This is a genomic window from Silvimonas sp. JCM 19000 (assembly GCF_054652575.1).
In genome coordinates this window covers 112,428-170,098 of record NZ_BAAIHC010000001.1, presented here as the reverse complement: position 1 = coordinate 170,098, position 57,671 = coordinate 112,428, and the positions used below count along the sequence as shown (strand labels likewise).

The window sequence follows — 57,671 nt, the reverse complement described above, 5'->3', positions numbered from 1 at the left end:
AGCCACTTGCATATCACGCAGCGGATGATTGACGTCAACCACGTGCAGCAGCAAATCGGCCTGTATGGTTTCTTCCAGCGTGGCACGGAAAGCCGCCACCAGCGTATGGGGCAAGGCGCGGATAAAACCGACGGTATCTGAAATCACCACCGAATGTTCCTGATCCAGAAACAACTTGCGGGAGGTGGTATCGAGCGTGGCAAATAACTGATCCGCGGCATAGGCACGCGCCTTGGTCAGGGTGTTGAACAAGGTGGATTTGCCCGCGTTGGTATAGCCCACAATCGACACCGAAAACTCGTTGCGGCGCTCGCGCGCGCGACGCTGCGTGGCACGCTGGCGCTGTACGGTTTCCAGCTGCGCCTTCAGGCGTTTGACGCGGATGCCGAGTAGACGGCGGTCGGTTTCCAGCTGGGTTTCGCCGGGGCCACGCAAGCCGATACCGCCCTTCTGGCGCTCAAGGTGAGTCCAGCCGCGCACGAGACGCGTGGCGATATGGGACAACTGCGCCAGCTCCACCTGCAATTTGCCTTCGGCTGTGCGAGCGCGCTGCGCAAAGATGTCGAGGATCAGCGTGGTGCGGTCGATAACGCGACATTGCATGGCGCGCTCGAGGTTACGCTCCTGCGCGGGGGATAACTGATGGTTAAAGATCACCAGTTCGGCCTCATGCGCACGCACCGCTTCGGCAATCTCTTCCACCTTGCCGGTGCCGGCAAAATAAGCCGGATCAGGCCGACTACGCTTGCCTTCAACCACGGCCAGCGGGGTTACACCTGCCGAAGTGACCAACTGGACAAATTCTTCCTGGCCATCCCGGTAATCCGGCTCGCCAAAATCAAGGCAAACCAGGACGGCACGATCTCCGCCCTTGTGGCGATCAAACATAGAGGGGTATGTGTCTCATGAAAGCGGCGTGTAACGCGCGCGATAAATAATGATAGCGAAGCCCTGGACGACAAAGCCCCGGCGGTAACCACCGGGGCTCAGGTCTGGTCGCAAAACGAAGCGATCAGGCTTCCGGCGTAGCAGCAACGCTGGCTTGCTGCGGATGCTCATGCGGAATATTGACCGGGCGCGACGGCACCACAGTCGAAATGGCATGCTTGTAGACCATCTGGGTGACGTTGTTGCGCAGCAGCACCACATATTGGTCAAACGATTCGATCTGGCCCTGCAGCTTGATGCCGTTAACCAGATAGATGTAAACCGGCACGTGTTCTTTACGAAGGATGTTCAAAAACGGGTCTTGTAGCATTTGCCCCTTGGTACTCATTGTTTTTTCTCCGATGCGTTATTGTTTGGCGGTCAAAGGACTGTGTGTATCAGCCTGATTTGCTCTGCTTTCTAAAGCCTGTCTTACGCTTATAGTACAAAATGCGTTAGCTGCCAATAGGCGGAACGACCGTGCCGCCCGTCCATCGGAAGCCATGCTGCACTGCAATGCAGGCGGTCCAGCGGTCTGACCAGACAATGCCAGAGTTCAACCGATCACACGCTACATCACAGTACTGGCGCGCCTTGGGCATGCAAGTCGCGCCATGCTGCTTACTGCCCTTTCTTTGCCGCCAAGCGCTGCTTGAACTTCGCTTTCTCTGCGACCTTTGCCTTACGCGTCGCCACCAGACCCGGCTTGGAGCGCGACACTTCTTCTTTTTCTTGATACGGGTTATCGCCCAGCTTGAACTGCACCCGCAACGGCGTGCCTTGCAGCTTGAACGTCTTCACAAACGTGGATTCCAGATAACGCCAGTACACGGCGGGCACCTTCTCCAACGCGTTGCCATGGATCACCACCACGGGCGGATTGGTACCACCCTGGTGGGCATAACGTAACTTGGGGCGAATCTTGCCAGCCAAAGGGGGCTGTTGCCGTTCGATGGCCAATTGCAGGGCGCGCGTCAGTTTGGGCGTCGGAATCTTGATCATCGCGGCGTGGTAGGCCTGATCGATCGACTTGAACAATTCGGCCAGACCCTGACCCTTCAGCGCCGAGATGTAATGGAACTGGGCGAACGACAGAAAGCCCACCTTGCGCAGCACTTCACGCTTGATGATTTCGCGCTGCTCCAGGTTGGCGGCTTCCCATTTGTTGACGGCGACGACCATGGCACGGCCGGCTTCCAGCGCAAAGCTGGCAAGACGCGCATCCTGGTCCGACACTTCTTGCGTGGCATCGAGCACCAGCACCACCACGTTGGCGTCTTCAATCGCCTGCATGGTTTTGACCACCGAGAATTTCTCGATGGCTTCATCGATCTTGCCGCGACGGCGTACGCCCGCGGTGTCAATGATGGTGTATTTTTTGTCGCCGCGATCAAAGTCGATATAGACCGAATCACGGGTGGTGCCCGGCTCGTCAAACGCAATCACGCGCTCTTCGCCCAGCACGGCGTTGACCAGGGTCGACTTGCCCACGTTGGGACGGCCGATCACGGCAAACTTTGGATGATTGGCCTCTTCCTCTTCTTCCTCGACCGGGAACAGCTCCAGCACTTCGTTGATCATTTCGCGCACGCCTTCGCCATGCGAGGCGGAGATGGCGCCCGGGTCGCCCAGACCCAGCTCGAAGAACTCGGCGGTCACCACCGAGCGCGTCATGCCTTCGACCTTGTTCACCGCCACATACACCGGGCGTTGGGTCTGGCGCAGACGCTGCGCAATGATCTTGTCTTGCGGGGTCAAGCCGGAGCGGCCATCAACGATAAAGATAATGGCGTCGGCTTCATCGATGGCCTGCAAGGTCTGGCGGGCCATCTCATGCATGATGCCGTCGTCGACCACAGGCTCGAAGCCCCCGGTATCGACGACCAGATACGGCCGATCGCCCACACGGCCATGGCCGTAGTGGCGATCACGGGTCAGGCCCGGATAGTCGGCGACCAGCGCATCACGCGTTTTGGTCAGCCGGTTGAACAGCGTGGATTTACCCACATTCGGGCGCCCGACAAGGGCAATGGTTGGCTTCATGCTTCTACTTTATTTACTTAACGCCCACCGAGAATACGTCACCTTTTTGTGACTGTACGATCAGATGGTCTTCCCAGGTTTGAGGAGCGGCGGCAATGCGGCTGTCGTCCGTACGGAGCTGAGCCACAAATTCACCAGTATCGGTGTTCAGAAGGTGGATATAGCCTTGATAGTCGGCCACCGCCACATTACCTGCCAGCAGGGCGGGCGCGCCCACCGTGCGAGCAAACAGTTTTTCTTGCGTCCAGACGTTGCGGCCGGTGTCACGCTCATAGGCCAGCACATGGCCCTGATCGTTGGTCACATACACATGCCCGCCATCAATCGCCAGTCCGGCAAAGCTGGAGGTCTCACGCGACCATTGCACCGAGCCGTTCACCTTGTCGAAACAAGTGACGCGGCCTTGATAAGACACGGCGCAAACAATACCACCGGCCACGGCGGGCGCAGCCACTACGTCGGAGACGCGTTCGACTTCGGTGGCGCCCTTGGGCACGGCCACCGGGCTATCCCACAGTACACGGCCATCGCCCGTGGCCAGCGCCACCAGACGACCGCCCGGCATACCGGCATAGGCGTAACCGCCATCAATGACGATAGGCGCGTAGTTGCGCATGGTCAGCGCCGGCATCTGGCGCTGGAACTGCCACTTGAGCTTGCCATCGGCCGCATCAAACGCAGCGACCTTACCGTCACCGGTACGCACCAGCACTACACCATGACCTACGGCCGGCGGCGCGATGATTTCGCTGCTGGCCTGGCCTTGCCACAACAACTTGCCTTGCGCGTCATAAGCCAGCAACACGCCCTTGAGCGTACCCACCGCAATCACACCCTCGCCCGCGCCCACGCCACCGGCGATGGCTTGCGGCAAGCGCACGTCCCATTCGCGACGGCCGTCGGCCAGCTGATACATACCCAGGCGGTCAGGACCTCCCGCAACGACCAGGCTACTGCCCAGGCGCGCAGGCAGATAGCGATAGCTGGTGCTACTACCCGCACTGAGCTTCCACTGCACAGCCACGTTGACCTGATTGGTCACCACAGGCAGCTTTGATGGTTCAGGGGCATTGCTCGGGGCGGCGCAAGCGGCCAGCACAGCGGCAGTCAGCGTGGCCAGCGCAACGCTACGGAGGGTGTTTCTACGGTGCAAAGACATGATCAGGCGTTTCCGAGAGCTTCAAGTTTTACTTGGACGAACTTCGCATTGGGCGCGTCTTTCGCTAACTTGGCTAGCGCTTCTTTGTATGCGTCACGTGCCGCATTGTTGTCGCCTTTAGCGGCCAGTACATCGCCGCGCGACTCGGCAAACAAGCCCGCATTGGTGTCAACTTCACGACCGCCCAATGCCTTTACGGCTTCGTCATACGCCTTTTGATCCAGCAACACAGCGGACAGGCGCAAACGGCCTGCATCGCGCACTTCCGCTTCTTTGGCATGCGCAACCACCCACTCCAGCTGCGTCTGTGCATTCTTGTAATCGTTGGCACGCACGCTGGCTTTGGCAGCCAGCAAGGCAGCGCGCGAGGCATAGGCGCTGTCGCCGTACTGCGCTTTGATCTTGTCGGCGCTTTCACGCACTTTGGCGGCATCGCCACCCAATTGTGCTTCGAGCTGGCCATACAGATCGGCAGCAGCAGCGGCCTGGCTATCGCGCCAGCTGTTGTAGCCGGTCCAACCGCCATAGGCGATCAGTGCAACGGCAGCGGCCGTGGTCAGGTATTTGCCCCAATCGGCCCACCAACCTTTTAACTGGGCAATCTGTTCTTGTTCTTGCAGATCAAAAGCCATCATCAATTCCTGTATCAGCGATACGTGGATCGCCCGTCGTTATTCTGTAGAGACCGCAAACTCTCGGGATTATGCCCGAATTCTGGCCAGCAGGTCCGCGCTCGGCAGCGTCACTTGCGCGCCTGCCTCTGCCCCGGTCAGGGTTTTGAGGTTGGCCGTGCCGTTGGCGACTTCTTCATCCCCCAGCACGATGGCAAAGCGCGCACCGCTGGCGTCGGCTTTCTTGAACTGGGATTTGAAGCTGCCCCCACCGCAATTGAGCACCACCGCCAGACCCTGCTGCCGCAGCGTGTGCGCCAGGGTAAACGCAGCAGTCGCGGTGGTTTCGCCGCTATGCACCAGATAAACATCGGGCACGGCGGCCGGGGCGACGATCCCCTGCGCTTCCAGCAACAGCAGCAGACGTTCGATGCCAAGACCAAAACCCACGCCGGTACAAGGCTTGCCACCCAGTTGTTCGACCAGACCATCGTAGCGACCGCCGCCACCCACCGTGGCCTGCGTGCCCAACTCGGTGGTGGTCCACTCGAACACGGTCAGATTGTAATAATCAAGGCCACGCACCAGGCGCGGGTTGATCACATAAGCCACGCCCGCCGCTTCCAGCAAGGCCTTCAGCCCTTCAAAGTGCGCGCGTGATTTCTCACCGAGGAAGTCGAGCAGACGCGGCGCGTTGTTCGCCATTTCTTGCAGCGCCGGGTTCTTGGTATCCAGCACGCGCAAAGGATTGGTATACAGGCGGCGCTGCCCATCTTCGTCCAGCTGCGCCTTGAAGCCTTCGAGATACTTGATCAGCTCAGCTCGATGCGCCGCGCGTTCACTGACTTCGCCCAGGGTGTTGAGCTCCAGCGTCAGGCCGGTCAAGCCCAGGCGTTTGAAAAAATCGGCCATCATCACGATTTGTTCGGCGTCGACATCCGGGCCTTCAAAGCCAAATGCTTCCGCGCCGATCTGATGAAACTGGCGATAGCGCCCTTTTTGCGGCCGCTCGTGCCGATACATCTGGCCGATGTACCACAGACGCTGGGTCTGGTTGTACAGCAGGCCGTGCTCGATGCATGCGCGCACCGTGCCGGCCGTGCCTTCCGGGCGCAGCGTCAGGCGTTCGCCGTTGAGCTTGTCCTCAAACGAGTACATTTCTTTTTCAACAATATCGGTGTGCTCACCCACGCCGCGCACAAACAGATCGGTCGATTCGACGATGGGGGTGCGGATCTGCTTGTAGCCATAAGCATTGAGCCATTCGCGCGCCACGTTTTCCAGAAACAGCCAGGCCGGGGTGGCGATCGGTGCGCCCTTGGTAACGACGGGCAGCGCGTCATTCATGCCGCGAACGCCCTCGATGTTTTTACTCATTTGATCAATCCGGTATGGGTAAAGACACGCGCCGCCCAAGCTCAGGCGGCGCGCAGCGGTCAGATTTGTTTAAGCGGAATACTGCGGGGTGCGGCGGTTTCGCGACGCTTGGCGCCGCCTTCCTGGTAACGCGTCACCACATAATCCTGCACGATGGCGAGAAATTCTTCGGTCACCCGATCGCCCTTCAGCGTGACGGTTTTTTCGCCATCCACATACACCGGACACACCGGCACTTCGCCGGTGCCGGGCAAGCTGATGCCGATATCGGCCAGCTTGGATTCGCCCGGGCCATTCACCACACAGCCCATCACCGCCACCTTGAGGTCTTCCACGCCAGGATATTGCAGACGCCAGATCGGCATTTGCTCGCGCAGATATTGCTGGATGCCCTGCGCCAGTTCCTGGAATACGGTTGAGGTGGTGCGGCCGCAGCCTGGACACGCCGTCACCAGTGGCGTAAACGAACGCAAGCCCATGGTTTGCAACAGTTCTTGCGCCACAATCACTTCACGCGCGCGGTCACCGCCGGGTTCTGGCGTCAAGGAAATACGGATGGTGTCGCCAAAGCCGTCCTGCATCAGCACCGCCAGCGCGGCCGACGATGCCACGATGCCTTTCGAGCCCATGCCGGCTTCGGTCAAACCCAGGTGTAGCGGATAATCGCAGCGGCCCGCCAGATCGCGGTAGACCTTGATCAGATCCTGCACGTGCGACACCTTGCACGACAGGATGATCTTGTCTTGTGCCAGACCCCAGCTGACCGCTTGCGCCGCTGAATCCAGCGCGGAACGGATCAGCGCCTCGCGCATTACAGCGTCGGCAGGCAGCGGCTGCGCCAGCTTTGAGTTTTCGTCCATCAAGCGCACAGCCAACGCCTGATCGAGCGAGCCCCAGTTAACGCCAATGCGTACTGGTTTGTCGTACTCAATGGCTTTTTCGATCATGAACGCAAACTTCTCGTCCTTTTTCGAGCCCTTGCCCACATTGCCCGGGTTGATGCGGTATTTGGCCAACGCCTCGGCACATTCCGGGTAATCACGCAGCAGACGGTCACCGTTAAAGTGGAAGTCACCCACAATCGGCACCTCACAGCCCTTGGCGGCGAGAATGTCGCGGATGCGCGCCACTTGCGAGGCGGCCTCCGGGCTATTAACGGTAATGCGCACCATCTCCGAACCGGCGCGCCACAGATCGTAAATCTGCTGCGCAGTGCCGACGGCATCAACGGTATCGGTATTGGTCATGGACTGGACCACGATCGGATGATCGCTGCCTATCCAGACATTGCCCACGCGCACCTGGCGCGTGGGACGACGAGGAATGCTATCGGTAATCATGATTTCTGCCTGGAGTAGAACCGCTTATTTCAGTTCCAGCGTTGCCACATTGTTCTTGATATACGGGGTCAGATCGACTTCCTGGCCGTGCAGATACAGCTTGGTGCCGGGCGCGTTGCCAATCTTGATGTGATACGGGCCCGTGCCGCCAAAGCTGCGGTCTGTGCCCGACTTGAGCAGATTACCCACCAGGCGCGTGCCGCTGGCATCAGTAATCTGTACCCATGAATCTTCGGCCACCACCAGGCGCACCGGACCGTCGCCTTGCGGAGCACTGGCCACCACGGCCGGCGCCGGTGTCGGCGTAGCGGTGGGCTTGGGCGCGGATGTTGGCAGCGCCACAGGCAACGGCGTGGGCGTGGTTGCATTGGCCACTTCTACCGCCGGTGCAGCAGCGCTGGCGTCTGCCACCACAGCGGCATCGCTAGCGGCGCTTGCCATGGCCGGGGGCGCTTCCAGCGCGGGCGCCGAAGCCACCGCAGGCGTTGCCAGCTCGGGCGAGGCCGGTTGCTGCAAATACCACAGGATCGCGCCCACGGCGCCGATAAAGGCCACCACAAAGCCAAGGCCCACCATCCAGCGTCCGCCCGAGCCGCTACCGCTACTCAAGTTAAACGCAGACGATTCTTCCGCCACGTGCGGCAGTGCCGCTTGCGTGCGTTCGTGTGGCAGCAGTCGTTCCAGATCGGCCATGATCGGCGCTGGATCAAGCTGCAGCATGCGCGCGTAATTGCGCACAAAGCCACGCGCGAAGGTATTGCCTGGCAGCTGATCAAAGCGATCACTTTCGATCGAATCAATCTGGCGCTGCGACAATTTGAGCTGGGTGGCCACGTAATCGATATCGAGCCCAAGCTCTTCGCGCCGCGCCTTCAGTACCGTACCGGGCCCGTGCGCGCGCAGGTTCTGTTCTTGTTCACTCATTGCATCGTCCGCCGGTGTTCCGGCTTGCCTTGATGTTAGCGGATTCAGTCAAGCTGACCGCTCAACAACCGGGTGGTTTCAATGGAATCCGGATATTGCCGCTTCAGGATTTCGGACAGGCGCGCTTCGGCGTCCTTGTTGCCCAGCGCGTGTTCCAGCCGCAGGCCCAGAAAGGTGACCTGCGCGCTGGGCTGAGTCATACGTTGCACGTCGTTATAGTTTTGCCGCGCCAGCACGTAATCTTTGGTTTTGATTCCCAGATCTGCCAACTGAAAGCGTGCATCGACGCTGTCCGGGCGGTAGCGCATTACCCGGCTGAAATAATCTTTGGCGTTAGCAAAGTCGCCCGCCGATTCGGCACACTGACCGGCATTGAGCAAGGTCTTGTCGGGCGACGGGTACAAGGGGTTCTTGAGTGCGTTCAGATAATACTGCACCCCCTCTTGCGGCTTGCCGTGACCACACAGATACCAACCGTAGTTGTTGTTCAGATCGGGGTCATTCGGTGCGTATTCGAGGGCTTGCTTGAAATTGGCGGTGGCCTGGGCGTCGTCGCGCAATTCGGCGTAGATCAGGCCCAGCATGCCAAAGGCGGCGGGATAACGCGGGCTGGTGGTCAGTGCTTCGCGCACTTCCTGCACCGCCACGTTGTATTGACCCCGCTTCAGGTATTCGCCAGCCAGTTGGGTATGCACCGCAGCGCGGCGGTCTCCGGAAGAAGTGCTGTCATCGGCCAGAGCGTGCTGCGCGCTCAAGCATGACATTGCCAGGCAGAACATCAAAAGCGGATACCGCCGGATCATGCACTTCCCCTCTGTTGGTTTTATCTGAATGTAATCGGCCGGGTCTCCGCGGCCAGGCGCGCGGTGCGACGCGTCTTGTCTTTGACCTGCCCAGCCAACTGGCCACAGGCGGCATCGATGTCGTCACCGCGCGTCTTGCGCACGGTACAGATGTAGCCCGCGTTCACCAGGATGTCACGGAACGCGAGAATAGCATCACGGCCGGATCGGTTGTAGCCCGAATTCGGGAAGGGGTTGAAAGGAATGAGATTCAGCTTACAAGGGGTATCGCGCAACAAGGCCACCAGCTCACGCGCATGTTCGGGCTGATCATTCACCCCTTCAAGCATGACGTACTCAAAGGTAATGAAATCGCGCGGGGCTTTTTCAAGGTAGCGATTGCAGGCCGCCAGCAATTGCGCCAGCGGATATTTTTTATTCAGGGGGACGATTTCATCCCGGATACGGTCATTGGACGCATGCAGACTGACGGCCAGCGCCACCGGACAGGCTTCGCGCAGACGGTCCATGGCCGGCACCATGCCCGAAGTGGACAAGGTAACGCGTCGGCGTGACAAGCCGTACATATTGTCGTCCAGCATCATCTGCAGCGCAGACACGACGTTATCAAAGTTGGCCAGCGGCTCGCCCATGCCCATCATCACCACATTGGTGACAATGCGGCCGTCATCGTTCACTGGCGCGCCAACCCGCGCTTGTTCAGCGCTCAGCCGGTTATTGGCCCACCACAACTGGCCGATGATTTCACCGACCGACAAATTGCGGTTAAAACCCTGGCGGCCGGTGGAGCAGAACGAACACTCCAGCGCGCAGCCAACCTGCGAAGAAATACACAGCGTGCCGCGGTCATCTTCAGGGATGAACACGGTTTCGATGCCGTTGCCGACATTCACATCCAGCAGCCACTTGGTGGTGCCGTCGCTGGCCACATGCTCGGCTAGCATGCCAGGCGCCTTGACCACGGCGCCGGCCTGCAGCTTTTCGCGAAAGCCCTTGGCGATGTCGGTCATGTTGCTGAAGTCAGTCTCACCACGCTGGTGAATCCACTTCATCAACTGTTTGGCGCGAAACGGCTTCTCACCGTAGCTGATCATCAGCTCGGCAAGGCCTTCCGCATCGTAATCCATCAAATTGACCGACATATCCAGAGCTCCCGCAATCTGCCCGCTTAGCGGCTGTAAACCTGGCTAGCCGGGAAGAAGTAAGCGATTTCGATCGCGGCGTTTTCGGCGCTATCGGAACCGTGAACGGCGTTGGCATCGATCGATTCAGCGAAGTCAGCGCGGATGGTGCCCTTGTCGGCTTTTTTCGGATCGGTCGCGCCCATCAGGTCACGGTTTTTCAGAACGGCGCCTTCGCCTTCCAGAACCTGCACGAACACCGGGCCAGAAACCATGAAGTCAACCAGGTCTTTGAAGAACGGGCGGGCAGCGTGCACGGCGTAGAAGCCTTCGGCTTCGGCGCGCGACAGTTGCACCAGCTTGGCAGCCACAACCTTCAGGCCAGCGGTTTCAAAGCGGTCAACGATCTTGCCGACAACGTTCTTGGCAACTGCGTCAGGTTTGATGATGGACAGGGTGCGTTCAATAGCCATTTATTGCTCCAGTGTGATTGACTTGCGGGGATTGCTGATGATTTACTGCTCGCCTGCGACACCTTGCAAATACGGCATCGCGGCTCATGATCGGTGCACGCCGAGGGCGTCTTGCAGCCAGACAGCCGGGCATTATAACAAACTCAACCCCGATTCGGCAGATGAGCGACCAACTGGACCCCATCCTGCAGCAGGCAGAGCAGAACCGGCTTAAAGAACAACTGTTCTGGCGCCTGGGTATTGCCGCCGGGCTGATCATTATTGTGTTGGGCGGCATCTGGCTGCTCGACCGACCCGACGCCAGCCAGGACGTGATCCTGCCCAGCACCCCCCGCCCCGTTCCAACCCAGATTGCCAGCACGCCGACGATAGCCAGTGCCGCTGCAAATGCAGCCACTACTGCCAGTGCGGTCACTGCCAGCGACGTGATTGCCAGTGCCGTTGCCGCCAGCGCACCTGCGCCGACCAGCGAACCGACCCCGCCAGTTACGCCACAACCAACGCCGACCAGCGCAACCCTTACGCCGACAGCCGCTGTCGCGACGGAAGTACCAGGCATCGCGCCAGTGACCAGCCATCGCGCCGAAACAGCGCCGCGCTATGTGCCCAATGCGCCGCTGGCCAATCCAACCGCAGCAACTACAAACCAGAACACCGCCCCCGCCACCGCGCGCAGCGGCGGCACCACCCAGCCCAGCCCGGTCAACAACCGCACCACGCCCGCCGCCAGCAACAAAAGCGCAGCGCGCAGCGAACCGGCATTGAGTCTGGCACCGCTGTATGACACCGGCACGACAAGCGCACCCGTCGCTGCGGCCGCCACTCCGGCGGCGCGCAATTTTGAAACGCATCCGGTCGGCAACGGCTATGCCGTGCAGGCTGGCGTGTTTCTGCACCAAGCCAATGCCGACAAAATGCTGCGGCAACTGCAAAACGCTGGCGTCCCGGCTTATCTGGAAACGCGCGTGCAGATCGGTCCGTTCAAAACCAAAGCCGAAGCCGACGCTGCGATCAAAAAGCTGCGTACCCTCGGCATTGAGCCGGTGGTACACACCGCAGATTGATCGCTGGCGCGGGCGTCGATTACGGCAGTACGGGCGGCAATTTCGCACTCAAGATCTGACGTTGCTTGGTCGCCGCACCCAGCAAAGCAAAGCCGAGCAACTGGCCATCAGCGCCGACAAAGTGCGCCTCGACCGCGTCTTCTTGCGCTTGCACTTGCCACTCGCCCAACGCGCCATGCGCGGGCGGTGCCACGATGGTGGCGCAAGCGGGCGTTTTCACCAGCACCGGCATAGCCGGATAAGCCAGCGCCACATCATCCTTGCCGGCCAGTACCTGCGCCAGCGTGCGCGCGGCGTGCATCAGCGGCATCACATAAGGCAAGTGGATGGTTTCGACTTCGGCACAGTCACCCAACGCAAACACATTGGGATTGCTGGTGCGCAATTGACGATCCACCGCCACACCCTTGTTCACATGCAAGCCCGCCGCTTCGGCCAGCGCCGTGTTCGGGTGCAGGCCGACGGCCGACAGCACGCGATCGCATTCAATCACTTCGCCACTGGATAAGGTCACGGCATACCCATTGCCGGATTTATTAACTGCCTGCGCCGTGGTGTTCAGCACAAAACGCACGCCGGACTGGGTCAAGCGCGCGGCAAACCAGGCGCCAGCGACATCGGGCAGCAAGCCCGGCAATGGCCATGCGCCCGCTTCGATTACCACCGGCGCAATCTCGCGCGCCAGCAAATCATTGGCGAATTCGCAACCGATCAGGCCGCCACCAATAATGGCGACGCGCTGGGCGCCTTCGAGTGCCTGCGCGAAGACCGCAAAGTCTTCAATATGATTGACCGACAATACTTCGTCAGCCGCATCACCCTGCAAGCGCAAACGCACCGGTTGCGCGCCAACAGCCAGCACCAGGTCGCGATACGGCTGCGCCTGGCCATCGGACAGCAACAGCACTTTGGAAGCCAGGTCGACACCCACCACTTCGGTGTCGGCGCGAATGATGGCATTCAGTTCTTCAGCCATTTTGGCCGCCGACTTCATGACCAGCGTTTCCACCGTCTTTTTGCCGGCCAAGGCATTCGACAACATAGGCTTGGAATAAAAGCCCGCCTTGTCGTTGGCGATGACAACCAACGGCGCGGTCGGGTCGAGCTTGCGAAATTCGCGCGCCAGGTTATAACCGGCCAGGCCCGCACCGATGATGACTACAGGGGATGCCATAAAACATGTTCTCCATGCGCGCCGCGCGGGCGCGCTTACTTATTGGTTTGCTTATCTATATAGAGCGAGCATCACATCAGGCTGCAACCGGCTCTTCTTGCAGAAACTGCACGCCGGGCAGATCGCTGTTGAGGATCGCTTCCTGCACCGCCTCCACCGCCGCCAGTCGCGGAAAATTACGGCGCCACGCCAGCACCACCCGCCGCGTTGGCACGGGTTCGGCAAACGGCCGGATAGTCAGCAGCGACGAATCACCGGGCGAAATCGAGGTGACCGGCAGCACGGTCACGCCGATGCCGCCCGCCACCATATGCCGGATGGTGGTCAGCGACGAGCCTTGCAGCGTGCGTTGCAGGCTACCGGCAGGCAGGCTTTCGCGGTTCAGATCGGGACAGGTTTGCAAGACATGGTCACGGAAGCAATTGCCCGGCGACAGCAGCAGCACGTTCTCATCCGCCAGTTGTGCCGAATCGATCTGTTCAAACTTTTCCCAGACATGCCCTTTAGGCGTAGCAACCACAAACGGCTCGTCATAGATGGCCCGGGTGGCGATGCCGGGTTCATGAAACGGCTCCGCCAGAATGGCCAGATCAATTTCGCCCTGCTTGAGCATTTCGGCCAGGCGGCCGGTGTAGTTTTCTTCCAGCAAGATCTGCATTTGCGGGGCGATTTCGCGCATTTGCGGAATCAGATGCGGCAACAGATAGGGGCTGATGGTGTAGATAATGCCCAGCTTGAGCGGCCCGGCCAGCGGGTCTTTGCCCTGCTCGGCCAGTTGCTTGACCACCTGCACTTCTTCCAGCACACGTTGCGCTTGCTCGACCACCCGGTCACCGATGGGGGTGAGCGTTACTTCGCCTGCCGCACGCTCAAACAGGGTGACGCCGAGTTCGTCCTCCAGCTTTTTGACCGCCACCGACAAGGTCGGCTGCGATACAAAACAGCTATTGGCGGCTCGGCCAAAATGGCGCTCGCGCGCCACGGCTACGATATATCTGAGTTCAGTTAAGGTCATTTACGCTTTCCCTGGCATTTCCAGACCAGCCATGCTCCGACGGTCAACGCTACAAACAACACAAAGGTCCAGCACGGCAGGCTCAGACCCAGAAATTTCCAGTCTATAACCGCGCATTCACCGTGCCCCACCAACACCGAACGGAATACCTGCAGCCACGGCTGCTTTTGCAGCATCACTTCCAGGCCGGGGCCGCACGAGGCCAACTGGCTGGTATCCATAAAATACTGGATATAGATATGCCGCCCGGCCACGCCCATCCCGGACAGGCCCACCAGCGTCAGCACCACCGGCCAGAAGCGGCTGGCGCGCACGGGAAACACAGCGGCCAGCAAAGACAGCACGCCAAAGGCAATAACCACAATGCGCTGAAAGATGCACAAGGGGCACGGACTGACAAATTCGTAATATTGCTCATACAGTGCAAACGCCATACTGCCTGCACACACCAACGCCAATCCCAGAAAACCGAGCCGCCACTTGACCATGTCTGCCACCTGTTGATTTATTGGATGTTATATCGCGATTGTTTTTATCAATCGCCATTGTAAGTGCCGCGCGGCACGAGCGGAAGACTGACCCAGGCTCAAATTGTTCCTGATCCGCTTTGTCTTGACTTCAAAGCGGACGCTGGAGCGCCAATAGCCAAAAATTCACACAACGCCTGCCGCTGCGCCATGGCGTCACGGTAGCCCAGGCGGATCAGTTGTCGCACATAGTCATGATGGAATAACAGATAGCTGGCCAGAACCGAGCCATTGCGGCGGAATGCGCCCAGCCCACCCAACATAAAGCGCAAGCCAGGCGGAAAGGTTTTGCGGTGCGGCATCGCCAGTTTTTCCAGCGGGCGCGACGGCGCGATGGTCAAAACCTGCAGCGGGTGCAGATCGGTTTGCTGCGTCGCGACTGTTTCAGCCGATAACAAACCCAGCGTGCGATTGACGCGCTGTACCCGTTCAAGGTCAGTTTCCATCGCATCCAGAAACACGCTATTCAACAAGTGCCCCGCCACTTGTGCCAGCGAGGGATAGTCCTGCACTTTTTCGCGCGGCGGCAGTTCGCGCTGGGGTGCCACACCGATTACCAGGATGCGTTGCGCACCCAGGTGGATGGCCGGGCTGATGGGCGCGATTTGCCGCACCGAACCATCGCCAAAGTATTCGCGATGCAAACGCACGGCGGGGAACACCAGCGGGATGGCGCTGGATGCCATCAGATGATCCAGCTCGATATTCTCGCGCACGCCCAGACGCGAGGCGCGCTGCCAGTTGCTGTGGCAATCCGCGCCTTCAAAAAAGCTGACTGACTGGCCCGAGGTATAGCCGGAAACGGTAATCGACAGCGCGGACAAATCGCCGCGCGCGACGGCGGCGCGGATGCCGGGAAAATCCACCAGCGCGGCCAGCATTTGCCGTAGCGGCTGGTTGTCGAGCAATGAGCGCGGGTTGTGCCGCCCCAAGCCACCCAGCAATAAAGAACTGGCCCAGTGCAGCGCACTTTTGGCGAGCGCCCCTGCGCTGGCGTAATAAACCTGATCCGGTGTCAGCCGCAGCCAGGAGTTGCCCAGATGCCGTACCGCGCCATGAAAATCATCCGCCCGCGCTGCCAAAGCCGCCGCGTTGATCGCGCCGGCCGAAGTGCCGCAAATAATGGGAAAAGGGTTGCCGCTGCCCGCCGGCCACAGCCGCGCAATGGCCAGCAACACGCCGACTTGATAGGCAGCACGGGCGCCCCCGCCAGACAAGATCAACGCAGCGGGATGGGGCGAAGCGGACGCCGGCGCTGGCGCGTCGGGCGATGCGGAATGCGGCATGCAGAGGGACTCGCTGTTGTTCTTGTAATAAGGATGATCTGAACACTCTGCATCATAGGCATTAAAACCCGCCGATCCAGTGACGCCGACCGCCACACCCATCAGTTAGCGCTAGACATGACAACAGGATAGGCGTACGGCGATTCTTTCGGTACAATCGACTTTTGGCGTGAAAGGATTCGCACAAATGCGCATCGTACAAAAAGCCCTTACCTTCGACGACGTCCTGCTCGTCCCGGCTCATTCTGAAGTTCTCCCGCGTGATGTAAGCCTCACTACGCAGCTTACTCGCGACATCCGGCTTAATCTGCCGCTCGTTTCCGCTGCCATGGATACGGTCACCGAGGCCCCGCTGGCCATTGCGCTGGCGCAAGAAGGCGGTATCGGTATCGTGCACAAGAACATGTCGGCACGGTTGCAAGCCAAAGAAGTTTCCAAAGTCAAACGTTACGAGTCCGGCATCGTTAAAGATCCGCTGACCGTCGCCCCCGAAATGCTGGTGCGTGATGTGCTGGCGCTGACGCGTCAACATCGCATCTCCGGTTTTCCGGTGATTGATAGCCGCGGCGTGGTCGTCGGCATCGTCACCAACCGTGACCTGCGTTTTGAAACCCGTCTCGACGTGCCGGTCGCCAGCATCATGACCCCGAAAGAGCGGCTGGTGATCGTGCGTGAAGGCGGTTCCATCGACGAAGCCCGCAACCTGATGCATGACCACAAGCTCGAACGCGTGCTGGTGGTTAACGACAGCTTCCAGCTGCGTGGCCTGATTACCGTTAAAGACATTATCAAGACCAGCGAACACCCGTTTGCGTCCAAAGACGAACTCGGCCGTCTGCGCGTTGGCGCTGCTGTCGGCACCGGTGAAGGCACTGAAGATCGCGTTACGCTGCTGGCTGAAGCCGGTGTGGACGTCATCGTGGTCGACACCGCGCACGGCCACAGCAAAGGCGTAATCGACCGCGTTAACTGGGTTAAACGCAATTTTCCGAATGTGCAAGTCATCGGCGGCAATATCGCCACCGCCGCCGCTGCGCGCGCACTGGTTGATGCGGGCGCCGATGCAGTCAAGGTCGGCATTGGCCCGGGCTCGATCTGCACCACGCGGATTGTGGCTGGCGTAGGTGTACCGCAGATTTCTGCCGTCGCTAACGTGGCTGACGCGCTGGCAGGCACTGGCGTGCCGCTGATTGCCGATGGCGGCATCCGCTTCTCGGGCGATATCTCCAAGGCTATCGCCGCGGGCGCCCACACGGTCATGCTGGGTGGTTTGCTGGCAGGTACCGAAGAAGCACCGGGCGAGGTCGAGCTGTATCAGGGTCGCTCGTACAAGAGCTACCGCGGTATGGGTTCGCTGGGCGCAATGCAACAAGGCTCCAGCGATCGCTACTTCCAGGAAGAAAACACCGCCAACGCCGACAAGCTGGTACCGGAAGGCATTGAAGGCCGCGTGCCGTACAAAGGCTCGGTCACTGCCATCGTGCATCAGTTGATTGGTGGCTTGCGCTCTTCGATGGGCTACCTCGGTTGCGCCACCATCGACGAAATGCACAAGAAAGCGGAATTCGTCGAGATCACCTCGGCCGGCATCCGCGAATCGCATGTGCATGACGTGCAGATCACCAAAGAAGCACCGAACTACCGCGTCGAGTAAAACGCACCACCCATAGGGTGGGTCGAGACCCACCATTCAAAGCCGCAGAAAAGTACATATTGATGTGCTTCTCGTTGCCTTTGAATGGTGGGTCTCGACCCACCCTATTTTTTTTGGCTCAGGCGGCCAGCATAAAGGGGTATTCAACCTCGGGTCGGCGGTTATCCACCATATCTGCCACAGCGCGGCCGCTTCCGCAGCCTTCGGTCCAGCCCAACGTACCATGGCCGCTATTGACGAACAGACCTGCAATCCCGGTCTTGCCGATATAGGGCAGATTGCCTGGCGTGCACGGGCGCAGCCCGGTCCAGAATTCCGCATGCTGATAGCCAGATAAATGCGGGAATATCTCCTGCACCCGCGTCAGCAACGCGTGGCAACGCGCTTTATCTATGCGCAAATCGTAGCCCGCAAATTCCGCCATCCCGGCCACCCGCAAACGTTGCCCCAGCCGCGAGAACACCAGCTTGTGGCCGTCGTCGGTCAGACTGACCTGGGGTGCTTTATCGCCCTCAGCCAGCGGTATCGTCACCGAGTAGCCTTTGCCCGGATAAATATCGAGTTTGACGCCCAGCGGCCGCAGCAAGTGCGGGGTGTAGCTGCCGAGGCACACCACGTAAGCATCGGCACTGGCGAGTTCATCTTCCGCCGCAATCTGCACACCCACAACCTGATCGGCGCGCGTCACAATGCGTTCGATATTTACGCCATACCGAAAGCGGACGCCCGCTTGTTCACAGCGCGCCGCCAGCAACTGGGTAAAGCGGTGCGCGTCGCCCGATTCGTCGCTCTCGGTATAAGTGCCGCCGACGATGGGCCGATGGCTGTGTGCCAGGGCTGGCTCGATGGCAAGGCAACGGGCGGCGTCGGCAGGCGTGCGTTGCAGGCCGAGCTGGCGCATGGCGGCAGCGGCAGGCAAGGCGGACTCAAATTCTTTGGGATCGGTGTAGTAATGCAGGATGCCGCGGGTGGATTGGTCGTAATCAAAGCCCAACTGCGCGCGCAGTTCTTGTAGCAATTGCCGGCTATACAGACCCAGCCGTACCAGCGATTGCAGATTGTGCCGTGCCCGCTGCGGTGCACACTCCAGCAAAAAACGCAGACCCCACCGCCATTGCGCCAGATCGGCCCGCATGCGCCAGACCAGCGGTGCATCGTCTTCGGCCAACCACTGCAATATCTTCCACGGTGCTTTGATATTGGCCCACGGCTCGGCATGGCATACCGAAATCTGGCCGCCGTTGGCAAAACTGGTTTCGAGCGCAGCGGCATGGCCGCGTTCCAGTACCGTGACTTCGTGCCCGGCTTGCGCCAGATACCAGGCCGAAGTCACCCCCGTTATCCCCGCCCCTAACACCATTACGCGCATGTTGGAATCACCTGTCTTTGCGAGCCCGTATTATGCCGCCATCCTGGCCATGCCGGCGGCATGTGTTGCGCGCAACGCAAGGTGCAGACACGGCGCGGGCGGCAGCCACGGCGGCATCATGTAAGATGAATTCAAACGCCCCGCCCCCGTTTACCAAGGGTCGGACACCGCGTATTCAAACCTCATGCTCCGGGCCGAATGAATCTTTCTCTGCGCACCGCCTTGATCCTTGCCTTGTTGTTGGGCCTGCTGTTGCCCGCCAGCATCAACGGTTATTTCAGCCTTGATCGCCAACTGGCCAAAGCGGAAGCCGACTTGCACGCCGATCACGCCCGCATCGCCGACGTGCTGGCGCTGGGCATGCAAGAACCGTTGTGGAATCTGTCGCCCGAAGCCGGTCGCCCGCTGCTCCAGTCTTTTATGAGCGACGAACGCGTGGTGCGCATCAGCGTCAACGACGCCACCCTCGGCCGGTTTTTGAGCGCCGACCGGCCCGATCGGGTGACGGGCCATCTGTTCAAGCTCTCCCGCATCGTCAGCAAGCAAGGCAACAATATTGGCACCATCAGCGTGGAGCTGGACGACGGCCGCGTCGTGGCGCAAATCCACGCCAATCAACGAATTTATCTGATCGCAGTGGCGCTGCAGGTAGCAATCAGCATGGGCTTGATCCTGTTCTTGCTGGAATCGCGCCTGCTGCGACCGGTAAACCGGCTGACGCGGCAATCGCTGCAGCTGGCGCAACAAGACCTGAGCGAAAGCTTTGAATGGCAGCGCAATGACGAACTCGGCCGCCTCGGGCGCAATCTGGAGCATACGCGGCGTTCCCTACGCCAACTGATCCAGACGCTGGAACAAAAAAACCTGCAACTCGAAGCCGATTTGCTGAGCCGCCGCCAGATCGAGCTGGCCCTGCGCGCCAGCGAAGACCGCTATCGGCGGCTGGTCGAAAACACCCAGGTCATCCCGTGGGATGCGCACCCGGAAGCCTGGAGTTTTACCTACGTGGGCCCGCAGGCGGAAGGCTTGCTCGGTTACCCACTGGCAAGCTGGTATCAGGAAAACTTTCTGGTCAATGTGCTGCACCCGGATGACCGTCATTTGCTCTATCCGGTGTTTTCCGAGTTTACCCAGACCCGGCATAGCCAGATCGAGTGCCGCTTTATTGGTGCGGAAGGCCAGGTGGTCTGGGTCTGGCTGGCCGCCAGCGCCACGGTGAACGAGGACGGCAGCAAGCATCTGCAAGGCTATCTGGTGGATATCAGCGCGCGCCGCCATACCGCGCAAGAGCTGGAGAACTACCGCAATCATCTGGAAGAGGCCATCGAAGCGCGCACCCGCGCCATGGCCACGGTGCAGCACGAGAGCGACGCCTTGTCGTGGTCGATTTCGCATGATTTGCGCACGCCGCTGCGCACCATCGACGGCTTTAGCCAGGTATTGCAAGAAGACTATGGCGAGAAACTCGACGTCAACGCCCGCAACTACCTGGCGCGCATCCGCACTGCGGTTTTGAATATGTCGATGCTGATTGAGGATCTGATCGCGCTAACCCGAATTTCGCGCAGCGAGGTGCGGCGGCAAGAGGTTGATGTGACCGCGCTGGCCCATGACGTCATCGAAGAACTGCACGCACTGGAACCCACGCGCCAGATCCAGTTGCTGGTGCGCCCGGGCTTGCACGCCTGGGCTGATCCGCGGTTGCTGCGCGTGGTGCTGCACAATCTGCTGCATAACGCGTGGAAGTTCACCGCCACGCGCGATCACGCCGAGATCGAATTCGGCATGAACCCCACCGGCGGCCAACCGGTGTTTTATGTGCGGGATAACGGCCTGGGCTTTGATATGACCCAGGCTGGCAAATTGTTTACCCCCTTCCACCGCCTGCATGGCCCGGGTGATGCGGCCGGTAATGGCATAGGCCTGGCCATCGCCCAGCGTGCCATCCACCGGCACGATGGTCGCATCTGGGCGCGGAGCAAGGTTAACGAAGGCACCACCATCTTCTTTACCGTGCCCGATTTGCGCCGCGAACCCGGCGCGCGTGAATTCGCCTTGCTGCCCTGAACGCGGCGGATCGGGGCGTGACGCCACCGCCCGTCGGCCCCGGTTACGTACGCCCTACGCGATTTTGACAATGCCCGCGCGCCCGCAAAAGATTTGTATCAATGCAAGTTTGGGCGCGCACTTGATACGTGGCGATACAAAACCGGCTTTCGGGCCGGGGGTGATTCACATACATTCGCTGGCAGCCCGGCTTGATACAAATGGCACGGTGATAACCCGCTCACGCACCCCGATGTGCGCGTAACTCTTTGATGGCGCTTATGGAAAACCAGACCCCCACCCGCGTTCTCGTCGTCGACGACGACCACGAAATCCGCAGCCTGCTGGCCGATTACCTGGATACCCACGGTTTTAGAGCGTTTACCGCCAGCGACGGCGCCGGTATGCAACGCATGCTGGACGCCAACAAAGTTGATCTGGTGGTGCTAGACCTTACATTGCCGGGCGAAGATGGCCTGACGCTTTGCCGCAATCTGCGCTCCAGTTCCAACCTGCCCGTCATCATCCTGACCGCACGCGGCGATCCGGTCGATCGTATCCTTGGCCTGGAAATGGGCGCGGATGATTATCTGACCAAGCCATTCGAGCCGCGCGAGTTGGTGGCGCGGGTGCGCACGGTGTTGCGGCGTACCTGGGCACTGCCGCCGAACCTCGACACGCCGGACGCCACCGCCATGCGTTTTGCCAACTGGACGCTCGATCTGCGCGCGCGCCATCTGGTTCGCCCCGACGGCGTGCTGGTGATGTTGTCAGGCGGTGAATTCCGCTTGCTCAAAACGCTGCTGGAACATCCGCAGCGCGTACTCAATCGCGACCAGATTCTTAATCTGACGCAAGGCCGCGATGCCGAGCCGTTTGAGCGCTCGATTGATCTGCAGATCAGCCGCTTGCGGCAAAAGCTGGACGACGATGCCAAGTCGCCGCAACTGATCAAAACTGTTCGTAACGAAGGCTACGTGCTGGCAGCCGTAGTGACGGTAGACCATTGAAAGCACGCCTCACCCGCCGTTGGCACAAGCTGACGGGTTCGATGACCAATCGCATCTTTCTGCTGCTGGCGGCGGGTGTGGTGTTGGCGATTGTGCTGACGTTTGAGTTGGCACGTCGCGAAGAACAGCAATCGATGCAGCAACTGCGCGCGCAACACGATACCGAACGCGTAGCGCAGTTCATGCATTTGCTGAATGGCATTCCGGCGGAAGTGCGGCCGCGCATTGTGACGTCAAGCGGCCATGTCGGCTTGCGTGCCTCGCTGGGCGGCGATGCCACGGTGCGTGGCGACGACGATCTGGCGCTGATGGCATCGTTGCGCGCCAAGGTGCCGGGCGCGGTCCAGGTGCTTCATGCCAGCGCCATGCAACGTTGTGTGCGCTTTCCGCGCAATCCGGAAGATCGCGCCTTTGGCGGTCGACCGGAAGACGGCTTTGGCGGTCCGCAAGAAGTACGCCCGGAGCCAGAGGCTAATGGCGGCGCGCCGCCGAAAAACGAAGTGCCATGCATGCGCGCCGACCTTGCCTTGCAGGATGGCACCACGGTACATATCGCCATCGGCTCCGCCTTTGGTGGACCGATGCCGCCATTTGGTCCGTTTGGCGCCGACCGGCCCTTCCCGGTGCATTTGCTGGTGTTTTTTGCGCTGATTGCCGCGCTGGCCTGGGTGGCGGCACGGATGGTGATTTCGCCACTGCGGCGCCTGTCACGGGCGGCCAGTGAGCTCGGTGCGGACATTGAACGCCAACCGCTGCAGGAAGAAGGTCCGTGGGAAATCCGCCGCGCCATCGCCGCGTTTAATGCGATGCAGGCGCAAATCCGGGTTCATATCCAGCAGCGCGTATTCATGCTGGCCGCGATAGCCCACGACTTGCAGACCCCGCTTACCCGCATCCGCTTGCGCCTGGAAAAGGTAGAAAACCCGGAACTGCGCGCGCAATTGCTGAATGATCTGGCCGCAATGCAGCAACTGGTGCGTGAGGGCCTCGATTTTGCCCGCAGCACCACGGCGGACCATATGCAGAATCTGGATCTGGATTCATTGCTGGAGACAGTCTGCATCGATGCCGCCGACGCAGGTCAGGATGTGACCTTGCGCAATCGCAGCGGCGTAGCCATCCGCGCCAATCCGGCCTCTTTGCAGCGTTGCATGACCAATCTGATCGATAACGCGATCAAGTATGGCGATGTCGCGGTGGTGAGCACCGAGCGGCGTGGTCGGCTGGTTGATATCCGCATCGAAGATCAGGGCCCGGGCTTGCCCGAGGATTATCTGGACAAGGTGTTCGAGCCGTTCTATCGCATGGAAAGCTCGCGCTCGCGCGAGACCGGGGGCGTGGGGCTGGGCCTGGCAATTGCGCGCAATATCGTGCAGCGCCATGGCGGCAATATCCGTCTGGAAAATACCGGCCACGGCATGGTGGCGATCGTGCAATTACCGCTCGCCGCCGCATAAACCCACGCACGCTTAGTACCCGCGCATCCATGGGTGGGTCTGGACCCACCCATCAAAGTGGCATGCAAAGGGGGCGGCGCGTGGCGATGGCTTGGCATGGTGGGCTTCCACCCACCTTATGCCGTCATGCTTTTCCAGGGGGTGAGGCGGCGTTGTAGCCAGCGCAGGCCCAGCTCCAGGCCAAAGGCAATGATCGCGATGACGGCGATGCCGAGCACCACCACGTCGGTAACCAGAAACTGTGCCGCCGATTGCACCATAAAGCCCAGGCCGCGCGTGGCTGCGATCAGTTCGGCGGCCACCAGGGTAGACCAGCCACTGCCTAGCCCGATGCGCACGCCGGTCAGAATATCGGGCAAGGCATTGGGCAACACCACGTAGAACACACTTTGCCAGCGCGTGGCGCCCAAAGCCTGCGCCGCGCGCAAGCGGGCCGGATCGACATGGCGCACGCCCGCCGCCGTGGCAATCGCAATCGGCGCAAAGATCGCCAGATAAATCAGCAAGATTTTCGACAGCTCGCCGATGCCAAACCAGATCACGATCAGCGGCAAATAGGCCAGAGGCGGTATCGGCCGATAGAACTCGATCAGTGGGTCAAGAATTGCATGAGCCCGGCGCGACAAACCCATGGCCACGCCCACCGGCACCGCCAACACCACGGCGGCCAGCAGCGCCACCAGCATGCGGCCAAGACTGGCGCCCAGATGCTGCCACAGCGTGGCGTCCATAAAGCCGCGGGTGCTCACCGTCCAGGCCTTGCCCAACACAGCTTGTGGCGAGGGCAAAAACACCGGCTGGATCAAGCCGGCCGTGGTCACCGCCCACCAGATCACAATCAGCACAGCCACCGTGATCGCGCTCAATACCCACGGCCGGAATGGTTTGGGGCGCACGCCAGCGGTGCTGCAACTGGCCCATTCCACGCTGGCGGCTTCGGTCACATCCAGTTCGGTGGTCAACAGCGTTTGCTCCATCTCATTGCTCCTGGCCGCGGTGGGCAAAGATGCGCGCCAGCACGTGCTCACGCGTGGCAATAAACGACGGGTCGGATTTGATACTGCGCGCTGATTCGCCCGCTGCGTAGCGACGGCCGAAATCCAGCGTCAAGCGCTCGACAATCCGCCCCGGGCGCGGCGACATCAATACCAGCGTGGTGGCCAGAAACACTGCTTCTTCGATGTCGTGCGTGATCAGCAAAATGCGTTTGCCATTGCGCCGCCACAGTTGCAACAACAGTTCCTGCATCTGCTCGCGCGTGAATGCATCCAGTGCGGCAAACGGCTCATCCATCAACAGCAATTGCGGGTCGGCGGCCAGCGCGCGCGCCAGGCCGACGCGTTGCCGCATGCCCCCCGACAATTGCCAGACATGGTGCCCGGCAAAATCCTGCAGATCGACTTGCGCCAGCACGGCACGGGCGCGCTGTTCGCGCTCGGCTTTGGGCACGCGCTGCAACTTCAGGCCAAATGCCACGTTATCCAGCACGTTCAGCCAAGGCAGCAGCGCGTTGTCCTGAAACACCACACCACGTGCCGCTGCTGGCGCGTTAATCCGCTGGCCGTTAAAGCGCACCACGCCATGCGTAGGCAGCAAAAACCCGGCCGCCAGATTCAGCAGCGTGGTCTTGCCGCAACCGGATGGCCCCAGCGCCACCACCACATCATCGGCCGCCACCTGCAGATTGACTTGCTGCAGCGCAGGCTGACTCTGGCCTGGATAGATAACGCTGGCGTTCTCGAATTGCAGACCTTGCGTGGGGCTCATGCAGGCTCTCCGGATGGCGGCGGCGGGTTGGGCTTAGCGGGCAGCGCGGGCAAATCGGGCTTCGACCCACGGCGCGTAGTCAGGCTGCACGCTGTCGACCTTGCCCTGCTCTTTGAGGAAGGCCGAGGTGGCTGCCACCGCCTTCACCGTGCTCTGCCCCAGCAAAGTGCTTTGTTCGCTGGCGTTCGGATAGCCATTGCCCTGCAGCAAGCCCGCAATTTCTTCCGGCTTGGCGCCGGTCAAACGCGAAACCTTGTCCAGATTGGCCTGATTGGCAATCCACGCCTTGGGATTGGCGTTGTAGTCGGCATACGCCTTGAGTGTGACCTTGGCAAAGGCAGTGACGAAGTCCGGGTTTTTGCTGGCGAAATCCTTGCGCACAATCCATGCATCAAAGGTCGGCGCGCCCCACTTGCCCACCTCGGCCGAGGTCACCAGCAATTTGCCGGTCTCTTTGGCTTTGCCCAGCGCCGGGTCCCACACGTAGGCGGCATCAATGTCGCCGCGTTGCCAGGCTGCGGTAATTTCAGACGGGCGCAGATTGATGATCTGCACTTTGGACGGATCAATCTGCCAGTGTTTCAGCGCGGCCAGCAAGCTGTAATGCGTGGTCGAAACAAACGGTACCGCAATCTTTTTACCGATCAGATCAGCCGGCTTATTGATGTTGGGGCGTACCACCAGCGCTTCGGCCGAGCCGATCTGGATGGCAATCAAAAAGGTTTCCACGGGCAGACCGCGGCTGGCGGCAGCGGCCAAGGGGCTGGAACCGACATAACCCACTTGCACATCGCCGGAGGCCACCGCGGCGATCACTTCCGCGCCGCTCTCGAACTTGCGCCAGTTGATTTTGCTGTGCGTGGCTTTTTCATATTCGCCATCGGCCTGCGCCACTTTGGCGGGTTCAACCGTGGTCTGATAGGCCACGGTCACGTCGTCGGCAGCGTGCACGCCGCTGGCGCTCAGCGCCAGCGTCAACGGCGCCAGCCAGCCCAGCCAGCGTGCTTTGTTCAATGTGCTCATGTGATCCCCGTTCCTTGTGTGATGGTTATGCACGCCTGTCAGCGTGAGCGGCCAATCTAGCAAAGCCACATACAAACCAAAAAGAATAATAAGTGCAATTGTTATTCTTTTTCGTTTATATGTTTTGCAAGACTTAAGTATCGCCCTTACCGCGCCGCAACATCGAAATGTCTTGCGCCTTGCGCGGGCCACCTCTACAAAAATGTAATCGTTTACATTCGACTACATCCATGCCCGATTCCAGCCGCCCCGCCCCACCCCAAGCTGTGTCGATTGCCGCGGTGGCACGGCATGCCCAGGTTTCGGTGGCGACGGTATCGCGCGTGCTTAACGGCCAGCAGGTGGTTAAGCCGGCCACGCGTGATGCCGTCATGGCCGCGGTGCAGGCGCTGGGTTATCGCGTTAACGCCATGGCGCGCAATCTACGCACCGCCGAAACCCGCTTGTTACTGGTCCTGGTGCCCGACGTGGGCAATCCATTTTATGCCGAGATCATGCGCGGCATCGACAGCGTGGCGCGCCAGCATGGTTATCTGGTGGTGTTGTGCGATACCGGTGCAGATATTGCACGTGAACACACCTGGTTTGATTTGCTGCGGCGGCGCCGCGCCGATGGCGCAATCTGCCTGGACCCCGACACCGTGCAGCACGCGCTGGCCAACGATAATGCAGGCCTGGCGTGGGTGGCCTGCGCCGAGTTCGACCCCGCCATGGCCGTGCCCTATGTCGGCATCGACAACCGCCAGGCCGCGCAAGATGCCGTGTTGCATTTGCTGCAGCAAGGGCATCGCCGTATCGGCCTGATCAATAGCGACGCAGGTTGGCTGTATGCACGGCAACGCAAGCAGGGCTGGCTGGATGCGCTCAGTGGCGCAGGCATTACGCCACGGCCGGACTGGTGCATCCATACCCACAGTCTTGATTACGCCGCCGGCAATACGGCGATGGCACAGTTGCTCAGTCTGGCGGAACCACCGACCGCGGTGTTTGCCGTGTCCGATACTCTGGCCATCGGCGCTCTGGCGGGCGCACGCAGCCTGGGCAAGCGCATCCCGCACGATGTTGCGGTGGTCGGCTTTGACGATATCGCGCTGGCGGCGCAAACCGATCCACCGCTGACCACGCTGGCGCAACCGATGCGGCAATTGGGCGAAACCGCCGTGCAGTTGTTGCTGGATATGCTGGCCGACCGCAGCCATCGGCCCGCCAGCGTGTTGTTGCCGCATCGGCTTGCAATCAGAGCGAGCACCTGAGATGAGCCTGGCGATCCGCTTCGATCAGATCAGCAAACGCTTCGGCCCGGTCGAAGTGCTCCATGAGGTGAGCTTTGGCCTCACCCCCGGGCGCATCTACGGCTTGTTGGGCGAAAATGGCGCCGGCAAATCCACGCTGATGAAAATTCTGGCCGGATACGAACAAGCCAGCGCCGGGCAGGTATGGGTGGACGAACGCGTACAAAGCTTTAGCGGCCCGCGCCAGGCCGAAGCCTGCGGCATTGTGCTGATCCACCAGGAATTCAATCTGGCCGAGCATCTCAGCATTGCGCAGAACATCTTTCTGGGGCACGAACTCAAACGTCACGGCTTGCTGGACGACCGCGCCATGCATGCCGCCACGCGCCAGTATCTGGCGCAGGTCGGGCTGAACGCGGACCCCGCCACGCCGGTGCGGCGCTTGATCGTGGCGGAGAAACAACTGGTCGAGATCGCTAAAGCCTTGTCGCGTCATGCGCGCTTGCTGATCATGGATGAGCCCACCGCCACCCTCACCCCGGGCGAAACCGAGCGTCTGTTCGTTCTGATGCGCAAGCTGCGCGCCGATGGCGTCACCGTGCTGTATATCTCGCACAAACTGGACGAGGTCGAGCGCATCACCGATGAGATTGTGGTGATGCGCGATGGCCGCCTGGTGAGCCGCGCCGCCACGGCCAGCGTCACGCGCCAGCAAATGGCCAATCTGATGGTCGGACGCGATGTGTCGGATATGTTCCCGCCGCGCACGCCCCCTGCCGCCGATGCGCCGGTCGCATTCAAGGTTGAGCATCTGCAGGTGCCGGGCTGGACCGACGATCTGAGCTTTGAAGTTCGCGCTGGCGAAATCCTCGGCTTTGCCGGGCTGGTGGGGGCCGGGCGCACCGAGGCCTTCGAGGCCATTATCGGTTTGCGCCCACGCAGCGGCGGCGCATTTGCCATCGCGGGCCAACCGGTCGAGCTTAAGCATCCACGTGCGGCCATGCGCCATGGCCTGACTTATCTCAGCGAAGACCGTAAAGGCAAAGGCCTGCATATCGATCTGCCGTTGCGGCCGAATCTGACCCTGATGACGCTGGAACGCTACGCCCACCCGCTGCTGGACCTGCGCGCGGAACAAGCTGCGCTGGACCGCGCCATCCATGATTTCGGCATCCGCAGCGGCGACACCCGTAGCAAGGCGCGCATGTTGTCCGGCGGCAATCAACAAAAACTGGCACTGGCCCGATTTCTGCATCCCGACCCCAAGGTGGTGGTACTGGATGAACCCACGCGCGGGGTCGATGTGGGCGCCAAACGCGATATCTATTTCTTGATTCACGCGCTGGCGCAACAAGGCCGCGCGGTCATCGTGATCTCGAGCGAGCTGATCGAATTGATCGGTCTGTGCCATCGCGTGGCGGTATTACGCGGCGGCCAGTTGCAAACCACGCTCGAGGCAGACCAACTGACTGAAGAGGCTTTGATCGGCTATGCCACTGGCACCCACTGAATCGCCACGTCGCGGCTGGCGCTGGCTGGGCAAACTGCATGCGGTCGGGCCGCTGCTGGGCCTGGTCGTGTTGTGCGTGGCGGGCACGCTGCTGAACAGCGATTTCGCCACCTTCGACAATATGATGAACGTGCTCACCCGCACGGCATTTATCGGGATCATCGCGGTGGGCATGACCTTTGTGATCATGTCCGGCGGCATCGATTTGTCGGTCGGTTCGATGGCCGCGCTGATCGCGGGCAGCATGATCTTGCTGATGAACAAGCTGGGCACCAGTACGTGGGCGACGCATCCGCTGGCGGTGGTGGCGCTCGGCATCGGCCTGGCGCTGCTGCTGGGCGCGCTGTTTGGCGCCATCCATGGCCTGCTGATTACGCGCGGTCGCATCGAGCCGTTTATTGTCACGCTGGGCACGCTGGGCATTTTTCGCGCGTTGTTGACCTGGCTGGCCGATGGCGGTGCGCTGACGCTGGATAACGCGCTGACCGATGTCTACAGCCCCGTGTATTACGGCGTGCTGCTGGGCGTGCCGATCCCGGTGTGGATTTTTGTGCTGGTGGCGCTGCTGGGCGCGCTGTTGCTTAACCGCACCGCCTTCGGCCGCCATGTGCAAGCCATCGGCTCGAACGAACAAGTGGCGCGCTATGCCGCCATCCGCGTTGATCTGGTCAAGACCTTGACCTATGCCCTGCTTGGCTTGTGCGTCGGCATTGCCACGCTGTTATACGTGCCCCGCCTGGGATCGGCCACGCCCACCACCGGCTTGTTGTGGGAGCTGGAAGCCATCGCCGCCGTCGTGGTGGGCGGCACCGCACTCAAAGGCGGCGAGGGCCGCGTGTTTGGCACGGTCATCGGCGCGATCCTGCTGTCGGTGATCAGCAATATTCTTAATCTCACCAGCATCATCAGCGTGTACCTCAACGCCGCCGTGCAAGGTGGGGTCATTATCGTGGTCGCGTTTTTGCAGCGCTCACGCCGTTAACGAAGGCATCCCCGCCTTCCTGCCCGGGCGCGCAGACAGCGCCCTTGGAGACCCACCATGAAACGCTTGATGTGCGTCATCAGCGCCAGCTTGCTGGCCTTGTCCACCCTGAGCCACGCGGCCGAAAAGGTCACGCTGGGGGTGTCTATTCCCACCGCCACGCATAGTTTTACCGCGGGCATAGTGTGGTGGGCCAATGAGGCGAAAAAGGAACTGGAAAAAGAGCATCCCGATCTGAAAGTCATCGTCAAAACCGCCAGTGCCGCGCCCGAGCAAGCCAACCAGCTGCAGGATTTGCTCACGGTGAACAAGATCAATGCCTTGGTGGTGTTTCCGTTTGAATCGGCGTCTTTGACCAAGCCGGTGGCGCAGGTAAAAGCCAAGGGCGTCTACGTGACGGTGGTGGATCGTGGTTTGACCGACACCAGCGCCCAGGACGCGTATGTGGCGGGCGATAACACCGCCTTCGGCAAGCTACCGGCGGAATATCTGGCCCGGCAACTCAATGGCAAAGGCGACCTGGTGGTGCTGCGCGGCATACCCACCACCCTGGATAACGAACGCTTTGAGGCTTTCAATGGCGTGATCAAAAGCCATCCGGACATGAAAATCCTCGACGCCAAATACGGCAACTGGAACCGCGATGATGCCTTCAAGGTAATGCAGGATTATCTGACGCGCTTCAAGCACATCGATGCCGTGTGGGCGGCCGATGACGATATGGCAGTGGGCGTACTCAAGGCTATCAGCCAGGCCAAACGCACCGATATCAAAGAAGTGTTTGGGGGCGCCGGGGCCAAGGGCGCGGTCAAGACCATCATGGATGGCAGCAACCCGCTGATCAAAGCCGACGTATCGTATTCGCCCCGGTTTATTTACGACGCCATCAAGCTGACCGCCGAAGCGCGTCTCAAAGGCGAAAAACTGCCCGCCAACACCATTATTCCGTCGGTGTTGATCACCAAAGACAACGCCAAAACGTTCTATTTTCCCGATTCGCCGTTCTGAGGTGGCGCATCTGGACTAGTTTTAAGCGTTGCACGCGGAGACAGCAGACATGAGAACGATCAAAGGCCCGGCGATTTTTCTGGCGCAATACCTGGGCGATGCGGCGCCGTTTGACAGCCTGCCGCACCTGGCGCAGTGGGCCGCCGGCCATGGTTACGCTGCGCTGCAGATCCCTACCGATCCGCGTTTGATTGATCTGCAGCAAGCCGCCACCAGCCAGGCTTATTGCGATGATCTGCTGGGCATGCTCGAAAGCTATGGCCTGCAGATTTCTGAGCTGTCGACGCATTTGCAGGGGCAACTGGTGGCGGTGCATCCGGCCTATGACAGTCTGTTTGATGGCTTTGCCCCGGCGGCGGTGCGTGGCAACCCCGCCGCGCGTACCGCCTGGGCCATCGAGCAGCTGATGCTGGCGGCGCAGGCCTCGCAGCGGCTGGGCTTGCGCGCGCACGTCACCTTCTCGGGCGCGCTGGCCTGGCCGTATTTATACCCGTGGCCGCAACGGCCGGAAGGCCTGATCGAGACCGCATTTACCACCTTGTGCCAACGCTGGCGGCCCATTCTTGATGCCTTCGACGCGGCGGGTGTCGATCTGTGCTACGAGCTGCATCCGGGCGAAGATCTGCACGATGGCGTTACCTTTGAGCGCTTTCTGGATGGCGTGGCGCAGCATCCGCGCGCCAGCATCCTGTACGACCCCAGCCATATGGTGTTGCAGCAACTCGATTATCTGGCCTTTATTGATCTCTACCACGCGCGCATCAAGGCGTTTCACGTTAAAGACGCCGAGTTTCGCCCCAGCGGCCGCCAAGGCGTGTACGGCGGTTACAGCAACTGGATTGATCGAGCCGGACGGTTTCGCTCGCCTGGCGATGGCCAGATCGACTTCAAGGCCATCTTCTCGAAAATGGCGCAGTACGATTTTCCCGGCTGGGCCGTGCTGGAATGGGAGTGCTGCCTGAAACACCCGCAAGAAGGCGCGCGGCAAGGCGCGGAATTTATACGCGAACACATTATCGTGGTGGCCGAACGCGCGTTTGATGACTTTGCGGGCAGCGGCGTCGACCCCACCCAGATCCAGAATCTATTAGGCCTGGGAGGCCATTAATGCAAAGACGTTTACGCTTGGGCATGGTGGGCGGCGGCCAAGGCGCCTTTATTGGCGCGGTGCACCGTCTGGCGGCGCGCATCGACGATTGCTATGAACTGGTGGCGGGCGCCTTGTCGGCCGACCCCGATCGCGCCGCCGCCAGTGCCGCCGCCGCCCGCATCGATCCGCTGCGCAGTTATGCCGACTATCGCAGCATGGCGCAGGCAGAGGCCGAGCGCGAAGATGGTATCGATGTGGTCGCCATCGTCACCCCCAACCATTTGCACGCGCCGGTGGCCACCGCATTTCTGGAAGCAGGCATCCACGTCATCTGCGACAAGCCGCTGGCCATTTCGCTGCAGGAAGGGCTGGAATTGCAGCGCCTGGCACGCTTGCATAACAAGGTGTTTGCCTTGACGCATACCTATTCCGGCTACCCCATGGTGCGGCATGCGCGCGAGATGGTAACCAGTGGCGGATTGGGCGACGTCCGCGTAATCCAGGTGGAATATGCGCAGGACTGGTTATCCGAACCGCTGGAACTGGCCGGCAATAAACAAGCAGGCTGGCGCGCCGATCCACAACGCGCGGGCCCGGCTGGCTGCCTGGGCGATATCGGCACGCATGCCTATCACCTCGCCAGCTACGTCAGTGGCATGCAACCGAGCAGCATCGCCGCCGAATTGCATACCTTTGTGCCGGGGCGGCCGCTGGATGACCACGTGCAGGCGATGCTGCGTTATGGCAATGGCGCGCGCGGCATGTTGTGGGCCAGCCAGGTGGCGGCGGGTGAAGAAAATGCGCTGAAATTACGCGTGTATGGCACCAAAGCCGGGCTGGCATTCGACCAGCAGAATCCGAATGAACTGCTGGTCACCCCACTGGCCGGCGAAACCCGACGCATTACGCGTGGCCGCGCCCAGAGCGAAGCCGCGGCCCACGCCACCCGCGTGCCGCCCGGCCATCCCGAAGGCTATCTGGAAGCCTTTGCGCAACTGTACCAGGACGCCGCGTTGCAGATTCTGGCAGTGGATGCCGGTCTGCCCTTGCCGCCCGAAAGCAGCTTTTTGACCACGGTGGATGATGGTGTGCGCGGCATGCAGTTTATCGATGCGGTGCTACGCAGCCATCGCAATAACAATCAGTGGACGGCGTTGGAGCCGCACAGCTAGAGCATGCGCGCCAGTTGGCTCTCAACCTGATCCAGCCAGCCGGTTTGCGCCTGGGCGATGGCACTGAACGCAGCGCTGCAACGGGCGTCGGCAGCAACACGCGCCCAGTAGGCGCGCGCCAGCGGCAGCATGGCACGCCACACAGCGGGCGCGGGCTGACTGGGGATGATCAGCGGCGGCAGTGCATCCCGCATCAGGCCATTGCGATCGGGCGCCAGTGCCATAGGCAACATGTCGTAGCACGGCGCCAGTTGCAGCGGCAGCGTGCCGTGATGCAGAAACGCGATGTTGCCGTGATGCATGTCGCTGTTGCCGATCAAGCGGCCAAAGGCATAGAACTGCGCCGCCTGCTCCGCCGCTTGCGCGGTGATATGGCCGCTGGCCGCCAGTTGCCGCGTCAGCTCCGGCCAGGCATATTGCGCCGCTCCGATCACGCCAGCCTCCAACGCGGCCAGCGAAATCAAACCACAGCGCCCCGCCGCACCCAGCCGATCAAACCGCGTCAGCTGCAAAAACCGCTGCTGCGCGGTATCGATGACGACGCTTTCAGCGGCGGGCAGATGGTGTTCACGCAAGGTCTGCAGTGCAAGATGCTCGGCCAGCAACAGGTCGCGCCAGCGTTCGGTGCTGGGGGTCTGGGCTGCTACGCTGAACTTGACCAGCACCGGCTGCTGCCAGGCGTCGGCCGCCGTGCCGTCGCGCAAGGTGCAGGCAAACTTGGGTTGCTCGCCTGCAGCCGACGAACCCACCGGCTCTCCGGCCAGCACCAGTGCGGCCAATGCGCTATAGCGTTCGGCGCGCTGAGCCAGCTGCACCACCTCGCCTTCCGGCCGCGCCAACCAGGCCGCGCGCGCGGCTTCGCCCAGCAACAGATTGCCGATATTGTCCTGCTCCCCCGCTGCCAAGGCGCGCAGCACATGGTTGTCATCCCACGTGTTCAAATCCGCCGGCAAGCCCAGCGGGCTGGCGCGCCGCTGTACCCACGTCCGCCCCAGAAACCCCTGCGGCCGCATATCCTGCAGCCACCACGGCAGGCCTTCAAACAGCTCGTCCGGGTTGCCATCGCTAAACCGCACCAGCACATGCGGATCGGGATAAACCGGTAGCAGCTCGCCCCATTGCTGTAGCAAACCGTCGGGCGTAACCCGGAATAACGGCAGCACGCGCTGGCCGTCGATGGCGCGGCTGGCCAGATACCGCGTGCTGCGCGCCTGACCGCTGCGCACCACCGCCGCCCCCGCCGCTCGTACCTGACGCGACAAGGTGGGCTGGCTGATGCCAAGCAGGCGGCACAGACTGGGCGCATCGTGGGCACCGCGCTGCAGCACATCCAGCAGAGCGGTGCCGGTGGGGGGTGGTAGGGTCATGGCCAGCGCCTGAATCAATCATGAATAGATAGTGAATAGATACTATCAAAATTAAAGATTGATTCATAACGGTTTTTCGCTGGCATACGCTGCCCGCTGAATAGATACGGCTAAGGTGCGTAAACGTGTTTGGCCGGGGCCGCCGCTAGTGCCGGGCTGCGTTCCAGCCGGCCGGTCTTCCACAACACCAGCGTTGCGACCAGGCCGCAGGCGGCGGCGAAACTCAGCCAGACGCCCGGCATGGCTTTATTGCCGGTCACATGAATCAGCCAGGTGGAAATCGCGGGCGTAAAGCCGCCAAAAATCGCCGCGGCCAGGCTATAGGCCATCGAGAAGCCGGTGGTGCGCACCTCGACCGGCATGATTTCGGTCAGCGCCACCACCATCGCGCCGTTATAGCTGGCGTACAAGAACGACAGCCACAGCTCGACCAGCAACAGGTTGGTAAACGACGGCGCCTGCACCAACCACGCCAACGCCGGGTAGGCCGTAAGCAGACTCAGCACGGTAAACGTCAACAACAACGGCTTGCGCCCGATGCGATCGGACAAAGCGCCCATCACCGGCAGCCAGAACAGATTGGACAGGCCGATGCAGACGGTAACGACAAAGTTATCGCTCTCGCCCAGCTTGAGCACCGTCTTGCCAAAGGTCGGGGTGTAAGCAGTGATCAGATAAAACGATACGGTGGTGGTCACCACCAGCAGGGTGGCAATGCCGACTAATTGCCAGTTGTGCAGCACCGAAGCCAGGATCTGGCGGGGTGTCGGCCGGATTTTGCGCGCGGCAAAGGCTTCGGTTTCACGCAGCGACGCGCGCAGGATAAACAGAAAGGGCACGATCATGCAGCCAATCAAAAACGGCACGCGCCAGCCGTAATCGTCCATTTGCTGTGTGCTGAGACCCGCATGCAACAGCACGCCAAGCAAGGCGGCAAACACCACCGCCACCTGCTGGCTGGCCGATTGCCACGCCACAAAAAAACCCTTGCGGCCCGGGGGCGCAATTTCAGACAGATAAACCGACGCCCCGCCCAGCTCCACCCCCGCCGAAAAGCCTTGCAACAGCCGCCCGATAACCACCAGCAAAGGCGCCGCCAGACCGATCGTGGCATAAGCCGGCACACACGCCACCAGCAAGGTGCCACAGGCCATCAAGCCCAGGGTCAGCATCAGTCCCGCCCGACGCCCGTGATGATCGATAAAGGCGCCGAGCACGATCGCCCCCAAGGGCCGCATTAAAAACCCGGCGCCAAAAGTCATCAGCGCCAACATCAATGACAGGAATTCGTTACTGGAAGGAAAGAAGGTCTTGGCGATATTGCTGGCGTAGTAGCCGTAGACCATAAAGTCGTACATTTCGAGAAAATTGCCGCTGGTGACGCGTAATACGGCACCGGTCAGACTTTGCGAACTGGGCTGTAGCGTGGGGGTCGACATGGCAGAACCTCGTACCGGGTGCGGTTATAAGAATCTGCATGCCGGGCTGTCCTGGCGGACGCGCGCGCCGACACGCAGTGTCGGCTTTAACGCGCCGTAGTTCACAAAAGTTGACTACATTCATCATTTATCGGCCGCAATACCTGGGCCGATACAGGCGCAATTCAGTATTCGCGTGTTATCTTATGCTGCTTACTCAGGATGCCAGCCATGACTCAGCGCGACGATGACGATCCGCTTTCACTGGAACAACAATTGTGTTTTCCGCTGTACGCCGCCAGCAATATGTTGACGCGCTTGTATCGACCCCTGCTGGATGAGCTGGGTCTGACCTATCCGCAATATCTGGTCTTGATGGCGCTGTGGCAGACCGCGCCGCAAAGCGTGGGCGAATTGGGACGCTTGCTGCATCTGGACAGCGGCACCCTCACCCCTTTGCTCAAACGCATGCAGCAAAACGATCTGGTAACGCGAGAACGTGACCCGGATGACGAGCGCCGCGTGGTCATCAAGCTGACCCAGCGCGCACGCGAGATGAAAACGCAAGCGGCTGCTATCCCCTCGCGTTTGATTTGCGCGTTTTCAATGCCGGCTGAGGAAATCGTTACCTTGCGTGCGCAATTGCAGGACTTTGTCACCGTGCTGGCCCAGGCCGACCCGCGCCAACGCGATCCGGCCAACGAAAACAGCTGCTAGATCAGCTGGCCGCGTCTGCATGCGGCCACGGCGGCAAGCCATGCTGATACTCAGCCGCCTCGCGATTCAGCCAGCCGACAAAGTCATCAAGTTTGGCCGAGCCTTCACTGCGCTGCGGCCACGCCAGCCAGTAATCGCGATCAAACGGCACTTCAACATCCAGCAGCTGCACCAGGCGACCTTCGCGCATCAGCCCGTCCACCAGCGAACGCCGCGTGACCGCCACGCCCTGCCCCAGCAACACCGCCTGCACCAGCAAACTGGAATCGTTGCAATTGAGCCCCGGCGGCAAGGACTGATCCAGCCCGGCGGCACGGCACCAGTCGCGGCCGCTGTCGTAAGAGCGGATCACCGGGCAACGCAAGAATTCCTCGATGTTTTTGGGCAGAACGCCGCCATTGAAGTGCGGCGCAGCCACCCCCAGCGCGCGCTCTTGCATCAGCCATTGCGTCTGCACGTCGGGCCACTGCCGCGCGCCCATGCGGATGGCCAGATCAACCATGCCGGTTTTCAGATCATCCAGCGCCAGGCCGGCACGTAAGCGCATTTTGTAATGCGGGAACAGCGCGTTAAAGCGCGGCAAGCGCGGAATCAACCAATGCGTGGCAAAGGAAGGAATCACTGAAATCACCAGCTCATCCGGACGTGGCCGGTTGAGCACCATCTCGGTGGCGCTCTGCAGATCGCGCATGGCGGCGCGCACCTGCATGGCGTAGATACGTCCTTCCTCGGTCAGCAGCAGACGGCGCCCCTGCCGCTCAAACAACAGCACCGCCAGCTCTTCTTCCAGCGCCTTGATCTGATGGCTGATGGCGCTATGCGTGACGTGCAGTTCTGCGGCCGCCTGCACCATGCTACCCAGCCGCGACACCGCTTCAAACGCCCGCAACGCCGGCAAGGGAGGAAGATTGCGCATGCGCGCCTCCTGTTAGTTTTATTCACGAAAAGCGTAAAAATATATCGATTTTTCTTAAGTTTGTGTGCGACTACATTACAAGCCATCACGGAGACAGGAGTAAAGCGCGATGGCACAAGACATCCGACTGGTACTAAAAGGCGAGCTGATGCGGCTGGATGCGCGGCAGCGCTGGAGTATGGTTTGTGAAAGTGGCGAAATGTGGATTACCGTAAACGGCCAGGCGCGTGACATCATCCTGAAAGCGCAAGAACGGGTGGATGTCGGGCTGGGTGATGTGCTGGTGGAAGGCACCGGGCAACTGCGCATCCGCCCGCAGCCAAGCTGGCTCTACCGGCAAATGGCGCGCGGGGTGCGCGTACTCTGGCACGCCATCCGCCGCCAACGCGAAAAACGCGCACTGAATGCGCATATCTCAATCACAAGGAAGGCTTGATGGACTCTGCCGACGCGCAATACACGCTCTATCTGGGTGACAAAAACTATTCCTCCTGGTCGTTACGGCCGTGGTTGGTGCTGCGCCAGGCAGGCATCGCCTTCAAAGAAATTGAAGTGCCTTTAGGCGGCCAGGGCGTGGACGCGCGCCATTTGCAATATTCGCCCAACGGGCTGGTGCCGAGCTTGCATGATGGTGACTTGCAGGTTTTTGATAGCCTGGCAATTTGCGAATACCTGGCAGAACAACATCCCGCACTATGGCCCGCCGACCGCGCCGCCCGGGCGCGCGCTCGCAGCATCGCCGCCGAAATGCACAGCGGATTTGCGCAGGTGCGCAACCAGTTGCCGATGAATATCCGCCTGCGGGCGCAGGGTGTGCCGCTGCCAGCCACGCTGCAAAGCGAGGTCGATCGCATCTGTCTGGCCTGGCGCGATGCGCGCACGCATTTCGCCAGCGCCGAGGGCCCGTATTTGTTTGGCGCTTTCAGCATTGCCGACGCCATGTTTGCGCCGGTGGTCTGGCGTTTTTATAGCTATAACGTGGCACTGCCTGACGATGCCGCGGCCTATCGCGACATGATGCTGGCCGTGCCGGCCATGCAGGAATGGCAGGCCGCCGCACTCGCCAGTAGCTGGCGCAATCCGGCCCAGGATGACCTGATCAACTCACATGGTGGACCGCGTTAATGAGCGCTAAATTTATCCGGCTAAAGGTCAGAACTGCACGCATCGTGCATGGATTTGACGCCCAGAATGCCGAGATCATCGAAGAACCGCTGGACGAGGCTTATACCATCAAGCTGGTGGCCATCGACCGTATCCAGTCGATCAGCGAGCGGTATTTGCTGGTTACGGGCGGACATGGGCGGCTGATGTATTGGGAATACAAAGGGGGCATGGATGCGCTGGCCCAACGGCTGGCCAAGGCCGGACTTTTGCTTGAATAAGCCGCGCGAAATTCAGCGTTGACAGCACGGTAAATTTACCGGCACTCTAAAAAGCATGAATTCCTACCCACACGCTCAAGGCCGACGCAACGCGGCCCGCCGAGCCGCAGCCGCGGCGGCGGGCCGTGGCGCGTTGCCATGGGCGTGTGACAAGGACCGGTTGCCCTGAGGCAACCCTGCTCCAGAAAACACACACCAGACCAACGGGCCGCGAAATACTTCGCGGCCCGTTTTTTTTTCGCCGGCGTTACCGGCATCCGACCCCAAGGAGTAAACCAGCATGACCAGCCAGCCCAATCCGCTGATGTCCATCACCCCCCGTCCCCAGCTGCAATTCGAGCGTGGCGAAGGCGCGTGGCTGTATGACGCGGCGGGGCGAGCCTGGCTGGACTGGTTACAAGGCTGGGCGGTCAACAGTCTCGGCCACGCCCCCAGACTGGTGGCAGACGCGCTGCAACGCCAGGCCATGACCTTGATCACGCCCAGCCCGGCCTTCAACAACACGCCCGCCACGCAACTGGCGCAATGGCTGGTCGACCATAGCTGCATGGACCAGGTTTTTCTGGCCAATACCGGCGCTGAAGCCAACGAAGGCGCCATCAAACTAGCGCGCAAATGGGGCCGTCTGCATAAGGACGGCGCTTATGAAATCATCACCTTCAGCAGTGCGTTTCACGGCCGCACCATCGCGGCCATGTCGGCCTCCGGCAAGCCCGGCTGGGATGTTTATTTTCCGCCACAAGTGCCTGGCTTCCCCAAAGCCACGCTCAACGATATCGAGAGCGTGCGACGGCTGATCGGCCCGCAAACGGTTGGCATCATGCTGGAACCCATTCAGGGTGAAGGCGGCGTTAATCCTGCCACGCCCGCCTTTCTGCAAGCGCTGCGCGCCCTGTGCGACCAACACCATCTGCTGCTGATCCTTGATGAAGTGCAAACCGGTTGTGGCCGCACCGGCCCCTTGTTTGCCTATCAAAGCAGCGGCATCGAGCCCGATATCATCACGCTGGGCAAAGGCCTGGGCGCGGGCGTGCCGATTTCTGCCCTGCTGGCCAAAGCGCATTGCAGCGTCTTTGCCTATGGCGACCAGGGTGGCACGTTTTGCGGCAATCCTTTGACTGCGGCGGTCGGTCTGGCAGTGATGCAACACGTGGCGCAACCGGAATTCCTGGCCAATGTGCGCGAGCGCGGTGCGCAGTTACAGCGCGGCTTGCAGGAACTAAGCACGCGCTTCGGTCTGGGGGAAGTGCGTGGCGCCGGTTTGCTGTGGGCGCTGGAACTGGGCGACGAGCGCGCCGAAGCCGTTATGGAAGCCGCGCGCGACAACGGCTTGCTGATCAACCATCCGCGTAATCACTGCCTGCGCATCATGCCCGCGCTGAACAGCACCGCCGAGGAAATCCGTCTTGGTTTACAGCTGCTCGGTCAGACGCTGGCACAGTTTTATCCGGTGCCCGCCGCTGGCGTTGAGCCGGAGATGCTTGCAGCTTGCAAATAATTGCGTAACGGCTGATATCGATCAAACGGCAAGGCGGCGTGGCGGGCTGTAATGGCCCATTTCTCCGCCCCGCCCCCGAGGTTCACATGCTGTTTGATCGACCGCTGTTTCATCTGTTTATTGTCATCGCGCTGGGCTGTGGCTTGCTGCTGCAAGCCCACGCCAACGGCGCGCCGGCCTCGCCCGACCCCGCCCTGCGCAAACAGGCGCAAGCCATCTTCAAACCGATCCATGCCACGCCGAATCCTGATCCGACCGGCCGCATTGCCTTGGGCAAGATGTTGTTCTTTGATGCACGGCTGTCGCGCTCCGGCACGCTCAGCTGTAACAGCTGCCACAACCTGGCGCGTGCGGGCGTTGATAACACGCCGGTTTCGCTGGGCCACCGCTGGAAGCCGGGCAGCCGCAATTCACCCACCGTGCTGAATGCCACCTACCACAGCAAGCAGTTCTGGGATGGCCGTGCGGTCACGCTGGAGGACCAGGCCAAGGGGCCGATCACCAACCCGGTTGAAATGGCGCTGGCTGACCCCAGCACCGCCGTGCGCCGGATCAACTCCATCCCCGCTTACCCGCCATTGTTTGCCAAGGCGTTTCCGGCCAGCAAGAGCGCGGTGTCGTACGACAATATCGCCAGCGCCATCGCCAGCTTTGAGCGCACCCTGGTCACACCGTCGCGCTTTGATGAATATCTGAGCAGCAACCCCGCCGCCCTGACCGAGACCGAACAAGCCGGCTTGCGCCGCTTTATGGATAGTGGCTGCATTGCCTGCCATGGCGGCGTGGCATTGGGCGGCACGCAATTCATGAAATTTGGCCTGGCCAAGGGGCCCTACTGGCAATACACCGGCAGCAAGGGGCGTGATCACGGCGTGGCAGAAGTGAGCAAAAAGGCGGCGGACCGGGACATCTTCAAAGTGCCCAGCCTGCGCAATGTGGCACAAACCGCGCCGTATTTTCATGATGGCAGCGTCTGGTCCTTGCGCGATGCGATCCGCATTATGGGGCAGACCCAGCTGGGCACTGAGCTTAGCGCGACGGATATCGACAACATCCAGGCGTTTCTGACCAGCCTGAACGGCGCCGTGCCCGCCAGCGCGCGCGAGCTGCCGCAATTGCCACCCGATGGTCCGGACACGCCGCGGCCCGACTTCAAATAGCCGAGCCCGACGTTAGCCAGCGCAGCGCATGCACGCTTAACGCGAGCGCGATTTTCCGGCCATGGTCTTTTTGCCCTTGCCCTGGCCGGGCCCGACGATTTTCTTGCGTGTGGCCGGTGTGCCGCTACTGCCCTCGGCACGCGGCTCTTGCCCGTCATGGCGCGGCCGTTGCGGCACCACATTACGCGGCGGCGCCACCGGGCGCTCGCCCGGTTGCTGCGCGGGAATCAGATGTTGCGGGCTGTTGCCGATCAACTCGGCGCGACCCATCGCCACCAGCGCCTCGCGCAGGATGGGCCAGTTGGCGGGATCGTGATAACGCAAGAACGCTTTGTGCACCTTGCGTTGATGCGCATCGCGGATGATTTCGACCTTCTCCGAGCTACGCGCCAGCTTGCGCAAAGGATTACGCCGCGTGTGCCACATGGTGGTGGCCATGGCCATCGGCGTCGGCGTAAAGGCCTGCACCTGATCGGGCTTGAAGTTATTCGACTTCAGCCACAGGGCCAGATTGAGCATGTCCTCGTTGGTGGTGCCTGGGTGGGCCGCAATGAAATACGGAATCAGATACTGTTTTTTGCCCGCCTGCGCCGAGAACTTGTCGAATAGCTGCTTGAACTTCTCAAACGTGCCTATGCCCGGCTTCATCATCTTGGACAGCGGGCCGTCTTCGGTATGTTCCGGGGCAATCTTCAGGTAACCACTCACGTGGTGGGTTACCAGCTCTTTAATATATTCAGGGTTTTCCACCGCCAGGTCGTAGCGCAGCCCCGAGCCGATGGTGATTTTTTTGACCCCCGGAATGGCGCGCGCCTTGCGATACAGCTGTATCAGCGGTGCGTGGTCGGTGTTCAGGTTTTCGCAAATACCGGGGTAAACGCAGGACAGGCGACGACAGGATTGCTCGATCTTGGGGTCTTTACAGGCCAGCCGATACATATTGGCGGTCGGGCCGCCCAGGTCGGAGATATGCCCGGTAAAACCCTTGGTCTTGTCGCGGATTTCCACGATCTCGTTCAGGATCGATTCTTCCGAACGGCTCTGGATAATGCGGCCTTCGTGTTCGGTAATCGAACAGAAGGTACAGCCGCCAAAACAGCCGCGCATGATGTTGATCGAAAAACGGATCATCTCCCACGCCGGTATCCGTGCGCCGTTATACGACGGATGCGGATTACGCGCGTAATGCAGGCCGTAGATGTAATCCATTTCTTCGGTGGTCAAGGGAATCGGCGGCGGATTCAGCCAGACATCGCGTTCACCATGGGTCTGCACCATGGCGCGCGCGTTGCCGGGATTGGACTCCAGATGCAGCGTGCGGCTGGCGTGGGCGTACAGCACCGGATCATAGGCAACCGCTTCATACGCCGGAATCCGCACCACGGTTTTCTGGCGCTGCGCTTGTTTGGCAGCCAGGCGTTCAGCCTTGGAAACAATGCGGATCGGCTGCGCTGCATCGGGCGGCGTGACTGGCTCGCTGGATTTTTCCGGTTCCATTGCATAGGGATCGGGGTGTGCATCCACGCGGCCCGGGGTGTCGACCGTGGTCGAATCCAGCTCGGTCCAGTCTGCGGCGGGCATCCAGCCGTGCTGCGTCATAAAGGCGGTGCCACGCACATCGCGGATTTGCGCCAGGCGCTCACCGGCGGCGGCCCGTTGTGCGACTTCGACCAGGGCGCGCTCGGCATTGCCGAACAGCAGAATGTCGGCCTTGGCATACACCAGTGCCGATTGCCGCACCTTGTCACTCCAGTAATCGTATTGCGCAATCCGGCGCAGGCTGGCTTCGATGCCACCGGCCATGATCTCGACCCCGGGAAACGCTTCGCGGCAGCGCTGGCTGTATACCGTCAACGCGCGATCCGGACGTTTGCCGCCCTCGCCGTTGGCGGTATACGCATCATCCGAACGCGGCTTTTTATCCGCCGTGTAGCGGTTGATCATCGAATCCATATTGCCGGCAGTCACGCCAAAGAACAGTCGCGGCTTGCCCAGCACCTTGAAGCCATCCGCCGAATGCCAATCGGGCTGGCTGATAATGCCGACGCGAAAGCCCTGCGCTTCCAGCAATCGGCCGATCAATGCCATACCAAAGCTGGGGTGATCAATATAGGCGTCGCCGGTCACCAGGATGATGTCGCACTCGTCCCAGCCCAGCGCGTCCATTTCGGCGCGACTCATCGGCAGAAACGGCACCGGTTTGCGCGGTTGCATACCTTGCGGCAGTTGGAAAATGGGCGTGGGCGTGGACGACGGGTTCATTGGTGCGGTCTTGTTGCGAGCAATCGAGCATTTTCGCAGAAATGAGCCGCGCTCATGAAACTATTCCTTGCTATTCATCGGAATACGGTCGGCAGCGGGCGGCTCGGTACTGCTTTGCATGACTTCCCTGAAGCGCGCAATCAGCGGCGAGGCATCATCGGTGCGCGTCGCCAGCGAGGCCACGCTGATGGCACCGGGGTCGGAAATCGGCCGATAACATACGCCCTCCACCTGGATGCAGGACAAGGGCCCCGGCAAAATCGACACGCCCAGCCCCGCTGCCACCAGCCCGATCAGCGTGGTGCCTTCGCGCGCCTCCTGCACCACGTTGGGCACAAAACCGGCGGCCTGGCACAAACGCAGAATCTGTCGATGTATGCCAGTCCCGGCACTGGCCGGATAGGTCACAAAAGGCTGGTCGCGTAATTGCGCGAGGCTCACCTTATCCTGCGCCGCCAAGGGGTTATCGCGGCGCAAGACGGCCACCAACGGGTCAGATAAAAACGGCAACAAGCTGATATTGGGCGGCGCTTCGACATCGCCGCCGCGCACCATACCCAAGTCCAGCTTGCCCGCCGCCACCGCGCGCAACTGGTCCAACGTCATCATCTCGCGCAAGGTTAACGTCACATGCGGATGGCGCTCGCGGAAGGCATGGATCAACGCGGGTAGCAAGGTGGTAAACGGCAGCGACGGGGTAAAGCCGATGCGTAACTCGCCCACTTCACCACGCGCGGCGCGGCGCGCATCTTCGGTCGCGTCGCGGGTTTGCTGCAGGATCTGCCGCGCGTGTATCAAAAAACGCTCGCCCGCCGCCGTCAGACTGACCCGGCGTTTGGTCCGGGCAAACAAGGCCACGCCCAGTTCATCTTCCAGCGCCTGGATTTGCTGGCTCAGCGGCGGCTGACCGATATGCAGGCGCGCTGCGGCGCGGGTGAAATGCAGTTCCTCGGCCACGGTGACGAAGTAACGCAGATGTCGCAATTCCATCGATAAATATCTCAAACCAATCAGAACAGGCATAAATATATATTGGACCAGCAGTAGGCGCAGTCCTAACATCGCCGCATCGTTTAAAACAATGCCGTTCGCATCATGCCCAGCACGATATCCCCCACCACCGCAGCCATCCCCGATCGCCGCCGCCAGCGCATTCAAGCGGGCACGCCCGAATTCAAACGGACCAATCTGGCGCTGTTTCTCGGCGGATTTTCCACGTTCTGGTTGCTGTACTGGGTGCAGCCGCTGCTGCCGCTGTTTGCGCGGGTGTTTGGCATCAGCCCTGCCGCCAGCAGCGTCACGCTTTCTGCAGCCACCGGTGCCTTGGCGCTGGCACTGATTCCGGCCAGTTTTCTGGCCGACCGCTACGGGCGCAAGCCGGTGATGTGCTGCGCCATGTTCGCCGCCGCCATATTGACCATGCTGACGGCCGCTGCGCCGGGCTACAGCAGCATGCTGATTTTGCGGGCACTCTCGGGCATGGTGCTGGCGGGCTTGCCGGCCGTGGCGATGGCGTATCTGGGCGAAGAAATCGATCCGGCCTCGCTCGGCGCGGCCATGGGCGTGTATATCGCAGGTACCGCGCTGGGTGGCATGAGCGGCCGTCTCGCCACTTCGTTTATTGCCGATTTCACCTCATGGCGTCTGGCTGGCGCGCTGGTCGGCGCCACCGGTCTGATTGCCGCCACCGTCTTCTGGCGCAATCTGCCGGCGTCGCGCCATTTTGTAGCGCGGCCGCTGCCCACCAGCCGCGTGGGCCGGCTTGCCCTGGCGCAAGCGATCAAAGCGCTGTTTGCCGATGAGGGTCTGCCGTGGCTGTTCTGCGTCGGCTTTCTGCTGATGGGCTGCTTTGTCAGCCTGTACAACTACATCGGCTTTCGGCTGGAACGCGCGCCGTTCAATTTGTCCGATGCCGCGATTGGTTGCATTTTTGCGCTGTATCTGACCGGCACCGTGGCCTCCACCTGGTCTGGCCGCCTGGCCGACCGGATAGGCCGTCGGCGCGTGCTGTGGGGCACCAAGTTGCTGATGCTGGCCGGGCTGGTTCTCACCTTGTCGGACTGGTTGCCGCTGGTAGTGGTCGGCATAGGCCTGTTTACTTTTGCCTTCTTTGCCGGCCATACCACCGCCAGCAGCTGGGTGGGGCGCCGTGCCGGTCCGGCCAAAGCCCTGGCCTCGGCCTTGTACCTGAGCGCGTATTACCTGGGCAGCAGCCTGGTGGGCTCTCTATCTGGTTTGTTCTGGCATCGTGGCGGCTGGTCTGGCGTGGCGGCGGCGCTGGTGCTGATCCTGATGCTGAGCATTGCCGTGGCTTGGCGCCTGCGTAGCCTGCCCGTCAAACAATGGGCAGGCGCCTGAATTTACGTCGGTAACCCTGCGCCAAACTGACCGCCCTGGCGGCCGCGCTTCCATCCGTCGCCGCGCCCCTGTGGCGCGGCTTTTTTGCGACGCTTGTTTGACCCCGGCAGCCATGAGCCGACGAGCGCGCCCCGCGCTCCGCCCTATCCCGCATCAATAACGGGCCCAGCATTGGTGCGGGTTGCGCGCTTGCTCAGTCAAATGCTGACGCGATCCGTAGGATGTTGTCAGGTGTTTTCCTACAAAGCTGTGAAAAAGCGCTCACCAAATATCAGCAAAGCATGATTTGACTGTCATCACCGCGTTTTTTGTGGCTAAACTGCACTCATACAGGCACTCGATGCCTGATGTTGTGTGTAAGCATTTGCCAGAGTGCTGAGCATATGACACCCGACTCAACCGGTAACGGTTCCGCCGACCTCACAGCGGCGGCCAGCGCAAACGTGTGCGGAGGTCGAATAACAACGGGGCGTAAATCGCACCCAGGTGGAGCAGACCATGTGGTCGGCTGGTGCCGACAGGAAAACAGCATGGCGCACACCGGTGCACAAAGAGAGGCGATATGCGACGTATTCCGGGGGCCAATGTATTGATCGTTGATGACGATGAATACAACCGTAAATTGCTGAATATTTTTATCAGCACTGAAGGGCATAAGCCCATTGAAGCCAGCAGCGCGCAGCAGGCGCTGCAACTGGCCGATGCCGATCATCCAGACATCATCCTGCTTGATTTGATGATGCCCGGGGTCGACGGTTTTGAACTGGCCCGACAGCTTAAAGGGAACCCGCGCACGGCGGATATCCCGTTGGTGGTGGTGTCCGCGCTGGACGACCCCGCCGTCGCACAGCGTGCCATCAGCTGCGGCGTGGACGGCTTTGTGCAAAAGCCGCTCGACCGCTGGCAGCTGCTGCAAACCGTCAACAAGTTGCTCAAAGTCGACACCGGCGCCGCACCGGGTACGGACGCCGATGCCTGAATTCACCTCGCCCACCGATTCGGCGCGCAGCGTAGGCCTGTTTGGCCTGCTTAGCCGCATCAACCGCATCACGCTGGATACGCACAGCCCCGATGAGTTGTTATTGAATCTGTGTCGGGCGTTTGGTGAGAGCGGGTTGTTCCGCTTTGCCTGGGCGGGCCTGGTCGAACCCGATTCGGCCGACTTGCGCCCGCTCACCTATTGGGGCGATCAGGATCACTGGCTGCGCCGCTTTGGCGCCACCTGCACACTGGCCCGACGCGCACGGGAAGCAGGCGAAGCGCAATTCAACAACGATTTATCCACGCAGGATGACGACGAATCGCGGGCGCTGGTTGATAGCGGCATTTATGCTGCGGCCGCCATCCCGGTACGCGAAAGCGGCCGCGTCAGCTGCGTGCTGAACCTGCTGGCCACGCAGGCCGGCACCTTCGACGATGCGCTCTGCAATCTGCTGCGCGAAGTGGCCGACAACGTCGCCTTTGCGCTGGAACATATGCTGGGCATCCAGCAACGTTCGGCCGCCGAATCGCGCATTCATTACCTGGCCTATTACGAAGCGCAGACCGGCCTGCCCAACCGCATTCTGCTGGAACAGCGCATGCAGCAGATCACCCAGGGCGCGCCGGGCGAAGCCCGTTATCTGACTTTGCTTGATATCAAATTGCGCCGGCTGGATCAGGTCATCCAGATCCTCGGCCATCAGGCCGTCGACGGTGCCTTGCGCACGCTGGCGCAACGGCTGGAAGCCTATCGCGGCTACGACGGCATTCTGGCGCAACTGGGTGCCGATGAATTTGCACTGGCCTTTCCCGGCTTTCCCGGCAGCAATGCGGTCGGCGCGCTCATCCACCATGTCCACAGCGTGTTGCAGCAAAGCGTGCAAGTGGATGGCCAGGAAGTGTTTTTGAATGCCGGCATCGGCGTCGCCATCTATCCGCTGCATGAAAGCGATGTGCGCTACTTGTTGCGCCGCGCTCGCGCAGCGGCCGAACGCGCCGCGCAGGAAGGCGGTTTGCGCTATTACAGCGCCGACCTCGAAAAAGGTCTGGAACAACGCTTGCAACTCGAAGCTGATTTGCATCGTGCGCTTGAACGCGAAGAGTTCGAGTTGTTTTTTCAGCCACAACTTAATCTCAAAACCGGCGCCATCGTCGGCGTTGAGGCTTTGTTGCGCTGGCGCCATCCCGAAAAAGGCCTGGTCGGCCCGGCCCAGTTCATTCCGATGATGGAAGAATGCGGCATGATGCCGGCCGTGGGCGAATGGGTATTGCGCACGGCCTGTGCCAAGGCGCGCGGCTGGCAAGACGCCGGGCTGCCGCAAGTGCAGATTGCGGTGAATATGTCGGTGCAGCAGTTCCGTCTCTCCGGCATCGTCAACGTGGTCAAACGCGCCTTGCAAGAGACCGGGCTGGCCCCGGAATGGCTGGAGCTGGAGCTGACCGAATCGCTGATTCTGGAAAACGCCGACCGCATTATTCAGGTCATGCATGACCTTAAAGCCCTCGGGGTCAGCCTGAGCCTGGATGACTTTGGTACCGGCTATTCGTCGCTGGCTTATCTGCAGCGGTTTCCGATCGATCGCATCAAGATCGATAAATCGTTTATCCGCGATGTCGCCATCAAAACCGAAAGCGCCGCCCTGGTCCGCGCCATTGTGGCGATGGCGCACAGCCTGGGTTTGTCGACCATCGCCGAAGGCGTGGAGAACGACAGCCAGCTCGGCTATTTGCGCAAACAGTTCTGCCACGAAATGCAGGGCTTTTTATTCAGCCGTCCGCTACCCGAAAACGAGCTGCTGCAGTTGCTGCGCGATGATCGCAAGCTGGATCTGGAAGAAGACATCGACGCCGCGCGCTTTACCTTGCTGGTGGTGGACGATGACGCCGATTCGCTCGGCCAGATCAACCGCAGCTTGCGCCGTGATGGCTGGCAAGTGCTGGAAGCCAGCAGCACCGAGGCGGCACTGGACATCCTGGCCACGCGCCAGGTGGGCGTGGTGATCAGCGACCACAATATGCCCGACCTGGCCGGCACCGATTTTCTGCATCGCGTTAAAAAGCTCTACCCCGATATCGTGCGGATTTTGCTCACCGGTTATTCCGAATTTGCCAGCGTCATTGCTGCCGTCAACCGGGGCGATCTGTACAAAGTGTTGGGCAAGCCGTGGGAAGACGAGGTGTTGCGCGAGGCGATACGGGATGCGTTTCGCCAGTACGAAATCGTGAGCGGCAATCGCGCCATGGTGCAGCAACGCGCCAGTACGCCCCCTTGATCCTGCCGCATCAATACATCGTCTGACACACTCAGGCGGCGCAAAAGCTCTATGATGTTTGCATGCCGCTATTTCGTACCTTGTCTCATTCTGCCCGCAACGCGCTTCCGGCCCGCACAGGAGCCGGTGAATGACGTTCTGGCTGCCGGTTTCGTGGTCACCCCCGCTGGTGGTCGTTTCTGTATTGATTGCCTGGTTTGCTTCTTATGTGGCGCTCGACCTGGCCCGCCGCATCGGCAATGCCGCGGCGTCCAGCGCGCGCTGGTGGTGGCTGGGCGGCTCGCTCGCGCTGGGCACCGGCATCTGGTCGATGCACTTTATCGGCATGGCCGCGTTCTCGCTGCAAATTCCGCTGGGCTTTGACTACCTGATTACCCTCGCCAGCTACGCCGCAGCGGTGGCGGTATCCGGAATTGCGCTGTATCTGTCGGCGCGCCCGCACATAGACCGGCTGCATTTTGTCGGCGGCGGTGCCTGCATGGCTGCGGGCATCTGCAGCATGCATTACATCGGCATGCATGCCCTGCAAATGGACCCCGCCATCGTCTGGGACTGGCTATGGGTGGCTGCGTCTATCCTGATTGCCTTTGTGGCTTCGCTGGCCGCCCTGCGCATCTTTGTCTGGATGCGCAGCCTGCCGCGCCGCCGTCTGGTGCTGTGGCAAACGCTGGCCGCGCTGGTAATGGGCCTGGCCATCGCGGGCATGCACTACGCCGGGATGGCGGCAGCGCACTTTCCGCTCAACAGCATTTGCCGCGCCGCTGCCGATATTTCTGCCAGTGGCATTTCCTTGACGGTGGCCGGTGCCACCCTGGCTTTGCTGGCGGCCACGCTGCTGACCTCGGTGCTGGACACGCGCCGCCAGCTCGAAACCACGCGTCTGGCCGCCTCGCTGCAAGAAGCCAACCAGGCCCTCACCCGCGCCGCATTTGAAGATCCGCTCACCCAGCTGGGCAGCCGCTTGTTACTGGAAGAACGCCTCAAACATGCGGTGGAAGTGGTCGACCGCAATGGCAAACGCGCCTGCGTGCTGTTTATTGATCTGGACGGTTTTAAACCGGTTAACGACTCGCTCGGCCACAAGCTGGGCGATGAAGTGCTGCGCATTATTGCCGGCCGCATCAAGGTCACGGTACGCAAGCCCGACACCCTGGCCCGGGTGGGTGGCGATGAATTTGTGGTGCTGATGGAACAAGTGGAAGATCGCTCGCGCCCCTCGCTGCTGGCCGAACGCCTGATTGAAGCCATCCGCGCGCCGATCCGTATTGCGCAGCAAGAAGTGCTGCTGTCGGCCTCGGTGGGCATTGCGGTCTACCCCGATGACAGCGCGGCGCATCGTCTGGTCGCCAATGCCGATGTCGCGATGTATTACGCCAAACAAGCGGGCAAAGGCACGTTTTGCTACTACAGCACCGATATGGAGGCCGGGGCGGCGCGCTTGCTCGATTTGCAGCGCGATCTACGCCGCGCGCTGGCCAATGAAGAATTCATTCTGCATTACCAACCGCTGGTGGCGGGCAACCACACTCATCATCTCAACGCTGTTGAGGCGCTGATCCGCTGGCAAGACCCCCATCGCGGCCTGCTGATGCCGGGCGCGTTTATCGCCGAAGCAGAGCGTTTTGGTTTGATCAGCGAAATCGGCGAATGGGTGCTCGACACCGCCTGCCGCCAGTGCGCCATCTGGCGCGAACAGGGCATGCTGATCCCGGTGGCGGTTAATGTATCGGCGCTGCAATTCCGCTCGCAAGGCCTGGTGGTACTGGTAGAAAGCATTATGCGGCGCCATGGTTTGCCGCCGCATATGCTGACGCTGGAACTGACCGAATCCGTGGCGATGGACGACATGACGCACACGCTGCTGATGGTGACGCGGCTGCGCGAACTGGGCGTCAAGATTGCGATTGATGACTTTGGCACCGGTCATTCCAGCCTGGCGTGGCTGCGCCAGTTCATGCCGCACGAGCTCAAGATTGATCGCAGTTTTGTGCAGGATATAGAAGAAGACCCGAGCGCCCGCGCCATCGTCAACGCGGTCATTCAGCTGGCGCACGCACTCGACATCGAAGTCGTGGCGGAAGGGGTCGAAACGCCGGGGCAACGTGATTTGCTGCAAGCGCAGGGCTGCGAATCGCTGCAGGGCTATTTCTTTGCCCGTCCGTTTGCGGCCACCGAGCTGGAAGGCTATCTACGCTCGGCCAACCCGCTGCCCGCCCCCGAAGGGCACGGCTAAAGCGCGGGCACACAGCCGGTTTCCGCGTCGGTAACGTCCCCCGCCGATTGCGGCGCGCCATAGGGACACAGCAGACGTTCGCCATTGCGCAAATCGCGCAATTCCAGCCGCTGATGTAATTGCGGCTGCCACAGATCGGCATAGGTAACGCGACCGTGGTCGGCCACAACCAGGATGCGTGGCGGCGTCTGGCTGATGCGGTGCCACGCCTTAACCCGCCCCAGATCATGCGTTTCGGTCACCGCATGGGTGGCCATCTGGTACATCGGCAACAAGCCGAACAGCACCAGCCCGAACAGGGCCTGGGCTATCAACAAGGCACCGGTGTAGTCGCGCGGCGGCGGCTCAAGCAACACAGTGGAAACGGCGTCGGGCAAGGCCATGGCGAACTCCGCAAGGTGCCGAGCCAGCAGCGGCTCTGTACCAGCCTGGTTTAAACTTGCAGCCGTCGCAATGTGCGGCAGTGTCAGCGGTCAGGTTTGCGCATACGTTGCCGGGTCAGCGTTGCCAGCGACTTAACAGCAAGGTCACGCCGCCTGCCACCAGCCCCCAGAAGGCGGCGCCTATGCCGAGCAAGCTAACCCCCGACGCCGTGACCAGAAAGGTGATCAGGGCGGGCTCGCGCATGCTGTCTTCGCGCAACGCATTGCTCAGGCTGCTGCCTATGGTGCCAAACAGGGCAATACCGGCGATGGCCAGCACCAGCTCATGCGGAAACGCGGCAAACAAGGCGGCGATGGTAGCGCCGAACAAGCCCGCAATCAGATAGAACACCCCGGCCGCCACGGCCGCGATATAGCGCTGCGCCGGGTCTTCATGCGACTCGCGGCCCATACAGATGGCCGCGGAAATCGCCGCCAGATTGACCGAGAAACAGCCAAACGGCGCCAGCACAGCCGTCAGCACGCCGGTCCAGCTAATCAATGGCGATACCGGCGTGTCGTAGCCAGCGCCGCGCATCACGGCTACGCCGGGCACGTTTTGTGACGCCATCGTCACCACAAACAAGGGCACCGCCACGCCGATGACGGCGGCGATGTCAAAGCTGGGCGTAATCCAGATCGGCCGTGCCACCGCCAGATGCAAACCGGCCCAGTTGAGCTTGCCCTGCACCGCGGCAATCGCCACGCCCAGCAGCAGTACACCCGGCACGCAATAACGCGGCGACAGGCGTTTGAGCAGCAGCCACGCCACAAACATCGCCAACACCAACACGGCATTGACCTGCATGGCGGTAAATACATTCATGCCAAACCGCACCAGCACCCCTGCCAACATGGCAGCGGCAATGGGTAAGGGAATGTGGTCCAGCGCTTTTTCAAACCAGCCGGTGATGCCGCACAACAAGATCAACAAACCGCACACCACAAACGCGCCCAGCGCCGCGCTCATCGGCACACCGACCAGACTGGTGGCCAGCAAGGCTGCGCCCGGTGTTGACCACGCCGTCACTACCGGCTTGCGATAGTACAAAGACAGGCCGATGCAGCTGAGCCCCATCGCCAGCCCGAGCGCGGCAATCCAGGATGACACTTCCGCCGCACTGGCCCCCGCCGCCGAAGCCGCCTGAAACACAATCGCCACCGAGCTGCTAAACCCCACCAGCACCGTAACAAAGCCCGCGGTCAGCGCCGACACCGGCACCGCAAAACGCCGTGTTGCCACGGTAGACGAAGTTGCCATAAGCGCAATCCTGGAAACAATGCGGGAATGACAGCGATGTTACCGTGCCGCAGCGGGTGCCGAACGGTACAGCCTGGGGCTGCTTGAGGGCACACAGCGCCGTTGTGGCTTAAGGCCAGCGCCCCAGCAGCGCGACCAGGTCAAACACCGATAATTCGGTGGAACTGCCCCGGTTATTGGCCAGATGCCAGGCGCGGATGGCTTCACGCGTGGCCCCGTCGAGAATGCCGCTGGCCGCGCCTTTGGCCATGCCCAGAGCCAATTGCACGGCCTCCACCCGCACTGAATCCGCCGACAGGGTCTCTTCGACCAGGTTGAGCCAAGGTTGCGACGGCGCCGGAGTCAGCGGCGCGACGGCAGCAATCACTGCGGCGGCGGCGGCTTGCGGCGACAGCGTTGGCGCTGGGGAAGGTTGGGGTGCGACTTCCGGCGCAGCTGGCGTATCTTCGGGCTCGGCGGCGGGCGGGGCGTAACTGACCGGGTCGCTGGCCGGCACGGCGACACTGGGCGCATCGACCGGGCTGGCCGCAGGCGCCGCGCTTGCTGGCGTCGGCGTAAACACCGCAGCACCGATGGCGCGGCCGAGCACCTCGCCCACCCGCTGCCCCGCCGCCTGGCCCACTTGTTGCCCTGCTGCGCGCGCCGCTGGCGCCACTTGCGGATACACGCCGCCCACTTGCCCACTGCTGGCCGTCGTCACCGGCTTGCTGGCATCGCCACCTTCCACGGGTTTGTTGCCGGAGCCGCGCATATTCACCAGCTTGGTCAGCAGATCAAACCAGAACTGCGCGCCCAAGGTGCAAGCCGCCGCCGCAATCAGGAATCCGGCCAGCATCGCCACCCAATAGAACAAGGCCTGCATCGGCTGTGGTGCCCACGCCGGTGCGGGCGGATTGGTTTGCCAGCCCATAGGAATACCGAGCGCGCATAGTTTGCCCGCCGCCCAGCTCAGGTCTTCGGTCTGCGGATTAAGGCGCTCGACGTCGCTGGCGGCGGGCGCGTGGTAGACCTTATCGCCCACATAAGCCGCAGCGGCCACCACACCATTGCAGTCGACCGCGGGCGTGGCGGGGCTGGCAGCGGGTGCGGCGCTGGCGATGACTTTGGGTGCGTGGTTCAGGCTATCCAGATAACGTTCGTTGCCGATGCCTTGCTCGATCAGCGCCAACTGCTCGGCGGCAGCGGCGCCGATGTCAGCGGCGCTGCCCTCGCCTTTTTTTTGCGCGGCGCTGCGGGCGCGGCTGCTTAAATCGGCCAGTTGGCGATCGGTGATGCCAGCCAATTGCGCCAGCATGTCTGCGGCATGGAGCGGCATTTTGCGCGCGTCGCGTTCGGCATCGACGGCCGCCTTCAGATGCGCCGCGCCTATCATCAATTGCAAGGCCACGCCGCTGCTGCCATCGTCCTGGCGCAACAAGGCGCGCAAGGCATTGAACTGCTTGTCTGAAAACGCGCTGCCATCGGCCGGTTTGCTGGCGGCGACGGGCGCCGGCCTGGCTTGATCTTGTAGCCGGGCCGCCGCTGCCGTGGCGGAGGCCACCGCCGCGGCTTGCACCAGCGCCGTGTTTTCCTGGGTTATGGAACGCGCCGATTCCACCATCGCCGCCCGCAACACCGGATCGCGCCACAGCGCTTCGCCGATGCGGATCGGGTTGATATTCATCGCCAGCGCCAGCACAAAGCCGATACCAAACAACCAGATTTGCGATTGCCGGGTAAACCAGCCGCTCGCGCGATCGGTGGTGGCGGTAAACCATTGCGTGATGCGGGTTTCAAAAGCGGGCCAATCGGCCGCGCCCGCCGCCAGCGTTTGCAAGGTGCCGCCAAGCGCAACCAGGCCGGTGGTGGCGCCCAGCCCGGCGGCTTGTTCCGGAAATTTCTGCGCCAGCACGCTACTCAGACGCACCACAAAATCCTGTGGCGTGCCGTTACCGCGTACCAGCTCGGCTTCGGGCAGGTGGCGGCCGAGCAGATCGAACAAGGCACTGCAGAACAGATCGGGTTCCAGATACGACGGATGCCGGTCATTGCGATACAGCGTACGGATCAGCGGCAGGCAATAGAACATTTGCGCCAGTTTGTCGTCGTCGCCAAACATCGACGACACCGCTTGCGTCAGCACTTTGCCGCGCGATTTGAATACGTTTTGCAGCAGGCCCAGCAGAATGGATGCCAGCAAGCTGGTCAGCGCAAACACCAGCACCAGGCCGATCGAGACGTCCAGCAGGCGGTTATCCATGGTCTGCTCCTTTATCCGACGTCTTTAAAGAACAGATGCGCGCCCACTTGCGCACACGGCTGGCGGCCTACCGCCCACTGCGGCGGCGTGTGCATGCTGGTGGCGTAGTAATGCGTGGCGCCGTGCGTGATGTCGTTGCCCAAGGTGCCCGCCACCGCGCGCCCGGCAATCTGCAGGGCCAGCGCAAATTGCGCGTCACTGGACGTCACCGCGCGCATTTTGGGCAGATTGGGGTCGTTCAGATTCCAGCAGGAAAACTGCCACGGCTTGCGGCAGACTTCGACGATAGTGCGGCCCCACCAGCTTTTGGCCGCCACGCGATTGAGCACCACATGCGCCACGGCGGTCATGCCCGCTTCTGCGCCATTGCCGCCGCGCGCCTCGCCCCATACGGTGCGGGCCAATACATCTTGCGCATCGGCGTTTGCACCCGTTAACGAGGGTGCGTGTTGCGGATGCGCTGCCAGCACACGCTGGTCTTCCGGCGGCGCCGGCGCCACCGGTGCATTGCTGGCCAAACGCAGGCCCAGCGTGGATAACACCGGGGCAATGCTGCAGCCCACGCCATTCCAGTCCTCGCCCGATTCGGCAATCCCTGCGCTATGCAAGCCGAGCAAGGCGGTGCCCGCCGCATCCAGCAAGGCAGCGCCGCTGTCGCCCGGCTGCGTGGCCGGGCTGGCTTGATAAGTAATGCCCTGGCTCAGGTAATAGTCTTGCGGCGAGGCCGTGGTTTCGGCATCCACCCAGCCGGCAAAATAGCCCCGGAACAAAGCGGGTACCGCGCCATTCTGGCCTTCCACCAACAAAGGCGTATTCACCGCATCCAGCGCCCCCGTCGCGGCCGGAGCCAGCCGCGCGTTGGCCGCAATCAAACGTTGCGCATCGGCGCTTTGCAGCCGCGCCATGGCGGCGTCGATTTCGGTCAAGGTCAGATGACTGGCAATGACGGGGGCCCAGTTTTCCAGCGCTGCGGTGCAGGTCTGGCCGTTATCGAACTGGATTTCGACGCGGTCATCCACTTGCGCGTGCGCCGTGCCCGCCAGCACGTGGGCGGCGGTCAAGGCGTACCAGTCGCTGCTGCCCGCTTTCTGCAACACTGCCGCCAACATGCCCTGGCCGCCCCCTTGGCTGGCATTGCTGAGCCGCAACGCCGCCTGCGGGCGCGGCGCGCGGATCGCATGCACCGGCCAACTGGCGCCGTGGTGGTCCAGCCAGCGCGGCATCTGATAGCCCGGCACATCATCGGCAAAAGCCAGCGTCCAGCGCAGGCGCCCGTGCTCGATGCGGTAATGCGCCCATTGCAAAGGGCTGTCCGCCAGCACATACAGCGCGCGCTGCCACGGCACGCTGCCCGTGCGCTGTATACCCCCCAGTCGTCGTGCCAGCGCATGCAATTCGGCCGCAATCATGACGCCCCCTGCGGATAACAACGCCCGCCCGGCAACAGCGCCTGCTGAATCGGGCCCAGATTATCCGTGGTATTGGCCAGCCCCAACGTTTGCGCGCATCGCGCTTTCAGGTCTTCGATCTGGTCATAACAGGCCTCGTTGCTGCCCAGCTTGTTGGCGCGGCAAATGTCATCCAGCTGGCGTTTGCTGATGGTGGGGATGCGGGTCGAACCCGGCGCGCCGGTGGGCGTTGGCCTGGGCGTGGCGGCTGGCGTAGGCGTAGCGGCGGCGGGGGCAGACGCTTTGATACCGGTCGGCGCTGACGCGGGTGTCGAGGCCGGGGGCGCCACTCGCCGCGGCGGGGTCGTGGCTTTGTCCGAGCTGGCAGCGGCCAGCGGTGGCACTGCAATCTTGCGATTGGGCAACAGCGCAGTGCTGTTGCTGGGCGCGTTGCTGGCGGGCGTGGCCGCGCTGACGATGCGTACATCGCGCGAGGCCAGGTGGTTGGCGTCTGACACCGTCACCATCAGCCACTGCCCTTGCGCCAGCGCTTGCTTGAGCGTGACCTTGACCTGCGCCACACCGCCATTGCCGGTCACCGTCACCTCGGCTGCGCCGCTGGCGCCCGA

At 61.4% G+C, this 57,671-nt stretch carries 50 protein-coding genes (2 of these 50 cut by a window edge); 21 read left to right on the top strand and 29 right to left on the bottom strand.

The annotated features are described in order from the left end of the window. The 11 genes from hflX to ndk form a co-directional block, all read right to left on the bottom strand. Positions 1-888 carry the 5' portion of a GTPase HflX gene (hflX, locus tag ACYQ1A_RS00780; protein ID WP_062222632.1) on the bottom strand. The gene continues 216 nt to the left of window position 1, outside the view, so only the first 888 of its 1,104 coding nucleotides appear in the window; it begins with the start codon at positions 886-888; its stop codon lies off the left edge, out of view. Between the two features lie 124 nt (positions 889-1,012). After that, on the bottom strand, positions 1,013-1,276 hold the full coding sequence (gene hfq / locus ACYQ1A_RS00775) for an RNA chaperone Hfq (protein ID WP_053938145.1): 264 nt from the start codon (positions 1,274-1,276) through the stop codon (positions 1,013-1,015). Positions 1,277-1,548: 272 nt separating this feature from the next. Next, positions 1,549-2,970 carry a ribosome biogenesis GTPase Der gene (gene der, locus ACYQ1A_RS00770; protein WP_499359375.1) on the bottom strand — a complete coding sequence of 474 codons (1,422 nt, stop codon included), beginning with the start codon at positions 2,968-2,970 and terminating at the stop codon, positions 1,549-1,551. 13 nt (positions 2,971-2,983) lie between these two features. After that, the gene (gene bamB / locus ACYQ1A_RS00765; protein ID WP_499359372.1) at positions 2,984-4,129 is read right to left on the bottom strand and encodes an outer membrane protein assembly factor BamB; all 1,146 of its coding nucleotides are present in this window, start codon (positions 4,127-4,129) and stop codon (positions 2,984-2,986) included. 2 nt (positions 4,130-4,131) lie between these two features. Continuing rightward, positions 4,132-4,764 (bottom strand): tetratricopeptide repeat protein, encoded by a 633-nt coding sequence (locus tag ACYQ1A_RS00760; RefSeq protein ID WP_062222640.1) that lies wholly within the window; start codon positions 4,762-4,764, stop codon positions 4,132-4,134. A 66-nt stretch (positions 4,765-4,830) separates the two neighbouring features. Further along, the gene (gene hisS / locus ACYQ1A_RS00755) at positions 4,831-6,117 is read right to left on the bottom strand and encodes a histidine--tRNA ligase (protein WP_499359369.1); all 1,287 of its coding nucleotides are present in this window, start codon (positions 6,115-6,117) and stop codon (positions 4,831-4,833) included. Between the two features lie 59 nt (positions 6,118-6,176). Then, the gene (gene ispG, locus ACYQ1A_RS00750) at positions 6,177-7,457 is read right to left on the bottom strand and encodes a flavodoxin-dependent (E)-4-hydroxy-3-methylbut-2-enyl-diphosphate synthase (RefSeq protein WP_499359367.1); all 1,281 of its coding nucleotides are present in this window, start codon (positions 7,455-7,457) and stop codon (positions 6,177-6,179) included. 24 nt (positions 7,458-7,481) lie between these two features. Continuing rightward, on the bottom strand, positions 7,482-8,381 hold the full coding sequence (locus tag ACYQ1A_RS00745; RefSeq protein ID WP_499359366.1) for a RodZ domain-containing protein: 900 nt from the start codon (positions 8,379-8,381) through the stop codon (positions 7,482-7,484). Between the two features lie 44 nt (positions 8,382-8,425). Then, positions 8,426-9,160: a type IV pilus biogenesis/stability protein PilW gene (gene pilW, locus ACYQ1A_RS00740; protein ID WP_499359892.1), complete on the bottom strand. Its 735-nt coding sequence runs from the start codon at positions 9,158-9,160 to the stop codon at positions 8,426-8,428. A gap of 44 nt (positions 9,161-9,204) precedes the next feature. Beyond that, positions 9,205-10,326 carry a dual-specificity RNA methyltransferase RlmN gene (rlmN, locus tag ACYQ1A_RS00735; RefSeq protein WP_499359364.1) on the bottom strand — a complete coding sequence of 374 codons (1,122 nt, stop codon included), beginning with the start codon at positions 10,324-10,326 and terminating at the stop codon, positions 9,205-9,207. 26 nt (positions 10,327-10,352) lie between these two features. Next, a complete protein-coding gene (gene ndk / locus ACYQ1A_RS00730) occupies positions 10,353-10,778 on the bottom strand; it encodes a nucleoside-diphosphate kinase (protein ID WP_053938137.1) in 426 nt (141 codons plus the stop codon). 161 nt (positions 10,779-10,939) lie between these two features. Here ndk and ACYQ1A_RS00725 point away from each other — a divergent pair, with 161 nt between their 5' ends. After that, positions 10,940-11,842, top strand: coding sequence for an SPOR domain-containing protein (locus ACYQ1A_RS00725; protein WP_499359361.1), 903 nt, complete (start codon positions 10,940-10,942; stop codon positions 11,840-11,842). A 19-nt stretch (positions 11,843-11,861) separates the two neighbouring features. On the opposite strand, the gene ACYQ1A_RS00720 is transcribed toward ACYQ1A_RS00725, so the two are convergent. From ACYQ1A_RS00720 to ACYQ1A_RS00705, 4 genes are all read right to left on the bottom strand, one after another. Further along, positions 11,862-13,016, bottom strand: coding sequence for an NAD(P)/FAD-dependent oxidoreductase (locus ACYQ1A_RS00720; RefSeq protein ID WP_499359360.1), 1,155 nt, complete (start codon positions 13,014-13,016; stop codon positions 11,862-11,864). Between the two features lie 76 nt (positions 13,017-13,092). Beyond that, on the bottom strand, positions 13,093-14,031 hold the full coding sequence (locus ACYQ1A_RS00715) for a LysR substrate-binding domain-containing protein (protein WP_499359358.1): 939 nt from the start codon (positions 14,029-14,031) through the stop codon (positions 13,093-13,095). Further along, positions 14,028-14,519, bottom strand: a complete 492-nt coding sequence (locus ACYQ1A_RS00710; RefSeq protein WP_499359356.1) for a disulfide bond formation protein B — start codon at positions 14,517-14,519, stop codon at positions 14,028-14,030. Before ACYQ1A_RS00710 ends, ACYQ1A_RS00715 begins: the two co-directional genes overlap by 4 nt. A 98-nt stretch (positions 14,520-14,617) precedes the next feature. After that, positions 14,618-15,844 carry a patatin-like phospholipase family protein gene (locus ACYQ1A_RS00705; RefSeq protein WP_499359354.1) on the bottom strand — a complete coding sequence of 409 codons (1,227 nt, stop codon included), beginning with the start codon at positions 15,842-15,844 and terminating at the stop codon, positions 14,618-14,620. A gap of 187 nt (positions 15,845-16,031) precedes the next feature. Between ACYQ1A_RS00705 and guaB the strand changes: the two genes are divergently transcribed. Next, on the top strand, positions 16,032-17,498 hold the full coding sequence (gene guaB / locus ACYQ1A_RS00700) for an IMP dehydrogenase (RefSeq protein ID WP_499359352.1): 1,467 nt from the start codon (positions 16,032-16,034) through the stop codon (positions 17,496-17,498). Between the two features lie 118 nt (positions 17,499-17,616). Here guaB and ACYQ1A_RS00695 read toward each other — a convergent pair whose 3' ends face one another. Further along, positions 17,617-18,867, bottom strand: a complete 1,251-nt coding sequence (locus ACYQ1A_RS00695) for a D-amino acid dehydrogenase (protein ID WP_499359351.1) — start codon at positions 18,865-18,867, stop codon at positions 17,617-17,619. Between the two features lie 198 nt (positions 18,868-19,065). Here ACYQ1A_RS00695 and ACYQ1A_RS00690 point away from each other — a divergent pair, with 198 nt between their 5' ends. The 3 genes from ACYQ1A_RS00690 (at position 19,066) to ACYQ1A_RS00680 (ending at position 23,380) form a co-directional block, all read left to right on the top strand. Continuing rightward, the gene (locus ACYQ1A_RS00690; RefSeq protein WP_499359350.1) at positions 19,066-20,934 is read left to right on the top strand and encodes an ATP-binding protein; all 1,869 of its coding nucleotides are present in this window, start codon (positions 19,066-19,068) and stop codon (positions 20,932-20,934) included. Positions 20,935-21,194: 260 nt separating this feature from the next. Then, positions 21,195-21,923 (top strand): response regulator, encoded by a 729-nt coding sequence (locus ACYQ1A_RS00685; RefSeq protein WP_499359348.1) that lies wholly within the window; start codon positions 21,195-21,197, stop codon positions 21,921-21,923. After that, entirely contained in the window at positions 21,920-23,380 is a 1,461-nt protein-coding gene (locus ACYQ1A_RS00680) for an ATP-binding protein (RefSeq protein WP_499359347.1), read from the top strand. Before ACYQ1A_RS00685 ends, ACYQ1A_RS00680 begins: the two co-directional genes overlap by 4 nt. A 116-nt stretch (positions 23,381-23,496) precedes the next feature. Here ACYQ1A_RS00680 and tauC read toward each other — a convergent pair whose 3' ends face one another. Genes tauC through tauA form a run of 3 tightly spaced genes read right to left on the bottom strand, consistent with a single transcriptional unit; the run spans position 23,497 to position 26,170 of the window. Continuing rightward, positions 23,497-24,357 carry a taurine ABC transporter permease TauC gene (tauC, locus tag ACYQ1A_RS00675; RefSeq protein ID WP_499359345.1) on the bottom strand — a complete coding sequence of 287 codons (861 nt, stop codon included), beginning with the start codon at positions 24,355-24,357 and terminating at the stop codon, positions 23,497-23,499. Between the two features lies 1 nt (position 24,358). Continuing rightward, positions 24,359-25,147 (bottom strand): taurine ABC transporter ATP-binding subunit, encoded by a 789-nt coding sequence (gene tauB, locus ACYQ1A_RS00670; RefSeq protein WP_499359343.1) that lies wholly within the window; start codon positions 25,145-25,147, stop codon positions 24,359-24,361. 33 nt (positions 25,148-25,180) lie between these two features. Further along, a complete protein-coding gene (gene tauA / locus ACYQ1A_RS00665; protein WP_499359340.1) occupies positions 25,181-26,170 on the bottom strand; it encodes a taurine ABC transporter substrate-binding protein in 990 nt (329 codons plus the stop codon). A gap of 230 nt (positions 26,171-26,400) precedes the next feature. On the opposite strand from tauA, the gene ACYQ1A_RS00660 reads away from it, so the two are divergent. From ACYQ1A_RS00660 to ACYQ1A_RS00635, 6 genes are read left to right on the top strand one after another with little or no spacing between them, the layout of a single operon-like run. Further along, positions 26,401-27,423: a LacI family DNA-binding transcriptional regulator gene (locus ACYQ1A_RS00660; RefSeq protein ID WP_062224593.1), complete on the top strand. Its 1,023-nt coding sequence runs from the start codon at positions 26,401-26,403 to the stop codon at positions 27,421-27,423. A 1-nt stretch (position 27,424) separates the two neighbouring features. Then, positions 27,425-28,912: a sugar ABC transporter ATP-binding protein gene (locus ACYQ1A_RS00655; RefSeq protein WP_499359338.1), complete on the top strand. Its 1,488-nt coding sequence runs from the start codon at positions 27,425-27,427 to the stop codon at positions 28,910-28,912. Next, positions 28,893-29,894: an ABC transporter permease gene (locus ACYQ1A_RS00650; RefSeq protein ID WP_499359337.1), complete on the top strand. Its 1,002-nt coding sequence runs from the start codon at positions 28,893-28,895 to the stop codon at positions 29,892-29,894. The genes ACYQ1A_RS00655 and ACYQ1A_RS00650 overlap by 20 nt, the downstream gene beginning before the upstream one ends. Before the next feature lie 57 nt (positions 29,895-29,951). Then, a complete protein-coding gene (locus ACYQ1A_RS00645) occupies positions 29,952-30,902 on the top strand; it encodes a substrate-binding domain-containing protein (RefSeq protein ID WP_499359335.1) in 951 nt (316 codons plus the stop codon). A gap of 49 nt (positions 30,903-30,951) precedes the next feature. Next, complete coding sequence (locus tag ACYQ1A_RS00640; RefSeq protein ID WP_499359332.1) at positions 30,952-32,010, top strand: sugar phosphate isomerase/epimerase family protein; 1,059 nt, start codon at positions 30,952-30,954, stop codon at positions 32,008-32,010. Next, on the top strand, positions 32,010-33,164 hold the full coding sequence (locus ACYQ1A_RS00635) for a Gfo/Idh/MocA family protein (protein ID WP_499359330.1): 1,155 nt from the start codon (positions 32,010-32,012) through the stop codon (positions 33,162-33,164). Before ACYQ1A_RS00640 ends, ACYQ1A_RS00635 begins: the two co-directional genes overlap by 1 nt. Here the strand turns inward: ACYQ1A_RS00635 and yjjJ are convergent. Both yjjJ and ACYQ1A_RS00625 read right to left on the bottom strand, forming a co-directional pair. Then, a complete protein-coding gene (gene yjjJ / locus ACYQ1A_RS00630; protein WP_499359329.1) occupies positions 33,161-34,531 on the bottom strand; it encodes a type II toxin-antitoxin system HipA family toxin YjjJ in 1,371 nt (456 codons plus the stop codon). The genes ACYQ1A_RS00635 and yjjJ overlap by 4 nt on opposite strands. 110 nt (positions 34,532-34,641) lie before the next feature. Next, the gene (locus ACYQ1A_RS00625; RefSeq protein ID WP_499359327.1) at positions 34,642-35,970 is read right to left on the bottom strand and encodes an MFS transporter; all 1,329 of its coding nucleotides are present in this window, start codon (positions 35,968-35,970) and stop codon (positions 34,642-34,644) included. Between the two features lie 210 nt (positions 35,971-36,180). Between ACYQ1A_RS00625 and ACYQ1A_RS00620 the strand changes: the two genes are divergently transcribed. After that, on the top strand, positions 36,181-36,666 hold the full coding sequence (locus ACYQ1A_RS00620; RefSeq protein WP_062225308.1) for a MarR family winged helix-turn-helix transcriptional regulator: 486 nt from the start codon (positions 36,181-36,183) through the stop codon (positions 36,664-36,666). A 1-nt stretch (position 36,667) separates the two neighbouring features. Here ACYQ1A_RS00620 and ACYQ1A_RS00615 read toward each other — a convergent pair whose 3' ends face one another. After that, positions 36,668-37,582 carry a LysR substrate-binding domain-containing protein gene (locus ACYQ1A_RS00615; protein WP_499359324.1) on the bottom strand — a complete coding sequence of 305 codons (915 nt, stop codon included), beginning with the start codon at positions 37,580-37,582 and terminating at the stop codon, positions 36,668-36,670. A 109-nt stretch (positions 37,583-37,691) separates the two neighbouring features. On the opposite strand from ACYQ1A_RS00615, the gene ACYQ1A_RS00610 reads away from it, so the two are divergent. The 5 genes from ACYQ1A_RS00610 (at position 37,692) to ACYQ1A_RS00590 (ending at position 41,625) form a co-directional block, all read left to right on the top strand. Next, the gene (locus ACYQ1A_RS00610) at positions 37,692-38,018 is read left to right on the top strand and encodes a DUF2917 domain-containing protein (RefSeq protein ID WP_499359322.1); all 327 of its coding nucleotides are present in this window, start codon (positions 37,692-37,694) and stop codon (positions 38,016-38,018) included. After that, complete coding sequence (locus tag ACYQ1A_RS00605) at positions 38,018-38,707, top strand: glutathione S-transferase family protein (protein WP_499359320.1); 690 nt, start codon at positions 38,018-38,020, stop codon at positions 38,705-38,707. Before ACYQ1A_RS00610 ends, ACYQ1A_RS00605 begins: the two co-directional genes overlap by 1 nt. Beyond that, positions 38,707-38,967: a hypothetical protein gene (locus ACYQ1A_RS00600; protein WP_499359318.1), complete on the top strand. Its 261-nt coding sequence runs from the start codon at positions 38,707-38,709 to the stop codon at positions 38,965-38,967. Before ACYQ1A_RS00605 ends, ACYQ1A_RS00600 begins: the two co-directional genes overlap by 1 nt. 280 nt (positions 38,968-39,247) lie before the next feature. Next, positions 39,248-40,465, top strand: a complete 1,218-nt coding sequence (locus ACYQ1A_RS00595; protein ID WP_499359317.1) for an acetylornithine transaminase — start codon at positions 39,248-39,250, stop codon at positions 40,463-40,465. 86 nt (positions 40,466-40,551) lie between these two features. After that, positions 40,552-41,625, top strand: a complete 1,074-nt coding sequence (locus tag ACYQ1A_RS00590) for a cytochrome-c peroxidase (RefSeq protein WP_499359315.1) — start codon at positions 40,552-40,554, stop codon at positions 41,623-41,625. A 36-nt stretch (positions 41,626-41,661) separates the two neighbouring features. On the opposite strand, the gene ACYQ1A_RS00585 is transcribed toward ACYQ1A_RS00590, so the two are convergent. Further along, positions 41,662-43,887, bottom strand: coding sequence for a YgiQ family radical SAM protein (locus ACYQ1A_RS00585; protein WP_499359313.1), 2,226 nt, complete (start codon positions 43,885-43,887; stop codon positions 41,662-41,664). Between the two features lie 60 nt (positions 43,888-43,947). After that, a complete protein-coding gene (locus ACYQ1A_RS00580; protein WP_499359311.1) occupies positions 43,948-44,877 on the bottom strand; it encodes a LysR family transcriptional regulator in 930 nt (309 codons plus the stop codon). A gap of 105 nt (positions 44,878-44,982) precedes the next feature. Between ACYQ1A_RS00580 and ACYQ1A_RS00575 the strand changes: the two genes are divergently transcribed. From ACYQ1A_RS00575 to ACYQ1A_RS00560, 4 genes are all read left to right on the top strand, one after another. Further along, positions 44,983-46,245, top strand: a complete 1,263-nt coding sequence (locus ACYQ1A_RS00575; protein ID WP_499359309.1) for an MFS transporter — start codon at positions 44,983-44,985, stop codon at positions 46,243-46,245. Between the two features lie 562 nt (positions 46,246-46,807). Next, positions 46,808-47,224: a response regulator gene (locus tag ACYQ1A_RS00570; protein WP_499359307.1), complete on the top strand. Its 417-nt coding sequence runs from the start codon at positions 46,808-46,810 to the stop codon at positions 47,222-47,224. Next, positions 47,217-49,499: an EAL domain-containing protein gene (locus tag ACYQ1A_RS00565; RefSeq protein WP_499359306.1), complete on the top strand. Its 2,283-nt coding sequence runs from the start codon at positions 47,217-47,219 to the stop codon at positions 49,497-49,499. The genes ACYQ1A_RS00570 and ACYQ1A_RS00565 overlap by 8 nt, the downstream gene beginning before the upstream one ends. Before the next feature lie 130 nt (positions 49,500-49,629). Beyond that, entirely contained in the window at positions 49,630-51,732 is a 2,103-nt protein-coding gene (locus ACYQ1A_RS00560) for a putative bifunctional diguanylate cyclase/phosphodiesterase (RefSeq protein WP_499359304.1), read from the top strand. Here ACYQ1A_RS00560 and ACYQ1A_RS00555 read toward each other — a convergent pair. The 5 genes from ACYQ1A_RS00555 to ACYQ1A_RS00535 form a co-directional block, all read right to left on the bottom strand. Beyond that, on the bottom strand, positions 51,729-52,115 hold the full coding sequence (locus ACYQ1A_RS00555) for a hypothetical protein (protein ID WP_062225300.1): 387 nt from the start codon (positions 52,113-52,115) through the stop codon (positions 51,729-51,731). The genes ACYQ1A_RS00560 and ACYQ1A_RS00555 overlap by 4 nt on opposite strands. Positions 52,116-52,230: 115 nt before the next feature. Continuing rightward, positions 52,231-53,415 carry a benzoate/H(+) symporter BenE family transporter gene (locus tag ACYQ1A_RS00550; protein WP_499359302.1) on the bottom strand — a complete coding sequence of 395 codons (1,185 nt, stop codon included), beginning with the start codon at positions 53,413-53,415 and terminating at the stop codon, positions 52,231-52,233. Between the two features lie 109 nt (positions 53,416-53,524). Then, positions 53,525-55,654: a hypothetical protein gene (locus ACYQ1A_RS00545; protein ID WP_499359301.1), complete on the bottom strand. Its 2,130-nt coding sequence runs from the start codon at positions 55,652-55,654 to the stop codon at positions 53,525-53,527. A gap of 11 nt (positions 55,655-55,665) precedes the next feature. Further along, complete coding sequence (locus ACYQ1A_RS00540) at positions 55,666-57,063, bottom strand: cell wall hydrolase (RefSeq protein ID WP_499359300.1); 1,398 nt, start codon at positions 57,061-57,063, stop codon at positions 55,666-55,668. Next, on the bottom strand, positions 57,060-57,671 hold the 3' end of the coding sequence (locus ACYQ1A_RS00535; protein WP_499359299.1) for a hypothetical protein. The gene runs 1,314 nt beyond the window's last position; only the last 612 of its 1,926 coding nucleotides appear in the window; its start codon lies beyond the right edge, outside the window; it ends in the stop codon at positions 57,060-57,062. The genes ACYQ1A_RS00540 and ACYQ1A_RS00535 overlap by 4 nt, the downstream gene beginning before the upstream one ends.

Bases quoted from the DNA above. Each gene is read 5' to 3' on its own strand.
- ACYQ1A_RS00615 (WP_499359324.1), bottom strand. From the start codon at position 37,582: ATGCGCAATCTTCCTCCCTTGCCGGCGTTGCGGGCGTTTGAAGCGGTG.
- bamB (WP_499359372.1), bottom strand. From the start codon at position 4,129: ATGTCTTTGCACCGTAGAAACACCCTCCGTAGCGTTGCGCTGGCCACG.
- ACYQ1A_RS00745 (WP_499359366.1), bottom strand. From the start codon at position 8,381: ATGAGTGAACAAGAACAGAACCTGCGCGCGCACGGGCCCGGTACGGTA.
- pilW (WP_499359892.1), bottom strand. From the start codon at position 9,160: ATGTTCTGCCTGGCAATGTCATGCTTGAGCGCGCAGCACGCTCTGGCC.
- ACYQ1A_RS00550 (WP_499359302.1), bottom strand. From the start codon at position 53,415: ATGGCAACTTCGTCTACCGTGGCAACACGGCGTTTTGCGGTGCCGGTG.
- ACYQ1A_RS00705 (WP_499359354.1), bottom strand. From the start codon at position 15,844: ATGCCGCATTCCGCATCGCCCGACGCGCCAGCGCCGGCGTCCGCTTCG.
- ACYQ1A_RS00575 (WP_499359309.1), top strand. From the start codon at position 44,983: ATGCCCAGCACGATATCCCCCACCACCGCAGCCATCCCCGATCGCCGC.
- ispG (WP_499359367.1), bottom strand. From the start codon at position 7,457: ATGATTACCGATAGCATTCCTCGTCGTCCCACGCGCCAGGTGCGCGTG.
- ACYQ1A_RS00660 (WP_062224593.1), top strand. From the start codon at position 26,401: ATGCCCGATTCCAGCCGCCCCGCCCCACCCCAAGCTGTGTCGATTGCC.
- hisS (WP_499359369.1), bottom strand. From the start codon at position 6,117: ATGAGTAAAAACATCGAGGGCGTTCGCGGCATGAATGACGCGCTGCCC.
- ACYQ1A_RS00655 (WP_499359338.1), top strand. From the start codon at position 27,425: ATGAGCCTGGCGATCCGCTTCGATCAGATCAGCAAACGCTTCGGCCCG.
- ndk (WP_053938137.1), bottom strand. From the start codon at position 10,778: ATGGCTATTGAACGCACCCTGTCCATCATCAAACCTGACGCAGTTGCC.
- ACYQ1A_RS00685 (WP_499359348.1), top strand. From the start codon at position 21,195: ATGGAAAACCAGACCCCCACCCGCGTTCTCGTCGTCGACGACGACCAC.
- ACYQ1A_RS00545 (WP_499359301.1), bottom strand. From the start codon at position 55,654: ATGGATAACCGCCTGCTGGACGTCTCGATCGGCCTGGTGCTGGTGTTT.
- ACYQ1A_RS00555 (WP_062225300.1), bottom strand. From the start codon at position 52,115: ATGGCCTTGCCCGACGCCGTTTCCACTGTGTTGCTTGAGCCGCCGCCG.
- ACYQ1A_RS00635 (WP_499359330.1), top strand. From the start codon at position 32,010: ATGCAAAGACGTTTACGCTTGGGCATGGTGGGCGGCGGCCAAGGCGCC.
- ACYQ1A_RS00725 (WP_499359361.1), top strand. From the start codon at position 10,940: ATGAGCGACCAACTGGACCCCATCCTGCAGCAGGCAGAGCAGAACCGG.
- der (WP_499359375.1), bottom strand. From the start codon at position 2,970: ATGAAGCCAACCATTGCCCTTGTCGGGCGCCCGAATGTGGGTAAATCC.
- ACYQ1A_RS00720 (WP_499359360.1), bottom strand. From the start codon at position 13,016: ATGGCATCCCCTGTAGTCATCATCGGTGCGGGCCTGGCCGGTTATAAC.
- ACYQ1A_RS00610 (WP_499359322.1), top strand. From the start codon at position 37,692: ATGGCACAAGACATCCGACTGGTACTAAAAGGCGAGCTGATGCGGCTG.
- ACYQ1A_RS00560 (WP_499359304.1), top strand. From the start codon at position 49,630: ATGACGTTCTGGCTGCCGGTTTCGTGGTCACCCCCGCTGGTGGTCGTT.
- ACYQ1A_RS00640 (WP_499359332.1), top strand. From the start codon at position 30,952: ATGAGAACGATCAAAGGCCCGGCGATTTTTCTGGCGCAATACCTGGGC.
- ACYQ1A_RS00690 (WP_499359350.1), top strand. From the start codon at position 19,066: ATGAATCTTTCTCTGCGCACCGCCTTGATCCTTGCCTTGTTGTTGGGC.
- ACYQ1A_RS00590 (WP_499359315.1), top strand. From the start codon at position 40,552: ATGCTGTTTGATCGACCGCTGTTTCATCTGTTTATTGTCATCGCGCTG.
- ACYQ1A_RS00605 (WP_499359320.1), top strand. From the start codon at position 38,018: ATGGACTCTGCCGACGCGCAATACACGCTCTATCTGGGTGACAAAAAC.
- ACYQ1A_RS00570 (WP_499359307.1), top strand. From the start codon at position 46,808: ATGCGACGTATTCCGGGGGCCAATGTATTGATCGTTGATGACGATGAA.
- tauB (WP_499359343.1), bottom strand. From the start codon at position 25,147: ATGAGCCCCACGCAAGGTCTGCAATTCGAGAACGCCAGCGTTATCTAT.
- ACYQ1A_RS00695 (WP_499359351.1), bottom strand. From the start codon at position 18,867: ATGCGCGTAATGGTGTTAGGGGCGGGGATAACGGGGGTGACTTCGGCC.
- yjjJ (WP_499359329.1), bottom strand. From the start codon at position 34,531: ATGACCCTACCACCCCCCACCGGCACCGCTCTGCTGGATGTGCTGCAG.
- ACYQ1A_RS00650 (WP_499359337.1), top strand. From the start codon at position 28,893: ATGCCACTGGCACCCACTGAATCGCCACGTCGCGGCTGGCGCTGGCTG.
- ACYQ1A_RS00645 (WP_499359335.1), top strand. From the start codon at position 29,952: ATGAAACGCTTGATGTGCGTCATCAGCGCCAGCTTGCTGGCCTTGTCC.
- tauC (WP_499359345.1), bottom strand. From the start codon at position 24,357: ATGGAGCAAACGCTGTTGACCACCGAACTGGATGTGACCGAAGCCGCC.
- ACYQ1A_RS00595 (WP_499359317.1), top strand. From the start codon at position 39,248: ATGACCAGCCAGCCCAATCCGCTGATGTCCATCACCCCCCGTCCCCAG.
- guaB (WP_499359352.1), top strand. From the start codon at position 16,032: ATGCGCATCGTACAAAAAGCCCTTACCTTCGACGACGTCCTGCTCGTC.
- ACYQ1A_RS00600 (WP_499359318.1), top strand. From the start codon at position 38,707: ATGAGCGCTAAATTTATCCGGCTAAAGGTCAGAACTGCACGCATCGTG.
- ACYQ1A_RS00625 (WP_499359327.1), bottom strand. From the start codon at position 35,970: ATGTCGACCCCCACGCTACAGCCCAGTTCGCAAAGTCTGACCGGTGCC.
- ACYQ1A_RS00710 (WP_499359356.1), bottom strand. From the start codon at position 14,519: ATGGTCAAGTGGCGGCTCGGTTTTCTGGGATTGGCGTTGGTGTGTGCA.
- ACYQ1A_RS00565 (WP_499359306.1), top strand. From the start codon at position 47,217: ATGCCTGAATTCACCTCGCCCACCGATTCGGCGCGCAGCGTAGGCCTG.
- rlmN (WP_499359364.1), bottom strand. From the start codon at position 10,326: ATGTCGGTCAATTTGATGGATTACGATGCGGAAGGCCTTGCCGAGCTG.
- ACYQ1A_RS00760 (WP_062222640.1), bottom strand. From the start codon at position 4,764: ATGATGGCTTTTGATCTGCAAGAACAAGAACAGATTGCCCAGTTAAAA.
- ACYQ1A_RS00620 (WP_062225308.1), top strand. From the start codon at position 36,181: ATGACTCAGCGCGACGATGACGATCCGCTTTCACTGGAACAACAATTG.
- ACYQ1A_RS00540 (WP_499359300.1), bottom strand. From the start codon at position 57,063: ATGATTGCGGCCGAATTGCATGCGCTGGCACGACGACTGGGGGGTATA.
- ACYQ1A_RS00715 (WP_499359358.1), bottom strand. From the start codon at position 14,031: ATGACCTTAACTGAACTCAGATATATCGTAGCCGTGGCGCGCGAGCGC.
- ACYQ1A_RS00585 (WP_499359313.1), bottom strand. From the start codon at position 43,887: ATGAACCCGTCGTCCACGCCCACGCCCATTTTCCAACTGCCGCAAGGT.
- hfq (WP_053938145.1), bottom strand. From the start codon at position 1,276: ATGAGTACCAAGGGGCAAATGCTACAAGACCCGTTTTTGAACATCCTT.
- ACYQ1A_RS00580 (WP_499359311.1), bottom strand. From the start codon at position 44,877: ATGGAATTGCGACATCTGCGTTACTTCGTCACCGTGGCCGAGGAACTG.
- tauA (WP_499359340.1), bottom strand. From the start codon at position 26,170: ATGAGCACATTGAACAAAGCACGCTGGCTGGGCTGGCTGGCGCCGTTG.